Raw genomic sequence first — 55,473 nt, 5'->3', positions numbered from 1 at the left:
AGCGTCCAGTCCGTCTCGTGGCCGACCGCCGAGATCAGCGGAATGGCGCTTTCCGCCGCCGCGCGCACGACGATCTCGTCGTTGAAGCTCCAGAGATCCTCCAGGCTGCCGCCGCCGCGTGCCACGATCAGCAGATCCGGCCTGGGCATCGGGCCGTCGGCTGAGAGCCCGTTGAAGCCGCGGATCGCCGCCGCCACCTCCTCGCCCGATCCCTCGCCCTGGACCTTGACCGGCCAGACGACGACATGAACGGGGAAGCGATCGGTGATCCGGTGCAGGATGTCGCGGATGACTGCGCCGGTCGGCGAGGTCACGACGCCGATGACCCGCGGCATGTAGGGCAGCGGCCGCTTGCGCGCCTGATCGAACAGGCCCTCTTCCGCCAGCCGCCGGCGCCGCTCCTCCAGAAGCGCCATCAGCGCACCGGCTCCAGCCGGCTCCAGCGTCTCGATGACGATCTGGTATTTGGAGGATCCCGGGAAGGTGGTGATCTTGCCCGTCGCGATGACTTCCATGCCCTCTTCGGGTCGGAACTTCATGCGCGGGAAGCTGCCCTTCCAGATTACCGCATCAATGCGCGCGCGGTCGTCCTTGAGGCTGAAATAGGCATGGCCGGAGGAGTGCTGGCCGCGATAGCCGGAAATTTCTCCGCGCACCCGCACCTGGTCGAAGGCCGTTTCGACCGTCCGCTTGATCGAGCCGGACAGTTCCGAAACGGTCACCTCAAGAAGATTGGTCAGCGAATCCCTGGCGGCAAAACTGTTCATGCCTCCTTCTACAGGAAGGCGAACGGGATTTCACCTCCCTTGGCCCGGCCAAAAGGGGGAAGAACTTCAACCAAAAAATGCTGGCCGGCGTCTCGAATTGACGGTGGAATCGTTCGCTCTCCCGGGAGCGAGGGCAGTCAAGCCTCTGTTCCTCCTGCCGTTCTCGTCTTCAGCCGGCCATGATCAGAAGGATCGAATGATGGCCATTGTCGAAAAACTTCGCCGGCTTTCATCCCCACCCTGCAGCGGACCGCGACAATTCTCCTCATAACCTTGTGGAGATGCCGCCATGCCCGATCGTTTTGCCAATGTCCAAGCCTCGCTGTCCGGCCCCGCTGCGTCCGGCTTCGCCGTCACCCCGAACGACACCACCGACCTGCCGGAGCCTACCCGGGCGCTCTATGTCGGCAGCGGCGGCGATCTCACCGTGCGGATGCTGACGGGGGAGACGCTGACCTTTGCCGCCGTCTCGGCCGGAAGCCTGCTGCCGCTGCGGGTGACAAGGGTTTTCGCCACCGGCACCAGCGCCGCCAATCTCGTGGGTCTCGTCTGATGCTCGGCCTCTCTCTCGGCCTCTCCTCCGCCGCCTTGAGGCGCTCCGACTGGCATCGCCAGATGGGCTATGCCGCGCTCCCTCACGAGGGCGGCCCGCCCATCGGCGCCGCCTTCATCGCCGACTTTCGGCGTCGACGCTTTGCGCAAACATCGGCAGGAATGGCGTCCATCGCCACAGCAACACCCGAGACCCTTGCGCAGTTGCAACCATTTGGCTTTGCCGACCTCTTCGCCTTCACCCGTGCCAGCGGGGCAACCTATATGGATGCTTCCGGCAAGATCGTTTTGACGGCGGCGGACGAACCACGCTTCGACTGGAGCGGCGGGACGGGAGCGCTGCTCCTGGAGCGGCCGGCGACCAACCTGCTGCTCCACTCGCAGACGCTTGCGGCTTCCACCTGGATCAAGGCCTCCTCCAGCCTCCCCGGCCAGACCGTCTCCAGCGGCAGTCTGGTGCTGGAGACGGTGCGGCGGACGGGCGATGTTTTCGGCGGCCTGCAGCAGTTGGTCACGCTCGTGGACGGCACGCGCTACGCGGTCTCCACGTTCCTGAAGCAGGGAGACGGCGGCCTGTCCTGGTTCGGGCTCTACAACAGCACGGACGCCGTGTGGCAGAGCGCCGTCCAGATCAACTGGCCGGCTCCTGAAATACCTCTGACGCTCGCCCATGTCTCGGTGCCAGCCAATGGCCAGCGCAACCTGCCATCCGATATCCGGGTGCAATCGCTGGGTAATGGCATCTGCCGCCTGTCCTTCAGCTTCGTGGCCACGGCGGCGACCGGCGATACCGTCTCGATCAATGCTCAGGCCAACCGCACCGCCGACCAGACCGGCAACTACTTCGGCGGCATGCAGGTCGAGGCCTCTCCCTTTGTCACCTCCTACATTCCCACGGCGGAGGTGGTTGCGACCCGGGCAGCAGACCTCTGCAGGCTGGCACCGACGGGAGAGGCTCTTCTACAGCGGCCCCGGGCCAGTCTCCTGCTCCAGATGCGGGAGGTGGGTGGAGGCAATGGCCGTCTTCTTGGAGGGCCCTCAAGCCGGGTCCTTGGTTTTGACAGCCAGGCGACAAGTCTTATCGCGGGCAGTAATGCGCCGTTGACGATCGCAACTGGCCTGACACAGCCGTTGGTCGCCAGCGGTTGCACCATCGCCTTCGATCCAGCGGCCAAGGCCGGCTGCTATGACGGCGGCGATGTCATGACGCTCGCGGCTACCATGGATGCCGACCGGAGCGCGACCTATCTCGGACGAGACGGCACTGGCAACTTTGCCGACGGTCGGTACGAGTCACTTGTTGTCTGGCCATTCAGGATGTCGGAAGACGCACTGCAGGCCAAGGCCGTTCCCTATGCGGGCTGACAGCGCCACCCGCCGTTTCGCCAAGGCAATGGCAGCATTCGCCGGACCTGTAGCCCCGTCGTCCGGGTGAAAGGAAATCTTAGCAAAGCCGCCCTTACAATCGCCATATCTATCATGCGAGGGCGTAAAGGTGTTGTTTCTGACTGCCGTACTGCTGGGGACATGCGCGGGGCTTCTCCGCTCGGCATTCTCCATTGCACTGGTGGCGGTGCTCATCGTCATCGCCTTCGTCGCCGCAGGTGCGCTGTCGGGGGGTGTCTGGCCGTTCGGCAGGCTCGGTATCGCTCTCGTCGGCTACAATTTCGGACTGATCAACCTGATCGCCGGCCTCTTCGTAGCGCAGCGGCTGCGCCTGATCTAGCTCTTTTCAGCGTCAACCGTCCGACAGCACCTGGAAGATCCGAAAGCCGTCTTCGGAGCCGCCCAGCGGCTGAAGGAAGTTCGGCACCTCGTTGCGCGACAGGGCGGCATAGAGGCCGTCGCTCTTCATGTCGATCAACATCTTCGTCTGCGGATCGGTCTTGCAGAAGGCCAGGAGCGTCACTCCCGCGCCGGCGAGGAAGGCGCGGGCCTCCCGAGGCGGCGCCAGGCCGATGTGCAGTTCCGTCAGCATGCCGCCCTGATTGCGGTGATAGGGGGCAGACAGCACCCGATGCGGCGTGAACCGAAGGATTTCGGCACCGCTGTTGGAGGGTGCAGCGACAACGCCCGTCGGCATCTGGGCGAGCAGCGCCAGATCCGCCTCGCTCGAGCATTCGCCCTTTTCCTGTGAACCGGTATCCTGCGTCACCGTCTGCAGGCCGATCGGCTCCTCGAGACCCGTGGCAATCAACGCTCCACCGAGAGCCCAAACGGCCGGAACGGTCGCCAGGACCGTCGCCACATAGGCAACGGCCAGATTGGCATTTCCGGGCTCTTTCTGCGACCGGTGGCGAAGGTCGGTGATCAGCAGCGCCAGCGGCAGGATGGCGAGGAGGTTGGCGAAGGCAAAGCCGCGCACCTGGACGAGCGAGATCCCCCAGTTCACGGCAATCAGCAGAAGCAGGACGAGGTGCGCCTCCCGCTGCTCATCGCCAATGGCGCGGAAGATACAGACGGCGAGCGCCATGAGCCCTACCGCATAGAAGCCGCCGACGGCATGCGGCTCCCGCAGCAGGATCTGCCAGAGGGGCTGCGCCTCGGAGACCGCGCCCAGCCACAGCCGGACCAGCATCGGGTCAAGGCCCGCCAGCGGGCTGGCGAGGCATTGAGGAGCAATCACGCCTGCCGCACCGAGCAGCATTGCGGCAATCACTGCGCCCACCACCATTCGCATCTGCAGCGTGGCCGTGCAGGGCAGCCATGTCGCCAGGGAGAGCAGCAGGCCTCCGGTGGCGGAGAGAGCATAGAAGCCGAGGGACAGGCTGTCACAGGTGACAACGCCGTAGGACTGTGGCGGCACCGTCAGGACGAAGGCGGCGGAAATCACCAGCGTCAGCGACAGGCCGAAGGCGCGGACCGGCCGGTCCAAAGCCTGCCCATGCCAGATCCACTGCAGCGCGACGACCGCGCAGGCGGCCGCGACGAAGGGCACAGTCTCGGCACCGATCGCAACCGCCAGCGCACAGGCAGCACCGGCCGCCGCATAGCTCGACCGGCGGCGTTGAGGATCGACGAGCATTGCCGCCACCCAGATCGCCAGCACCAGCTGCAGATTGTGATGATCGATGGCGCCAGGGTGGAAGCGGATGCTGGTGAAGACAAACAGGCAGCCGAGGCCCATCCCGATGTGCATGGCCCCGGGACCGCCCAGGCGTCGCGCCGCCAGGCCCAGAGGATAGAGGAGCAGCGGGATCAGCAGCAGCGGCCACAGCGTCAGCGCCACGGCCTCCGCCTGGACCTGCGGCAGGAACAGACCGCCAAAGCGGATCATCAGCGCGATCGGCAGGTCGACGAGCCGCGACCAGTGCATCGGCGTTCCGCCTTCGAGCCCGAGACGGTACTGCATCAGGTCGAACCAGCCCTGGCCGGCAAGCAAATCGCGCACCTCGACAAGCCGCATGACGTCGTCGTTGTCGCCGCCGACATAATCGGTGGCGGAAGGGATGAACATCGCCAGCAGGACCGATGACGTCACCAGGGCATAGAGGATCGCCAGCAGCCAGAGCCGGTTCGAAAGCGACCGACGCTCCGGCCGGCTCTCCTGGAGGCTTGCCCCTGTGGCATTTGTCATCATGATATTGCTTTTGTTTTCCGGGTCCCGGAAACCTAGCCTTAACCTTCCCAAGAAATAGTAAAGCCGTTGCGCTGGCCCACCTCCTGCGCCGATTTTCCAGGTAGCGAGTGAAAATCATGATCGCCGGCTCTCTCGACATCGCCGTCCTGCTGCCCTGCTACAACGAGGCGGCCACCATTGCCGATGTGGTGGCGGGCTTCCGTGCGGCGCTGCCGACCGCCCGCGTCTACGTCTACGACAACAATTCCACCGACGGCACGGCGTTAAAGGCAATGCTCGCCGGCGCGCAGGTGGTGCGCGAGCGCCGCCAGGGCAAAGGTCATGTGGTGCGGCGGATGTTTGCCGACATCGATGCCGACGTCTACGTGATGGCCGATGGCGACGGGACCTATGCACCCGCCGACGCCGAGGAACTGATCCGCACGCTGCTGACGGAGCACGCGGACATGGTGGTGGGCACCCGCCGCGGGGTGCTGGCGGATGCCGGTCGCCAGGGCCATGCCGCCGGCAACCGGGTCTTCAACCTTCTCTACCGGACGATCTTCGGCCGCGACTTCACCGACATCTTCTCCGGCTACCGCGCTTTTTCGCGCCGCTTCGTGAAGAGCTTCCCCGCCGTCTCCGGCGGGTTCGAGATCGAGACGGAAATGTCGGTACACGCGTCTCGGCTGAAACTTCCGGTCAGCGAGATCGAGCTGCATTACGGCCGCCGGCCGGAAGGATCGCACTCGAAGCTCTCCACCGTCCGAGACGGGGGCAAGATCCTCTGGATGTTTGCCATGCTGATGAAGGAGACCCGCCCCTTCGCCTTCTTCGGCATCATCAGCGCGGCGATCATGGCAACGAGCATAGGCTTCATGCTGCCGGTGCTGGCGGAATACTTCCAGACGGGATTCGTGACGCTCGTGCCGACATGGATATCGTCGATGGCGCTGATGATGGTGGCGCTTCTGGTCTTCACGGCCGGGCTGATCCTCGACTCCGTGTCGCGTGCCCGCAGCGAACAGCTGCGCCTGTACTACATGAGCCTTGCACGGGTGGCAGGAACCGAACGCGCAGAACCGCCTGTCGCTCCGGAAGCGGCGCGCGGAGCAGACGCGGCATGAGGAGACTGATCTGGTTCGTCCTGGCGGGCGGGACCGGGTTTGCCATAGACGCCGGCCTCACACATCTGCTCATCACGCTGACGCCCGCAGGCCCGTTCGTCGCCCGGGTTCCGGCCATCCTATCGGCCATGGCGGCGACGTGGTTCCTCAACCGCACCTTCACCTTCGGCCGGTCGTCCTCCTCGGTTCTCGCCGAAGGCTTTCGCTACTGGGCGGTCGGGATCACCGCCGCTCTCCTCAACTACGGCATTTATTCCGCGCTGATCTACCGACTGCCTGGATTGCAGCCGGTGGCGGCGATCGTCCTCGCCTCGCTCGCCGCCATGGCCTACAGCTTCTTCGGCTATTCGCGCTTTGTGTTCAGGCGCTAGACCTTTTCCCAGCCGTCGTGCGCGCTGGCGCGGTAGATGGCGTCGATGAACTTCTGGTTGTTCAGCGAGTTCTCCAGCGACACGATCTCCACCTTCTCGCCGGCGACGGCGCGCGAAAAGGATTCCGCCTGGCGGCGGTACTGGCGGCTGTCCTGGAAGCGGAAGATCTGAGATTCGGTGTGCTTCTGGTTGGAAAGCTCGATCTCCTCGGCGCCCCAGCGGTCGGCGTTGAACGGCGACTTCACCTCGATGAAGCCTTCGGTGCCGTGGAAGACCATCACCTGGCGGTTGGCCATCTGGGTGGCGATGTAGAAGCTCATCTCGAAACCGCCGAAGTCGGCCTTGACGCTGGAATAGATGTCGGTGCCGAAATCGGGATCGCGCTCGGTCACGGCCTGGATGCGCAGCGGCTCCTTTCCGGTGACGAAGCGGGTGGTGATGGTCGGATAGACGCCGATATCCGGCAGCGCGCCGCCGCCCAGTTCCGGAATGTTGCGCATGTTGGCGGCATCGCGGTTGAAATAGGTGAAGGCCCCCTGGACGTGGCGCAGCCGGCCGATGGCGCCTTGCGCCAGCAGTTCGCGCACCTTCAGCCAGACAGGTGCATAGGTGACCATGAAGGCTTCCGAGATCAGCACCTTGTTGCGGTCGCGGGCAGCGATCAGCGTCTCGATCTCCTCGGCCTTCAGCGCGATCGGCTTTTCCGACAGCACGTGCTTGCCGGCGTCGGCTGCCTTGATCGACCACTCCACATGCTGGCTCGTCGGCAGCGGAATGTAGACGGCATCGATCACGTCGGAGGCCAGCATCTCCTCATAGGAGCCGAAGGCATGCGGCACCGAAAAACGATCCGCCATGGCGCGGGCCTTGGCGAGATCGCGGCTGGCGACCGCCGTCACCACGCAGTTCTCGGCATCCTGAATTGCCGGAACGACTGCGTCCTTGCCGATCTTTGCCGTCGACAGAATTCCAAAACGCAACATGCTTCTCTCCCTCACCTGAATTGCCGCCGCACCATATGGTCGTGCCTCTGTCGATGCAACGCAGGAGGTGCACGAAGGACATTCCATTCTGCATTGAGGCTTTGACAGATGCCGGCGAGACCATACATTCGGCAGATCGGCATTCGCCGCATCATCTCTGGAGATATCATGGAACAGCGTCCCCTCGGCCGTACCGGCCTTTCCGTCGCGCCGATCGTGTTCGGCGGCAATGTGTTCGGCTGGACGGCCGACGAGAAGACCTCGTTCGACCTGCTCGATCGCTTCTTCGACGCCGGCTTCAACACCATCGATACGGCAGACGTCTATTCCGCCTGGGTCGACGGGCACGAGGGCGGCGAGAGCGAGACCATCATCGGCAAGTGGCTGAAGCGCGGCACCGTCTCCCGCGACAAGGCCGTGATCGTCACCAAGGTCGGCTTCGACAACGACGGTCGGAAGACCGGCCTCTCCGCCAAATGGATCATGGAGGCTGTGGAGGCGTCGCTGAAGCGGCTCGGCACCGACTACATTGACCTCTACCTCTCCCACAAGCCGGACGATGCGGTGGCGCACGAGGAGACGCTTGGGGCATTAGTCCGCCTGAAGGACGAGGGCAAGGTGCGGGCGATCGGCTGCTCGAATTTTGACGCAGGGCAGTTGCAGGAAGCACTCGACGTCGCCGCTCGCGATGGCCTGCCGCGCTATGACGTAGTGCAGCCCGAGTACAATCTCTACACGCGCAACAAGTTCGAGGGGCCGCTTGCCGAGCTCTGCATCCGCGAGGAGATCGGCGTCATCAGCTACTACGCTCTCGCCGCCGGCTTCCTCACCGGCAAGTACCGGAAGAAGGAAGACACCGAGGGTTCGTCGCGCGGCTACCGGGTCGGCGACTATTTGAACGACAAGGGCTTTCGCATCCTTGCGGCACTCGACGAGATCGCCGTCGAGACCGATGCGGCACCGGCCAGCATCGCGCTCGCCTGGCTGTTGCGCAAACCTGGCCTGACGGCTCCGATCGCCAGCGCCACCAGCCTGTCGCAGCTGGAAACGATGCTCGCCGCCGGCAATCTGACGCTGTCGGACGGGCAGATGAAGCTTCTCGACGAAGCTGGGGCGTAGGGCATGACGACAGCCGTAACCGTTCGTGCAGCCCGGCCGGAGGATGAAGCCCGCTGGCGCGATCTGTGGGCCGACTACCTTGCCTTCTACAAGCTCGGCCTCGATCCGGCGATCACCAACGCCACCTGGTCGAAGGCGATCGGCGACAGCTCGGCGATCTTCATGCGAGTTGCCGAAGTAGACGGGCGGGTGGCGGGCTTCAGCCTGTCGCTGACCCATGAGGGCACCTGGATCCACAACCTCGACTGCTATCTCGAGGATCTCTACGTCGATGCAGCCGCCCGCGGGAGAAGCGTCGGCCGTGCGCTTCTCGACGATCTCGTCGCGCTCTGCCGCCAGAACAACTGGTCGCGCCTCTACTGGCACACCGCCGAAGACAACCGGACGGCCCGGAAGCTCTACGACAGCTATGTCGAAACCGACGGCCATATCCGCTACCGCATCGAATTCTGAGCAAGGAGAACGTCATGAAGACCAGACAGCTTGGCCCGCATCTCACCGTTTCCGCCATCGGCCTCGGCTGCATGGGCATGAGCCACGGCTATGGCGGCCAGGAGGAGGCGGACGCGATCCGCACCCTGCACCGCGCCGTGGAGCTCGGCGTCAACTTCTTCGACACGGCGGAGGTCTATGGGCCGTTCGCCAACGAGATCCTCGTCGGCAAGGGACTGAAGCCCTACCGCAACAAGGTGATGATCGCCACGAAGTTCGGCTTCACCATCGGCGATGAGGCCAAGGCTGCCCGCCCTTCGGGCACCGACAGCCGTCCGGAGCATGTCCGCGCGGTGGCGGAAGCCTCGCTGCAGCGGCTCGGCGTCGACGTCATCGATCTCTTCTACCAGCACCGGGTCGATCCGGACGTACCGATCGAGGAGACGGTCGGTGCGCTCGCCGATCTCGTGAAGGAAGGCAAGGTGCGGGCGATCGGTCTTTCGGAAGCGAGTGCGGCGACGTTGCGCCGGGCCCATGCGGTGCATCCGGTCTCGGCGCTGCAGAGCGAATACTCGCTGTGGACCCGCGACCCGGAGGGCGAGATCCTCGACACCTGCCGCGAGCTCGGCATCGGCTTCGTGCCGTTCTCGCCGCTCGGCCGCGGCTTCCTCACCGGCAAGGTGCAGAAGCCGGAGGATTTCGGTGCCGACGATTTCCGCACGACGCTGCCGCGCTTCTCCGCCGAGAATATGGCCGCCAATGCCTCGCTCGTGAAACTGCTGGAGGAGATGGCGCAGGAGAAGGGCGTGACGGCGGCCCAGCTGGCGCTCGCCTGGGTGCTGCATCGCGGCGATTTCATCGTGCCCATCCCCGGCGCGCGCAAGATCCCGCACCTGGAGCAGAATATCGCCGCCACGGACATCTCCCTGACACCGGAGGAAATCACCACGCTCGGCGAGCTTCTGGCGCCGGAGAAGTTCTCCGGAAAGCGCTATTCCGACGCCGTCGCCGCGATGACCAACCGCTAGCACGTCATGCTTTCCGAGGCGCCGCTGGCACAAACGGCGGCGCCGCTGGTTCTGTCTCTGGAAACAGGAGGCAGACCATGGACGACGACAAGAAGATCACCACCGGCATGAACGACCGGCCGCGCAACGACACCATTGCCCAGACGGGTGGCGGCATTCCCGACGACAGCGGCGGAACTGTCGGTCTCGACGATGCGCAGGCTGATTCTTCCGACAGGGAAGCGTCGGACGCTCCACGCGAACAGCTGGAGCGTGAGGTGAAGGAACAGATCGAGAAGCCACAGCGCGGGTCTGCCTGACAATCCCATCCGGCTGTTCCGTTCCACCTCAAGGGAACGGAATGAGGATAGGAACGTTTGGTGAACAGAAAGCGAGGTGCCCATGACCGATCAACACAATCCCAAGACAGACGCCGATCCGCAGTCGAACACGGAAAAGGATCCGGAAGACTGGGTCAGCGGCGGCGAGCCGATGACCGGCGCCCAAGGGTCCTACCTGAAGACCCTGTCGGAGCAGGCGCACGATCCGGACGCATTCGCCGAGGATCTGTCGAAGGCGGAGGCCTCGAAGCGCATCGATGCGTTGAAGGAGAAGCTGAAGCTCTAGCCCTTCAGCGCCCTGTCAGCGGCGGAAATCCCTGGTACAGCAAGGAGTGGTCACCGTCATGGTTGGCCATCCCGGGCTTTGTCAGGACGCCGCGCGGCTGCGCATAGCTCATGATCCGGCGCACGGGCCGCTCGTGCCACTGGATATTGAAGGCCCAGAGCCTGGGGAAGAAGCAGAGCGAGGCATAGGGCAGGTGGTCGTGGATCCACCAGGCCATCGGCTGCCAGCCACCCTCCCCCGGGTGCCGATCGATCAGCCACGGCACGACGATGCAGGCCGTGGCACCCATGCAGCTGTCAGCGTCGCGCCTGTCCCAGATATGGTCGGCGGCGGAGGCTGCATTCGTCGCGCAGTTCAATCCCTTGCGATTTCCGAACGCGTTGACCGCTGCCGCCCGGTACCCGGAGCGCACGTGAAGGCGACCGAATGTCGCCTGCAAAGGCTCCAGCAATTCCCCGCAAAGCCGCCGCCCGGCCTCGATCGCGAGATCGGGATCGTCCGGGACATTGGCAATGCCGTGGACGGCGGCAATCTCGGAGAACAGGAAATCGCGGAAGAAGAAGTTGTCCGAGAGCCTGACCCGGCCAAGCTCCTCCAGCCCCTTCATCGATTGCGGTGCGCGCATTCCTTCACCTCACAAAAACGCCTGCCCCGGAGGGACAGGCTATCTTGTGGCCGGAGGCCTTACCACCCGTTACTGATCCAGGCTCAGGCGCGCAGCACGCCTCCGGTGGTCTTTTCGACGTTGCCGACGATCTTGGCCGTCAGCGCCTCGAAGTCCTCATCGGTCAGCGTCCGCTCCACCGGCTGGATCATGACCTCGATGGCGACCGACTTGCGGCCCTCCCCGAGTGACGCGCCTTCGAAGACGTCGAAGACGTTGACGCCGGCGATCAGCTTGCGGTCGGCGCTGGTGGCGGCCTTGATGATCGCGCCGGCTTCCACCGTGCTGTCGACGACGAAGGCATAGTCGCGCTTGACCACCTGGAACGGCGAGAGCTCGAGGCCCGGCTTGGTGCGGGTCGCCTTCTTCTTCGGCTCCGGCATGGCGTCGAGATAGACTTCGAAGCCGCAGAGCGCGCCGGAGACGTCGAGACTGCCGAGCGTCTTTGGATGAAACTCGCCGAAATAGCCGAGCACGACCTTGGGACCCATCTTGATCGTGCCGGAGCGGCCGGGATGGTACCAGCCGGGCGCGCCCTTCTCCACCTGGACATTGCCCATCGGCAGGCCGCAGGCTTCCAGCACCGCCAGCGCATCGGCCTTGGCGTCGAAGACATCGACCGGCTTGCCGCCGCCCTTGATGGCATTGGACCACAGACGGCCGGAGCCGCTGATCGAGGCCGTGCCGCGGCGAATGCCACCGGCGACACGCCGCTGGCCTTCCGCACGGTCGTTCTCATAGGTGCCGGAGACCTCGAAGATCGCCACGTCGCCAAAGCCCTTGTCGGCATTGCGCTGGGCGGCCGTCAGCAGGCCCGGCAGCAGGGAAGGCCGCATGTCGGACATGTCGGCCGCAATCGGATTAGCGAGCTTCAGCGAGGCTGCGCCGCCGCCGAAGAGCTTTGCCTGATCTTCCGGGATGAAGGACCAGGTAACCGCCTCCAGCATGCCGCGGGCGGCGAGCGCGCGCTTGGCGGTGCGGGTGCGGATCTGCAGCGTGGTCAGGATACGGGTGTTGACGGCGCCGAGGTTTTCGATCGGCTCTGGCAGGATCTGGTCGACGCCATGGATGCGCATCACCTCTTCGACGAGATCGGCCCTGCCGTCGACGTCCGGGCGCCAGGAGGGCACCGTGACGGAGAAGCGGGGGCCTTCCCCGGCGACCCCGAAGCCGAGACGGATGAGGATCTCGCGGCTTTCCTCGGCCGAGACGTCGAGGCCCGTCAGGCGCTTGACCTCGGCGGTCGGGAAGTCGATCACCTTCGGCTCGACGCCCTTGTAGCCTGCGATCTTCGCCTCGGCAGCCGTACCGCCGCAGAGTTGCAGCACCAGTTCCGTGGTGCGCTCCAGGCCCGGCATCATGTATTCCGGATCGACGCCGCGTTCGAAGCGGTAGCGGGCATCAGTGATGATGCCGAGCGCGCGGCCGGTCTTGGCGATGTTGATCGGGTCCCAGAGCGCCGATTCGATCAGCACGTCGGTGGTGTTCTCGTCGCAGCCGGAATGCTCGCCGCCCATGACGCCGCCGATGGATTCCACGCCGTTGTCGTCGGCGATCACGACGTTGTTCGGCGTCAGCGTGTATTCCCGCTGATCGAGCGCCAGAACCGTCTCGCCCGCCAGCGCCCGGCGCACCGTCAGGCCGCCCTTGACCTTGGCGGCGTCGAAGACGTGCATCGGCCGGCCCTGGTCGAAGGTCATGTAGTTGGTGATATCGACCAGCGCATTGATCGGACGCAGGCCGATCGCCTTCAGGCGCCGCTGCATCCAGGCCGGGCTCGGGCCGTTCCTGACGCCGCGCACGAGGCGCAGGCCGAAGCCGGGGCAGAGCCGCTCGTCATCAAGGATGATCTTCAGGTCGATCGCGGTCTCGCCGTCCGTCTTGAAGTCCGGCTTGCCGTGGCTCTTCAGCCTGCCGAGCCCGGAGGCGGCGAGATCCCGGGCGATGCCGTAGATCGAGGTGCAGTCCGGGCGGTTGGGCGTCAGGTTGATCTCGATGACCGGATCGTCAAGGCCGGCGTAGGTCGCGAACGCCGTGCCGACCGGCGCATCCTCGGGCAGGTCGATGATGCCGTCGTGGTTGTCGGACATGTCGAGCTCCTTTTCGGAGCACATCATGCCGTGGCTTTCGACACCGCGGATGTTGCCGACGGAAAGGGTCACGTCGATGCCCGGCACATAGGTGCCCGGCCGGGCCAGCGCGCCGACGAGACCGGCGCGGGCATTCGGTGCGCCGCAGACCACCTGCACCGGTTTGCCGTCACCCGTATCGACCATCAGCACCTTCAGGCGGTCCGCCTGCGGATGCGGTTCCGCCGAGACCACCTTGGCGATGACGAAGGGCTTGTAGGCCGCCTTGTCGTCGACGTCCTCGACCTCAAGCCCGATCGCCGTGAGGCGCGTGCAGATCTCGTCGAGCGTGGCATCCGTGTCCAGATGATCCTTCAGCCAGGAGAGTGTGAATTTCATGTCGTCATCTCCCCTTTAGGCGCTCAAACCGCCGAACAGCGTCGGCATGTCGAGCGGGCGGAAGCCATAGTGGTTCATCCAGCGGACGTCGGCGTTGAAGAAGTCGCGCAGGTCCGGCATGCCGTATTTCAGCATGGCGATGCGATCGAGGCCCATGCCCCAGGCAAAGCCCTGGTATTCATCGGGATCAAGCCCGCCGGCGCGCAGCACGTTCGGATGCACCATGCCGCAGCCGAGGATCTCCATCCAGTCGGAGCCTTCGCCGAACTTGACGATCGGGCCGGAACGGTCGCACTGGATGTCGACCTCGAAGGACGGCTCTGTGAAGGGGAAGAAGGACGGCCGGAAGCGCATCGTGACGCTGTCGACCTCGAAGAAGGTCTTGCAGAATTCCTCGAGGATCCAGCGCATGTGGCCGACATGGCTCTTCTTGTCGACGACCAGCCCCTCGACCTGATGGAACATCGGCGAATGGGTGGCGTCTGAATCCTGCCGGTAGGTCTTGCCGGGGATGACAATGCGGATCGGCGGCTTCTGGGCTTCCATGGTGCGAACCTGCACCGGCGAGGTGTGGGTGCGCAGAACCTTGCGCTCGCCGCTCTCGTCGGGCTGGAAGAAGAAGGTGTCGTGCATCTCGCGGGCCGGATGGCCTTCGGGGAAGTTCAGCGCCGTGAAGTTGTAATAGTCGGTCTCGATATCCGGACCTTCGGCGATCGAGAAGCCCATGTCGGCAAAGACTGCGGTGATCTCGTCAACGATCTGGCTGATCGGATGAATGCGGCCGCGCTCAGCCGGCGATGAGCGCACCGGCAGCGTGACGTCGACCGTCTCGGCCTTCAGCCGCGCATCGATCGCAGCGTCCCTGAGGACCATCTTGCGGCCGTTGATCGCCTCGGTGATCTCGATCTTCAGCGCGTTGATGGCGGCGCCGCGGGTCTGGCGCTCCTCGGCGCTCATCGTCCCCAGCGTCTTCAGGAGCTCGGACACGGAGCCCTTCTTGCCCATGGCGTTCAAACGCACGGCTTCAATGGCGGCCTCGTCGCCGGCCGCGGAAATCTCCGCCAGAATGGAGGTCTTGAGGTCTTCCAGATCGGACATGATGTCTTCCGTTGATGCTCGGAGAGAATATTCGCAGTCTGTCGGTGTCTGTTGTGTCGATAGTCAAAACAGACACCGACAACAATGAAAAACCCGCGCCAGCCGAAGCCAGCGCGGGTTCCCAAATCTACAAGCGATGAGCCTGGGAAGCGCTGGTTACTTGACCGCGCTTTCAAACTCGTTCGTCGTGCCGGCGTCCTTGAGGTATTCAAGAGCGGTCTTTGCAGCTGCGACGAGCGCACCGAAAGCTTCCGGCTCATGGATGGCCATGTCGGACAGGACCTTGCGGTCGACCTGGATGCCGGCCTTGTTGAGGCCGTCGATGAAGCGGCCGTAGGTCAGGCCGGACTCGCGGACGGCAGCGTTGATACGCTGGATCCACAGGGCGCGGAAGTTGCGCTTCTTGACCTTGCGGTCGCGGGTGGCGAACTGGCGCGAACGATCCACCGCAGCCTTTGCGGCGCGGATGGTGTTCTTGCGGCGGCCGTAGAAGCCCTTGGCTGCCTTGAGGGTCTTGGTGTGCTTGGCGCGGGAAGTTACGCCACGTTTTACGCGTGCCATGTCATGATCTCCTTAAATGATCCAAAAAGCGAAAGGGTCTCAGAGACCGTTCGGCAGGTAGTTCTTGATGACCTTCTTGCCGTCTGGTTCGGCGAGGACCATCGTGCCGCGTGCGTTGCGGATGAACTTGTTGGACCGCTTGATCATGCCGTGGCGCTTGCCGGCGGCAGCTGCGAGAACCTTGCCGGAACCCGTGATCTTGAACCGCTTCTTGGCGGAGGATTTCGTCTTCATCTTGGGCATTTTGCTACTCCATATCTTTTTAGAGAAACCGGCAGACGACGCCTGTTTCAAGCATTAAGAACGGCCACGGCATGCCCTGCCGGACCGTTCGGACGCGCGCTTATAACCGCAGTCGGATAAAAGCGCAACTGCCTCTCCCGATTGCCGATCAGCCGGCCCGGCGAAAGAGATCGCGCAGGCCGAAGCCACCGCGACGGCGGCATTCGGGAAAGTAGCCATCCGCCAGCAACGACGGGTCCAGCACGAGAAGATAGTGTCCAGCGACATTGTCGTCGATGTCACTGTCACCGACCGCCTCGATCGACAGCCGTATCGCAGCGCTGGTCCGGGCGTTGGAGTAGAACACGACGCGGCTTGCCGGATCGACCTCGGCATCCAGCGCTGAATTCACCGTAAAGGCGATGTCGTCATAGGTGTTCCTGCGCAAAAGTGCACGCTGCGCCGCTTCTCCCGGCGACCGGCTGAAATGCTCTGCATGAACCTTCAGCACCTTTTCGGAAGGTCGGGCGTCATCGATCGGCGCATTGTTCAGCATTAGCCACAGGTTGTTGCCACTGAATGCTCGCGGGTCCACCACCTTGCAGTTTCCCGGCTGCAGCGGCGCGAACTCTTCGGCGAGCTGCGCATTCCGCTTCTGCGACGGCCCGCCCTGCCCCGCCTTCAAGACAAGCGCCAGCCAGAACGCCCTGTCGACATCCAGAAATTCGGCCCTCTTCAACGATTGCCTTGGCTCCACCCAGAAGCTGGAGCCCTCTGGCTGCTCTGTCTGCGCATGTGCGCCAGACGAGCCAGTCATCAGCAAGAACAGCACGGGCAAGAGGATTGATCTTTTCATCCCTTCACTCCTTGCCCGGGCGGCGGTGGTCGCACGCCGGAAATGCGATCCTGCAACGCGTAGATCATCGGAATGCTGAAGTTCCAGATGAACACCAGCATCAGGAACAGAACGCTGTTGCGCGCCAGCACGTCGAAAAGCCACGGCAAGCGATACACCTCAGCTGCCTGCGACAGATAGCTGATGTCCATCGCTACAGCCCAGATGAACAGGGAGACGACCGTCACTCCGATCTGCACCGGGTTACGGATGTGATCCATTGCGTAGAGATAGACGGCCGCAACCACCAGCATCACGCAGATCACCGGGATGATCACCTTGAGGTAGTCCATGATAACCGTCGGATCTGGAGTTCTGCCGCCGATCAGCCGCTCGGTGGCGAGCAGCTTCAGCGAAAGATAAAGCGCTGTCACCTCGCCGGGCATGCTCTTCTTCAGCTTGTCGAGATAAGTATCGCTTGAGTTAACCGTGCCGTTCATCTGGTGCTCTCCTTCGCGAGGATTGCAATTATAGATGGAAACGGATTTGGTTCAATCAACCTTATGCAGCCAAAGATTGTAGGTGCGAATAAAAACAAGAAGGGCCGGCGCAGCGCCAGCCCTTGTGATGACGCTCGTGCATCAACGCCTATCTCGGCGCCAGCACCATCATCATCTGGCGGCCTTCGAGCTTGGGCTCGGCTTCCACCTTGGCGATTTCGTGGGTGTCTTCCTTGACCTGCTGCAGGAGCTTCATGCCGAGCTCCTGGTGGGCCATTTCGCGGCCGCGGAAGCGCAGCGTGACGCGGACCTTGTCGCCCTCGTCAAAGAAACGGTTCATCGCCTTCATCTTCACCTCGTAGTCGTGGGTGTCGATGTTCGGGCGCATCTTGATCTCTTTGATCTCGACGATCTTCTGCTTCTTGCGCGCTTCGGCCGCCTTCTTCTGGTTGGCGTACTTCAGTTTGCCCAGATCAAGGATCTTGCATACCGGCGGCTCCGAGTTCGGGGAGATCTCGACGAGATCAAGCCCGGCCTCCTCGGCCATCCTCAAAGCTTCTTCTGTCGCGATAGGCCCGAGGTTGTTTCCCTCGGCGTCGATCAGCTGAACCTTCGGAATCCGGATATCCCGGTTTGAGCGCGGCCCATCCTTGACGGGGGCATCGGCTTTGAACGGTCTGCGAATGGTCGTATTCTCCTAGGCTGTTTCCGTAAATTTCGGCCAAATGCCCGGCGTTTCAGCGGGCCTCGGCAATGTCGTAATCGCGACAGCGTTGTCAATAGCATAGTCCCGCAGAAAAATCACCTGCTGCCGCCGGATAAGAATCTGTTTTATAAGCCCGGCTTCAGCAAAGGAGTACGCCATGACGGATCTGTCCGAAGTCACGCCCCCACAACACAAGAGTGTCACCGTCGGCACCAGCGGCGATCAACGGACGATCGCCATCCTTTACCGGCCACCGCCACCGGCGTCCACAGCCCCCACGCTGCTGTGGCTCGGCGGCTACCGGTCCGACATGACCGGCACCAAGGCCGCCGAGATGGATGCCTTTGCCGCACGCCAGGGGCTCGGCGCCATCCGCTTCGACTACTCCGGACATGGCGCCTCCGGTGGCGCATTCCGCCAGGGCACGATCTCGCGGTGGCTGGAGGAGGCCTTGGCGGTTATCGACCACCTGAAGCCGGAGCGGCTCGTCCTCGTCGGCTCCTCGATGGGCGGCTGGATCGCGCTCCGGCTGGCCCAGGAGCTTCGCCTGCGAGCCGCAGGCCCGCGGCTTGCCGGCCTCGTGCTGATCGCACCGGCGCCGGACTTCACGTCCGAGCTCATCGAGCCGCATCTGACCGAGGAGCAGCGCCTTGCGCTCGCCGAAGAGGGACATTTCGAAGAGCTGTCCGAATACAGCCCCGAGCCGAACATCTTTACCCGGGAGCTTCTCGAAGACGGGCGGAGAAACCGCGTTCTCACAGGCATCATCGAGACCGGATGCCCGGTTCATATCCTCCAGGGGATGCAGGATGCGGACGTTCCCTACCGGCACGCGCTGAAGCTCGTCGAATTTCTGCCGGCCGAGGATGTCGTAGTGACGCTGATCCGCGATGGCGACCACCGGCTCTCACGGCCCCAGGACATCGCAAAGATGCTCGCCGCGGTTGGAGCCCTCATAAATGATGACTTAAAAATAAGCTGAGACCGAAATGCACCACCTTTAACCATATTGGAAGTTGGTGGGGATCCGTAAAAGTTGATCGATTGACAGTCCCGCCCCTAGCGCCTTAACCTTTTGTTAAGACTTGGAGGGACGGGTCCATGCAATACACGTTGAAGGCGCGATACTTACCCGTATTGCTACTCGCTATATTTGGGCCTACGACCGCTGCGATCCCGGCGCCCCGTGCGCTGGCCAGCATGGTGACCGGGTCGGTGACCTCTCAGCCGATCGGCCACTATGAGTTCTGCCGCGCCTTCCCGCGAGAGTGCAGCCAGCGCCTTGCCTCCAGGCCGGCGCCGAAGCTGACGCCGCATGGCTGGGCTCTCCTGACGAAAATCAACGCCTCCGTGAACGGCAGGATCCATGCGATGACCGACAAGGACATCTATGGACGGGAAGAAGTCTGGTCCTACCCCAAGGATGTCGGGGACTGCGAGGATTACGCTCTCCTCAAGCGCCGCGAGCTGGCCGCCAAGGGCTTCTCACTCGCCGATCTGCTGATCACCGTGGTGCGCAAGCCGGATGGCGAAGGGCACGCCGTCCTGACGGTCCGCACCGAACAGGGCGATTTCGTGCTCGACAACCTCAATGACGAGGTGAAGCCCTGGTACGAGACCTCCTACACCTTCCTGAAGCGCCAGGCCTCGTTCGACACCGGCCGCTGGGTCAGCATCGAGAACGGCCGCGACGTGGTGGTCGGCGCCCTGCGCTAACCCAACCGGTAGACACTGAAGCATCAAAAAGCAGGCCGCGGCCTGCTTTTTTTTCATTTCCGGCTGGCCTCAGGCGTGGCCGATGATGATGCCGGCCGCCAGCACCAGCGAACCGCCGAAGACCACCTGCATCACCGCGCGCAGGAAGGGCGTTTCCATGTAGCGGTTCTGGATGAAGGCGATCGCCCAGAGTTCGACGAAGACGACCAGGCCGGCGAGCAGCGTCGCCGTCCAGAAATGCGGGATGAGATAGGGCAGCGCGTGGCCCAGACCGCCGACGGTGGTCATGATGCCGGAGGCCAGCCCGCGCTTCAGCGGCGAGCCGCGACCGGAGAGCTTGCCGTCGTCGTGGGCAGCTTCCGTAAAGCCCATGGAAATGCCCGCCCCGACGGAGGCCGACAGGCCGATCAGGAAGGTCGACCAGGTATCCTGGGTCGCGAAGGCTGCCGCAAAGATGGGGGCAAGCGTCGAGACCGAGCCGTCCATGAGCCCTGCCAGTCCCGGCTGCACATAGGTCAGCACGAACTGGCGGTGTGCGGTCTCGTCCTCCGTTTTCCGGCCCTCTTCGCCGACATGCTCTTCACCCAGCATACGGGCAATCTCTTCATGACCCTGCTCGGCAAGCGCCAGATCGCCGAGCAGCCGCCGGGTCGAGGCGTCGCTGACGCGCCTGGCGGCCAGCGTATAGAAGCGATAGGCCTGCTCCTCCATCGCCTCGGCCTGCGCGCGGATCTTGTCGAGCGGCAGGTTCTTCACCAGCCAGTCGGGCCGCCGGACGTAGAATCCGTCCACATGCTCGCGCCGGATCAGCGGGATCCGCTCGCCGAAGCGGGTGCGGAACATCTCGATCAGCATGTTCTTGTGGGTCTGCTCGACCTCTGCCATGTCATCGAAGACCTTCGCAGAGCCCGGGTACTGTTCGCGGAGGTTTTCGGCGTAGGCCTGGTAGATGCGCGCATCCTCCTCCTCGGCGCCAATGGCGAGCGCAAGGATCTCCTCCTCGCTGAGGGTATCGAAGGGGCGACGGCGACGGGATGGAAGAAGAGCGGCAATCATTGGGTGCTCCAAAACCTAGAATTATTCTAATCTATTGATTTGCGCCGGAACTTCAAGAGCCTCGACCGCGGCGACTTGACGGGACGAGACTTCCGCCTCGTATGCGAAACAAAGCGAAAGCGCCGGCGGCGCCGCACGCAATCAAAGTCATTTTTTCCTTGCTGTTCCTGAAATGATCGAATTAGAAGGCCGCAGTAACGGCGACAGCCGTGCATCATTCAGAAAGGCGTGCCTTCCATGAACCGCAGAACATTCATCCGTCAGGCCGGCACTGCCGGCGTCGGCGTCGCGGCCGCGGCGACCCTTGCAGCGCCGGCAATCGCGCAGGAAAACCCGAAGATCACCTGGCGCATGACCTCCTCCTTCACCAAGGGCCTCGACATCCTCTTCGGCGCGGGCCAGATCGTGGCCGACCACGTGCGCGAAGCCTCCGGCGGCAACTTCGTGATCCAGCATTTTGCCGGCGGCGAGATCGTCCCACCGCTGCAGGCAGCGGATGCCGTGTCCTCGGGCACGGTCGAAATGGCGCACACCTGCTCCTATTACTATGTCGGCAAGGACCCGACTTTTGCGCTCGGCACCTCGGTTCCCTTCGGCCTCAATGCGCGCCAGACCAATGCCTGGTTCAACCAGGCCGGCGGCAACGAGCTGCTCAACGAATTCCTCGCCGGCCACAACATCCACTCCATCCTGCTTGGCAACACCGGCGCCCAGATGGGCGGATGGTTCCGCAAGGAAATCAACACGATCGAGGACCTCAAGGGCCTGAAGATGCGCATTGCCGGTCTCACGGGCCAGGTGATGAGCAAGGTCGGCGTGACGCCGCAGCAGATCGCCGGCGGCGACGTCTATGCGGCACTCGAGAAGGGCACCATCGACGCCACCGAATTCGTCGGGCCCTACGACGACCAGAAGCTCGGCTTCCACAAGGTCGCCAAGTACTACTACTACCCGGCATGGTGGGAAGGCGGTCCAGCGGTTCACGCCTTCGTCAACCTGGAGAAGTTCAACGGCCTGCCGGAGAACTACAAGCGCATGCTGCAGGACGCCTGCGCTGCCGGAAGCGCCAGCATGCTGGAGCGCTACGATGCCCAGAACCCGGTCGCCCTGCGCGAACTCGTCGCCGAGGGCGCCATCCTGCGCCCCTTCAGCCAGGAGATCCTCGACATCTGCTACAAGGCAGCGCTCGAGACCTACGCCGAAATCTCGGCGACGAACCCGGCATTCAAGAAGATCTACGACAGCCAGCAGGCCTTCAAGAAGGACGCCTACCTCTGGTCACAGATCGCCGAATACAGCTATGACACCTTCATGATGATCCAGCAGCGCAACGGCAACCTGTAAGTCGTCCGGTGGGAGCCGGCGCTCGTCGGCTCCTTCTCCCCCATTTGCCTCCCTTGGTCGAAGACGCGGCAGATGATTCCGCTTGCCGCGTCGCGTGCCAAGTCCGTAATACCGTCAGCGAGATCCGCACAACGCATCCGAGGAGGAAACCATGAACCGTCGCAACTTCCTACGGCAGGCCGCAACGGCCGGCGCCGGAGCAGCCGCCGTGCTGCCGCTTGCAGCCCCTGCGCTGGCGCAGGATCGCCCCAAGATCACCTGGCGGCTCACCTCCTCCTTCCCGAAGAACCTCGACATCATCTTCGGCGCCGCCAACGAGATTGCCGACAGCGTCAGCAATGCGACCGACGGCCAGTTCACCATCCAGATCTTCGCCGCCGGCGAGATCGTGCCCGGCCTGCAGGCCGCCGATGCCGTCGCCAACGGCACCGTCGAAATGGCGCATACCTGTTCCTATTACTACATCGGCCAGGATCCGGCCTTTGCGCTGGGCACCGCCATTCCCTTCGGCCTCAATGCCCGCATGACCAATGCCTGGTTCACGGCCGGCGGCGGCAACGACCTGATCAACGAGTTCCTGGCGCCGCGCGGCCTCTACGCGCTGCCCGCCGGCAACAGCGGCACCCAGATGGGCGGCTGGTTCCGCAAGGAAATCAATACGCTGGAAGACCTGAAGGGTCTGAAGATGCGGATCGCCGGTCTTGCCGGCCAGATCCTGACCAAGGTCGGCGTGACGCCGCAGCAGATTGCCGCCGGCGACGTCTATCCGGCGCTGGAAAAGGGCACGATCGACGCCACCGAATTCGTCGGCCCCTATGACGACCAGAAGCTCGGCTTCCAGAAGGTCGCCAAGTACTACTACTACCCCGCCTGGTGGGAAGGCGGCCCGGCCATGCATGCCTTCTTCAATCTGGCGAAGTTCAACGAACTGCCGAAGAGCTATCAGCAGATCCTGGCCAATGCCTGCGCGTCCGCCAACAACAACATGCTGGCGAACTACGATGCCCGCAACGCGGTAGCCCTGAAGCAGCTGGTGGCCGATGGCGCCATCCTGAAGCCGTTCAGCCAGGAGATCATGGAGGCCTGCTACAAGGCCGCCATCGAGACCTATGCCGAACTGTCGGAAAAGAGCCCTGCCTTCAAGACGCTCTACGACAGCCAGCTGGCTTTCAAGAAGGATGCCTATCTCTGGACGCAGGTGGCCGAATACAGCTACGACACCTTCATGATGATCCAGCAACGAGCCGGCGCTCTCTAGACCGACCGACCAGCAGCCAAGCATTCCGGAAGCCCCGCATGTCGGGGCTTGTTCTATTAGAATTGTCTACTTTTCAGGAGGAAACCAGGGAACTGCAAAGCGCCATCATCCGTTGTTGCGACATAAATCGGAGGGACTTCCATGGCGTACCCAACTACCTCGCGGCAGGCCAAAGGCGGCCTGGGCACGACAGTGCTCTTCATGCTTGCTGCTCTTGCAGGTGGCGGCTTCCTCGCCGCCACGATGGACGACGGATCGTCCTCTGCGCGCGTCTATCTGGCGGAAGACCTGTCGACGCCTACAACTGCTGCTCCTGGCGCCAGCCTGCGCTAACGGGCACCGCCTGCCGCAGGCCGGTGGGTCATCAGCCAGCACCACAGGCGCGGTGCGCACCAGATGAGCACGGCTGCCGCAGCCATGGCGAGCAGCGCTCCCACCATCGGGGAGGCAGGAAACACCACGTCCTGTCCCGCTGCCATGGATGCCAATCCCAGGCCCGCAGTCGACAGTATGGCCTGGGCCATCAACCTGAACACCGAACCTCTCCATCCGCCAGGGCGACACTGCCCACCCGCTAGCGCCCGCCGGATGCGCCTGGATTGATTCAGCGCAAATGTCGTGCGCGACAAAAAGACCCCGCACGCTGAATGTAGCGGGGTCCTGATCTGATGCCTGATGGATCAGGCGCCAGTGTTTGGGCGATTGTTGCCGACGTTGGTATTCGCAGAAGATGTTTTGCCATCCGGTGCCTGGCCAAAATGCGTGCCACCGAGATGACCGCCGGCGCTGGTGTTTTCCACCTGCTTTTCCGCGCGCTTCACGGCGTCCTTCACATCGCTCTTGGTCATGATCTGCCTCCGTCTTTCTGGTTGGGGGACAAGGGGCTAACCATGCTTGCCGCGATCTGTTCCGCAATCTTTTGCGAATGCCAAGGCTTGCGCACCCGCTCTCCCAAACATTGGAGACTTGACGGTTGTCAGCTCCTCGACTATTTGGAAACGATCGTTTCCTAATAGTGTTGCAACGATGACAACCGATACCCAGTCTAAACAGACCGTCCGCGCTCCCGGGCGTCCGCGCGAGTTCGACCTCGACGAAGCCCTCGACGCCGCCATCCTCGTGTTTTCGGAACGGGGCTACCACGGCACGTCGATCTCCGAGTTGAAGGACGCCATGGGGCTGACTGCCGGCAGCATCTACAAGGCCTTCAAGGACAAGCGCGCCGTCTTCCTCGCCGCCTTCGACCGCTACAAGACGGTGCGCGCCGCACGTCTCGACGCAAAGCTTGCGCAGGCCACCAGCGGTCGCGCCTGCGTTGCGGCTCTGCTTCGCTTCTACGCGGAAGCTGCCTGCGGCGAGACCGGGCGGCGCGGCTGCCTCGCGATCGGGGCAGCCGTCGAACTCACCCTTTTCGACGACGAGGTCGCCGAGCGCGTGGGGGGCCACAATGCCCGCCTCGTGGAGCGGATCGAAGGCTTCATTCGCGATGGCAAGGCCGACGGATCCATCTCCGGGTCTGTGGATGCGTCCGGTGCCGCACTCGCCATCTTCTCCTACCTGCAGGGCATCCGCATCGCCGGCAAGACAGGGCGCCATGACGGTGCCTCACTCGCCTCGGCCGAAGCCATCCTCAGGATCCTCGCCTGAAATCGCCGCATCACGGCCCCATCTTCACTCCTATCCTCCCAAGGGAAACCATCCGATGACCGTGCAGACCAACACAGCCGCTCCGCTTGCGCCCTCGGGCCTCTCTGGCGCCATGACCTTCGTGATGGCGGCCGCCTGCGGCCTCATCGCCGCCAACCTCTATTACGCGCAGCCGCTCGCGGGGCCGATCGCCGCCTCCATCGGCCTGCCGGCCCATCTGACCGGGCTGATCGTGACGCTGACGCAGATCGGCTATGGCATCGGCCTCTTGCTGATCGTGCCGCTCGGCGATCTCGTCGAGAACCGCCGGCTGATCCTGACGATGATCGGCGCCACGGTTGTCGCACTCCTGGCCGCCGGCCTCTCGACAGCCGCCCTGCCGTTTCTCGCCGCATCACTGGCAATCGGCCTCGCCTCCACGGCCGTCCAGATGATCGTGCCGTTTGCCGCGAGCCTTGCGCCGGATGCGCAGCGCGGACAGGTGGTCGGAAACGTCATGAGCGGCCTGATGGTCGGCATCATGATGGCCCGGCCGATCGCAAGCTTCATCGCCCGCTTTTCCTCCTGGCACCTCGTCTTCTTCCTCTCGGCGGGCGTGATGATCCTGCTCGGATGCCTGCTCGCGGTGCGCCTGCCGAAGCGGGTGCCGCAGACCCGGCTTTCCTACGTCGGCCTGATCGCCTCCATGGGGCAGCTCTATGCGACGCAGCCGGTGTTGCGCCGCCGCGCCTTCTACCAGGCGTGCCAGTTCGCCGCCTTCAGCCTGTTCTGGACGGTGACGCCGCTGCTCCTGGCCGGGCCTGCCTTCCAGCTCACGCAGGCGGGGATCGCCCTCTTCGCGCTTGCCGGCGTGGCCGGTGCCATCGCCTCTCCGATTGCCGGACGGCTCGCCGACCGCGACCTCGGCCGGCCGGCGACGATGTTCGGGATCGCCTCGGTCGCCATTGCCTTGCTCATCACCCATATCGCCCCGGAAGGCTCGACGATGGCGCTGGCGCTCCTGACTGTTGCGGCCATTCTTCTGGATTTCGGCGTCACCATGACACTGGTGATCGGCCAGCGGGCGATCTACGGCCTGGGTGCCGACCTGCGCAGCCGCCTGAACGGCCTCTTCATGGCCACCTTCTTCTGCGGCGGCGCCATCGGCTCGGCCGTGGGCGCCTGGGCCTTTGCGGAAGGCGGCTGGATGCTCGCCTCGATGATCGGCCTGGCGCTGCCCGTCATCGCGCTTGGCCATTTCATGACCGAGAACCGTTCCTAGAGAAGCAGCGTTTCTCCCGCACCACCGGTCTGCCAGGGACTTGATCCTGTTTGAGGACGACCTCGAACAGGATCAAGGTCGATCAACGGAGCCCATTTTCGCACTGTCGGCCATCGCGTTCCAACCCGGAGGCTCCCCATGCGACTGACCACACTTCTTCTTGTTTCGCTTTTCACCACTGCGACGCCGGTCCTGGCCGCAGATGCTGTCGGGGTTGCCACAATCCCGGTCACCTCCCCGGAGCGCGGCAAGGATCTTTCCGTCACGGTCTGGTATCCGGCCGCCGAAGGCGGGGTCGAGACGCTCGTTGGCGACAATCGTATCTTTACCGGCGCAGCGGCACGGCGGAATGCGCCGCCTTTGCCCGGCCGATTTCCCCTGGTGCTGGTCTCCCATGGCTCCGGTTCGTCCGCCGAAGGCCTGGCATGGATCGCAACACAGCTTGCGGAGAAGGGTTTCATCGTCGCCGGGCCCAACCATCCCGGCACGACGAGCGGCGATTCCACGCCCATTGCCACGCCGCGCATCTGGGAGCGGACGCAAGATCTCGCAAACATCATCACTGCGATGATGACCAGCCCGAAATGGAACCCCTCGATCAAAGCCGGAAAGATTGGCGTTCTCGGCTTCTCGCTGGGCGGCAGCACGGCGCTGGAACTGATCGGCGCACGCGCCGATCTCCCGGCCTATGCCGAATACTGCGACCGGAACCCTCAGATGATGGATTGCCAATGGTTTGCTGGCGGCTTCGGTTTCGTCGATGGCAAACGCGTCGTGTCGCCGGTCGTCAACCTCCACACGTTCGACAAGGTCCATTTCGAGCAGTCCAATCTCGACCCGCGCATTGTCTCAGCCGTCGTGATCGATCCGGGCCTTGCCTCATCCTTCCAAGCCGAGAGCCTGAAGGCGATCCGTGTGCCGACAACGATCATCAACCTCGGCAGCCCTGGCGGGGTTCCGGTCGCCGTCTATTCTTACAAGCTGTCCGCCGAGATCCCGGATGCGCAGTATCACCAGATCTCAGGCGCAAACCACTTCAGCTTTCTGCCCGTCTGCAAGCCGGGTGCGCAGGACCTGCTGTTCGAATTTGGCGATACGGATCCGATCTGCGATGGAAAGGGCCTGCGCGACCGCGCGGACGTGCACCGGGACGCCGCAAAACTGATCATCAAGGCTTTCGCAACAACGCTGGATTAGGTCACTGACCGATCCGCTTGTAGAACAGCGTCGTGCCGCAGAAGCCACCCTGCGGCCACAGCGCATAGTCGGGGATGGTGCCGACGCGCTCCCAGCCGAAGCGCGGATAGATCGCCTCCGCCTCGCTGCCGGTCGCCGTATCCAGCACCAGCAGGGAGCGGCCCCGTCGCGCCGCTTCCGCCTCCACCTCTTCCATGAGCCTGCGCGACAGGCCGAGACCACGGGCCGAACGGTGCACGAGAAGCTTCATCAGGTCGCCCCGGTGCGGCTGGTTCGGCTTGGAGGCAAGCCCCACCTGCACCGTGCCGATGACCTTTCCCTCCCGTTCGGCAAGGCAGAGGATAATGCCGCCTGTCGCGACCTCTGCGGCGATGTCCTGCCAGTAGGCGGCGGCATCCTTCGGCTCGAAGGGCAGCATGAAGCCCAGCGAGGCGCCGCCGTTGATGCCATCGGAGAGGATCTCGCAGAGGTCGGGAATGGCTGCCCGGGCGGCTTGCGCGTCGGCAATGCGAATGGTCGTGGTCACGGGGGTCTGTCTCCTTGTCGGCATCAGCGGCCGCGGTCGAGGACGACGGCGTAGCGGGCGGGGCCGTTACCCGGGTTGTGGAATTCGAAGGTGTCGCCAATGTCCATGAACAGGCAGTCGCCGGGATAGAGTCGGTGCACCGTCTCGCCGATCGTCATCTGCAGCTCGCCCGCAAACAGCCAGACATACTGGGTCATCACACTTTCTGCCCGCGGCGGAAAACTGACGCGGGCGCCGGGCGGAAACTCCACCTCGACGAGATCGATCCGGCTCGGCATGCCTGGCGGCGACACCGAGCGGCGCAGGTAACCGGTGTGCGGGTCGCGCCACAGGCGCTGCTCGCCATGACGGCTGAGCGGCGACGCCGGCCTCGTCTCGTCGGCAAAAAAAGCGGAGAGCGACAGTCCCAGCGCCTCGCAGAGCCGCGCCAGAAGGGCTGCCGTCGGGCTCGCCTCCGCGCGCTCGACGCGCGAGATCATCGCCCGGCTGACGCCGGAGCGCGCCGCCAGCTCGTCCAGCGTCAGGCCCTGCTCGTCGCGCAGTGCCCGCACCCTTTCGCCCAGCGTTTTCTCGAAGAAACTGTCTGCGTGTTCCATTATCCGAGATTGCATCTCTCTGATAGTGGAGTCAATAGAAGTCGATGCTACGCCTGAGACGCGGCGCCGCATGACATCCAGGCCTGCGCCAGCGGCACGTCCTGATCCGAGAGACCATGCCCGGCATCGATGAAGTGGCTGGTGAGATCTGCCCCACTCTCCGTCAGCCAGGCCTCCAGCCGCCGTGCGGATGGCGCCGCTTGGTCCTGGTGTCCGCTCACCATCAGCACCGAGGAGCCCGTGAAATCGGTGCCCGGCACGTCTTCCAGCACCAGCATCGGCCGAAGCAGGATCGCCCGGCGGATGAGGCCCGGATGCAGCGCCATGAGTGCGGTCAGGAAGTTCGCGCCATTGGAAAGACCGAGGAAAAACAGACGATCGGGGTCGAGGCGATAGCCGGACACGGCGCCCTCGACGAAGGCGGCGAAAGCCTCGGCCTCGGCGCGGATGTCTTCCTGGTCGAAGCTTGTGGAGGAGAACCGCCGGAACCAGCGGGGCACCCCCTCTTCCACGGAGCGGCCGCGCACGCCGAGAAGCATAGCCTGCGGTGCAATGCGATGCGCCAGCGGCATCAGGTCGGATTCGCTGCCGCCGCTGCCGTGCAGCAGCACGATCGTCTCGTCCGACGGTTCGTCGGGCACGAAGAAGCGGTGGACGAAGGGCAGGTCGCGCCGCGGCATGCGCGGCTCACCCGGCATGGAAAACTGCGGCAGCAGCACCTTGAGATCCTCCGCCCGCGCCTCGTCGCCCGGCGGCACGAAGAGCGTCTCGCCCAGGTGCCCCGGCGCCTCGTCGAGCGCAAAGCCCGGACCGTCGGTCGCCAGCTCGATCAGCGTGCCGCCCGGTTCGCGAACATAGAGCGAGGTGAAATACTTGCGGTCATGCAGGTTCGTCGGCGAGGAATTGCGCTTGGAAAGCTCCGCCTCCGCCGCCCGCACCGCGGCGACATCGGCGGCGCGGAAGGCGACGTGATCGGCCGTGCCCGTTCCCGGAATGCCCGGCACATAGCCGGAGGCATCGCGGATATCGACCGCATCCGTGTCCGACAGCATGCGCTGCATCGCGCCCGCCACCGGACCGGGCCGATAGCCGAAACGCTGGACGAAGGCTGCGGTCTCCTCCAGCGTCTCGGTCAGGATGGTCACGGCCCGCAGCCGCTGAACGGCGAGATCGGCGCTGCGCTCCCTGGTGGGCGCGGCCGGGCCACTGCCGACGAGCTTGACGATGATGCCGTCGGCATCCTTCAGCCGCAGCACCGTCTCGCCGAACTCGTGGAGCGGCCCTTCCACCGGCACGCGCTGCGTGATCGCCCGCGTCATCCACTCGCCGATGGAATTCCGCGGCACCGAAAAGGCGATCTCCGAGACCTGGCCGTTGCCGACGCGGCCCGGCGCCCCGTCCTCCCAGACGAGGAAGGTGACGAGCGTGCCCGGCTCCGCCTGCGCATTCCCGTAGAAGAGATGCAGCTGCTCGGCATCCTCGAAGCCGCCGGTGCGCTTGACGAGATGGAGCCCGAGGAAGCCCACATAGAAATCGACATTGTCCTGCACCCGGCGGGTGATCAGGGTGACGTGGTGGATGCCGGTGGCGACGGAAGAGGTCGGGCTCATGCTGGGCTTTCAGGACTGGAAACGGTGAACAGGGCTTGGCAATCACAGGCAGTGTAAAAGCAAAAGCCGCCGGGGTCTGCCGGCAAGTTGCAGTTGCCGGGCAACACACCGTTGCGAAATGCAGCACTTTGACCACCACCACCACCGGCATCGGGCTCGCCCTGGTCGCGCCTCTCTAGAACCCTGGCCACAGACCGCCGGATGGCATGTCGCGCCGCATGCGGAGACCAAATTGCCATGTCGGGAACACATCTTCTCCGCTGCGGCTGCCAAAGCCTCGCATTTATCGCAAATCCCCCGCACTACCGGCTAGGCGGGCGCCCTGCCCGCTGCTATATGCGCGAGCCATGAGCACTGAACGCACGCCGCTGAGCCACATCCGCAACTTCTCCATCGTCGCCCATATCGACCATGGCAAGTCCACCCTCGCCGACCGGCTGATCCAGACGACCGGCGGATTGGCCGAGCGCGACATGTCCGAGCAGGTTCTCGATTCGATGGATATCGAGCGCGAGCGCGGCATCACCATCAAGGCCCAGACGGTGCGCCTGCACTACAAGGCCAACAATGGCGAAACCTATGTGCTGAACCTGATCGACACGCCCGGCCACGTCGACTTCGCCTACGAGGTCTCGCGTTCGCTGTCGGCCTGCGAAGGCTCGCTGCTCGTCGTCGACGCCTCCCAGGGTGTGGAAGCGCAGACGCTGGCCAACGTTTATCAGGCGATCGACAACGACCACGAGATCGTCACCGTTCTCAACAAGGTCGACCTGCCCGCCGCCGAGCCGGACCGTATCCGCGAGCAGATCGAGGAAGTCATCGGCATCGACGCCTCCGAAGCCGTGCTGATTTCGGCCAAGACGGGTCTCGGCATCCCCGACGTGCTGGAAGCCATCGTCCACAAGCTGCCTGCGCCGAAGAGCGAGATGGGCGAAAAAGGCCCGCTGAAGGCGCTGCTCGTCGACAGCTGGTACGACACCTATCTCGGCGTCATGGTTCTGGTGCGCGTCCTCGACGGCGTGCTCACCAAGGGTCAGGTGATCCGCATGATGGGCACCGATGCCAAATACCACGTCGAGCGCGTCGGCGTGCTGACGCCGAAGATGCTCGCCGTCGACTCGCTCGGCCCGGGCGAGATCGGCTTCTTCACCGGCTCGATCAAGGAAGTGGCCGATACCCGCGTCGGCGACACGATCACCGAGGACAAGCGCCCGACCGCCAAGATGCTGCCGGGCTTCAAGCCGGCCCAGCCGGTCGTCTTCTGCGGCCTCTTCCCAGTCGACGCCGCCGACTTCGAGGACCTGCGCTCGGCGATGGGCAAGCTGCGCCTCAACGACGCCTCCTTCTCGTTTGAAATGGAATCCTCCGCCGCGCTCGGCTTCGGCTTCCGCTGCGGCTTCCTCGGGCTGCTGCATCTGGAAATCATCCAGGAGCGCCTCGAGCGCGAGTTCAACCTCGACCTCATCGCAACTGCGCCTTCGGTCGTCTACAAGCTGTTCATGACCGACGGCACGGAGCGCGAGCTGCACAATCCGGCCGACATGCCGGACGTGGTGCGCATCTCCGAAATCCACGAGCCGTGGATCAAGGCGACGATCCTGACGCCGGACGATTATCTCGGCGGCATCCTGAAGCTCTGCCAGGACCGCCGCGGCATCCAGACCGAACTCACCTACGTCGGCAAGCGCGCCATGGTCACCTACGAGCTGCCGCTCAACGAAGTGGTCTTCGATTTCTACGACCGCCTGAAGTCGATCTCGAAGGGCTATGCCTCCTTCGACTATCATCTCGACGCCTATCGCGAGGGCAACCTCGTGAAGATGTCGATCATGGTCAATGGCGAACCGGTCGATGCGCTGTCGATGCTGGTGCACCGGACGGCGGCCGAAAAGCGCGGCCGCGACATGTGCGAGAAGCTGAAGGACCTGATCCCGCGCCACATGTTCAAGATCCCGATCCAGGCCGCCATCGGCGGCAATGTGATCGCCCGCGAGACGATTTCCGCCATGCGCAAGGACGTGACCGCCAAATGCTACGGCGGCGACGCCACCCGCAAGCGCAAGCTTCTGGACAAGCAGAAGGCCGGCAAGAAGCGCATGCGCCAGTTCGGCAAGGTCGAGATCCCGCAGGAAGCGTTTATTGCGGCGTTGAAGATGAGCGACGAGTGACAGGGCAGGGCCCCTCAGCTCAGAATGTTTGCGATCCGAAACGCCATCGCCTGTTGGCTAACAGCGTATTTCTTGGCCAGCGACGTCAGAACTGCATCGTCTTCAAGATCTATTGCTTGTTCCGCCAGAGCTTTTAACAGCATTCGTTTCGGCATCAGGAGCTCAGCAGCGAAGTGATTTGCTTCAACCTCTTGATAATTGATCGCTAATGACGAATTCTTGTCGCGATAGAGGACCGCCATTTTCTCGTCGATATGTATTTTTTCAGCCTTGTGCAGATGAAAATGCCCTATTTCATGGGCAATTGTGAACCTTTGTCGGTTTCGGTGATGCGCCGAATTGACGGCAATGGTTGGGTGGGGATGCAGTATTAGCATCCCAGCGAGATCACCCTCTGAGTAAGGCGCAAATTTCACCGAAATATCCAATGATTTGGCTACCGCTTCCACCGGAACCGGCGGCTCGTTGCAGCGAACTCTCGCTAGGAGCTCTTCAACGAGTCGCCTTATTTCATGCGCTCGCGCAGGCTTAAGCCATATTTTTTGACGCATTTAATTGCCTTGTAGCTGGCTTATCCAGCTCTTGAATTGGTTCGCTGAGGCGGGAAGCTCATCCAGAAGCGAGTCGGTTGGTGTATCGTCGCTATGGGGAATGAGTGCGCTAGGCGCGACCCCGAGAATTGCGGAGAATTTGACGAGCTGCAGCACTGTAATCTGCTGCCTGCCTTTCTCGATATTTGCAATTGATGGTCGGGACAGACCAGCTCGTTCTGCAAACTCTTCTTGCGTAACCCTGAGGTTGCCTTCCCTCTTCTCCTTGAGGAGAGCACCAAGCCGGACATAGAAATCGTTGTTTTCAAACATGATTTTGTCCTCTGCGTCTCTTCCTGAGAGAATAGCGCACCGCAGCAAAAAGTCAAGATCGCAAACATCGCCGCCGGATTAGTTTGCATTATTGACGTTTGCCTTATGGTCAGGCATCAATGTTTGCGTAAGTGTACCTTGAGTCGTGTAATCCTCCCAACGAAAGAAAGGGCCCATGATGGCCAGCTACTACCGAAACAAAAACGCGCAGTTGAATGGCGACCATGAGGTTCACCACTCAGGCTGCGCCTGGATGCCCGTCCCGGCGAACCAGCACTATCTCGGCGAATTTGACAGCTGCTTTCGGGCAGTCGCCGTTGCCAAGACCTTCGATCAGAGCGCGGACGGATGCGCTTATTGCTCACCCGCTTGCCACACTCGCTAAGGAGATCATCTATGGCAAAAGGCAATGGAAGCGGCACTCGTCATCGCAGTGCTATCAACGGCAAGTTCGTCACTGAACGGAAGGCTGCCTACAACCCGCGGACGACCCTGTCCGAACAAATCGGTGGCGGAAGCACCCACGGTGCGCACCGCAGCGCGGTCACGGGAAAATTCGTTTCGGACAGCTTTGCGAAGCGGCATCCCAAGACCACGATCCGGGACAGCTGAGGAGGGGAGGACACCATGCCGATATCTTTTAAGTACAAGGGGCGCTCCTTTTCAAATGCACGTTCGATGACGGCGGCAGTGGAACGTGACCTCAAAACCGAAATGGAACGAAAACTACGTCAGGCCGCCTCAAGCGCTGGCGTTCAGATCTCGAAAAAAGCCGAGGGAAAGTTCGAGATCAAGGGGACAACCACCCAAGTGGAGCGGTTCAACCACCGCTTCGGGAAGTGACCTCAGTGAGCCAACGGTGAGCACTTTTGAAAAAGAGTGCTCACTCCCACTCTCCATTTTCCAAGGTGCTAAATGACTAAGAACCGTAATCAACATGTCGTCCCCCATGCCAATGGCTGGGCCGTTAAGGGGGCGGGCTCCGAACGGGCCACCAAAGTCGTCCCAACCCAGAGCGAAGCCATCGGCATTGCCCGTGGCATCGCGCAGAACCAGCAGTCGGAAATGCTGATCCATGGAGAGAACGGTCGCATCCGCGAGCGTAATTCCTACGGCGATGATCCCTACCCGCCGAAGGGCTGAAGACTAAAGGCGGCAGCTGCTTTCGTGGTGGCTGCCCCCTACCACCCGTTGCCGGAGCAGCGGAAGGACGAGCAGCCGCAGCAGATGGGCATCGCGGGTTGAGACGCCTCCATGGCTTTAGGCATGACGGCAGCCCTCTCCGTCGTCACCCTCGGCCCTGTCCTTTCGTCATCCTCGGACTTGAGCCGAGGACTAAAACCCAAGCCTTCCCCGCCAAAATCATTTTTCCGCGCCGCCGCCGGTCGTCCTAACCCGTTGATGTCGCTGGCCTGTGCGTGGATCCTCGGATCAAGTCCGAGGATGACGAAGGAAAAAGTGGCGTACCCACATCCACCCCCTCCCAACCCATGCTTAAAATCCACCCGTTCCGCTCTCGGATACACCGGCAGGCGTGCCGGCGAGGTGGGGCCGGCGCCGGGTGTGAGGGGACGACGTAAAATCTCACCTCCGGGGTTCGCGGAAAATGGTCTCCCTCCGGCGACACGGGGAGAGGCGCGGGGTTTCGGACCGGACCCTCGCCTCTTGAAGCCCGAAAGAGTGCGCCGGGCGTGCCTGTGCGGCACACAGGGGGGTCTCGGGATTGGTGTCGCCGGACGAATACGTCCGTCGCGACAGCGAGCGTTCGGCGAAGGTGCCTTAAGTGTTGGCGGTAACTTGGTCCGCCCGGGCTTTTGGCAACCAGACGAACACCATTCCCGAAGACCCTTGCAGAGGGGCCGGAGTCGCGGGCAACAACCGCCGAACGGGGCACTGAGAGGTGCCACATAAAACTAACTTACGAGGCAGCTTTCAGCGCCCCGTCCGAATTTGAAAGTTTTGTAGATCGCCAAGGGAGGAGTGCGTCTTGTCTGCAGCGTCGCGTGCCCGCCCCCGCCCTTCGCGGCTTTGCCCTGCGGGCTGCGCATCGTCATCTCGTCCGCGCATCGCGGGGGTTCCGATGGTTTGTCGGTGCGTGGCCTCCCCTCATTGCAAAGCCCCGGCCGCGCCCTACCTGCTTGAGACAGGAAGCCCGACTTATTGGCGTCGAGGACGACCGGGCAACGGAGGCTGAATTGCAAGACGTCACCGGGGGCCCGCGGCCTCCCTATTCGGTTTCGCCGTCCTCCCCATCCCACATGCCCGCTTTTGCCAGCGTGCTGGCGATCATCGCCATCCTCTATTTCGCCAAGGAGGTGCTTCTTCCGCTGGCGATTGCCGTTCTCCTGACCTTCGCCCTGGCGCCGATTTCCTCGCGCCTTCGCAAGCTGGGGCTTCCCCGGGTCCTGGCCGTGATCACCACCGTCGTGCTCGCCTTTGCCGTCCTGATCCTGTTCGGGCTGGTCGTGGCGTCGCAGGTGGCCGAAGTGGCGCAGAACCTTCCGGCCTACCAGGGCAATATCATCGGAAAGATCCGCAGCCTTCAGGAAAGCGGGGCCGACAGTGGCATCATGCGGCGTCTCACCCTGGTGGTCGAGAGCGTCGGTCGCGAACTTGACAGCGTCGAGCAGACCGCAGGCCCCGCCAGCAATGCGGTGTCGGCCAGGGAACCTCTGCTCGTCGAGATCTTTGCACCCAGCCGTCCGATCGACACGCTGACGAGCCTGATCGGACCTCTGCTGGGCCCCATCGCCTCGCTCGGCCTGATCGTCGTCGTCGTCGTCTTCATGCTTCTGGAGCGCGAGGAGCTTCGCGACCGCTTCATCCGGCTCGTCGGCTATGGTGATCTCCACCGCACGACGGAGGCCCTGCAGGAAGCCGGCAGCCGGGTTGCGCGCTACCTCCTGATGCAGCTGGTCGTGAACTGCGCCTATGGCGTTCCGCTCGCGCTCGGCCTGTGGATCGTCGGCATTCCGAATGCGGTGCTGTGGGGCATGCTCGCCATCGTCCTGCGGTTCGTCCCCTACATCGGACCCGTGATCGCGACCGTGCTGCCGCTGTTTCTGGCCTTCGCAGTCGATCCCGGCTGGAGCCTCGTGCTCTGGGTGGGCGCCATCTTCCTCGTGCTGGAGCTGACCAGCAACAATATCGTCGAACCCTGGCTCTACGGCTCGCGAACCGGGCTCTCGCCGCTCGCCATCATCGTCGCCGCCATCTTCTGGGCCTGGCTCTGGGGACCGGTCGGGCTGGTTCTGTCAACACCGCTGACGGTGTGCCTTGCGGTCCTGGGACGCTATGTGCCGCAGTTCAAATTCCTGGAGGTCCTGTTTGGCAGCGAACCGGTGCTCGATCCGAAGGAGCGCCTCTATCAGCGGCTTCTGGCCGGAGACCCCCATGAGGCAACCGATCATGCGGAGGAGCTGCTGGAGAAGGACTATCTCGAGGACTACTACGGGACGGTTGCGATCCCAGCACTTCTGCTGGCGGAACAGGACCGCAGACGCGGGGTCCTGAAACCTGAACAGATGGAGAGGGTATTTGGAACCGCGATGACGCTGGTCTCCAACCTCGAGGAAATCGCTCAGGAAGAGGAACATGAGGACGGGCACGAGGCGGGCAAGGCGACAGAGGAAACCCCTCTCGCGCCTGCCTCGGGAGCAACCGCCGGCGACGAGGAACTGCCCGACGGCACCGGCAAGACGATCCTGTGTGTCGGGGGCAGAGGGCCGCTCGATGATGCTTCCGCTGCCATGCTGGCGCAGGTGCTTCAGGTGCAGGGGGCCGATGTGGTCACAGTCCGGCATTCCGACGTCGCCGATCGTCAAGGCCCGGACATCGTTCCACATGGTGTCGACGGGATCATCCTCTGTTTCCTCAACGAGGACTCGGGCAAATATGCGCGGATCCTCGTGCGCCGCTTCAAGCGACGCTATCCCGATGTCCGGGTCGGGGCGGTGCTGTGGTCGGAGCGGAAGGAAGACCCGTCGACGCCTCCTCTCGAAGGAGGAGATTTCGTCGCCACGAGTTTGACGGAGGCCGTGCGCGAGGTGCTCTCCGACGCACCGCCCTCGCCTTCCGCAATTCCGCGCAAGATCCAGATCCGCACGCGGCGGCTGCCGGCAAGGATCACCCCCGCGACACCTTGAGCGCGGATACAGCGCTCGCCCTCGGCAAGTGTCGGCTAGCTGATGGCCTTGCTCCAACGGGGAACAGGCAATGGTACCGTTCTGGCCGGTGCGGGGCGTCCCAGATAGTATCCCTGCCCGAAATCGACCTGCAATCGACGCACGAGGGCCAGATGCTCTTCGGTCTCGATCCCTTCCACCAGGATCTTTGCCTTCGTGTTGCGGGCCAGCCTGACGATGTCGGCCAGCATGACGGAACCCTTGGAGGTCTCGCAGTCGTGAAGAAACGACTTGTCGATCTTGACGCAGTCGAAGTCGATCAGCCGCAGCCACGAGAGGCCGGCAAAGCCGGTGCCGAAGTCGTCCAGCCAGATCTTGATGCCGAGGGACTTCAGGTCGCTGATGCAGCGCAGCAGGCTGGAGTGGATCTCCATCTCCTGCCCCTCGGTGATCTCGAAGGCCAGGCGGTCTCCGCAGATGCCGAACTCGCTCAATGTCATCGCCACGCCGGCCGCAAAGCCCGGCATCCGCAGCTGGATCGGAGACACGTTGACGCTTACCACGCGGGCGAGGTCCTTGACGAGGATATCCTCGCAGACCCTGCGGATCGCCCATTGGCCGAGGGCCACGATCGCGCCGGTGCGCTCGGCGGCCGGAATGAAGACGCAGGGCGCAATTGCGGTGCCGTCGAGCATGCGCAGTCGCATCAGGGATTCCACCGCAACCGTCTCGCCGGTGACAATGTCCTGTACCGGCTGGTAGACCATCGACACCAGATCCTGTGCGATGGCGATCTTCAGCAGGGCGGCGATGTTCTCGCTGTCGTCGTTGTTGTTGGGATCATCGGGGGCAAAGAGCCGGACGCAATTGCGTCCGGCAGCCTTGGCGCTGTAGAGCGCCCTGTCGGCCTGGTGGATGACCTTCTCGACCTTCGCGGCGGCAACGTCCTTTGTCAGGGCTGCACCAACGCTTACCGTTACTTTCGCCGTCCCGTCCCGCCGCTGCTCGTGGCGCAGCGAGAGGTCTTCGACAACGGCACGAACGGCTTCGGCGAAGGCCGCAACGGTGTCTTCATCGGCCAGATTGACAAGGAATATGAACTCCTCGCCGCCGTAGCGGCCAAGAGAGGCCCGGTGCTGATCGGCGAACGCCCGCAGCGCCTCCGCCACGACGACAAGGCAGCGGTCACCGTCGAGATGGCCATAGTAGTCGTTATATCTCTTGAAGAAGTCGACATCGACCAGAACGACCGCGAACGGTCGGCCATTCTGCCGCCACTCGGCCCATAGCGATCGGAGCGTCTCGTCGATGGCGCGCCGGTTGGCCAGTCCTGTCAGGGGATCGGTATTGGACAACCGCAGCAGTGCTTCACCCCGCTCAGCCGCCTCCTCCTGTCGAGCCTTTGCCACCAGCGCATTGAGGAAGACATTGTAGCGCTCACGGTTCAGCTTCCAGTTCACATAGGAGGTGAAGATGAAGCAGGAGAGGCAGAAGATCCCGAAGGTAAGCTTGTAGACCTGCTCCTCCTGCGGAAACGACAGCAAGGCAGCGAAGAACAGGAGGACAATCACCGCCGATGCCATCAGGGACAGGCGGAACGGGAAATTGAAGAACAGGTTGACGCTCATCATGAAGATGGCACCAAAGACCATGTAGTAGGACATGACGTCGGTCTGGGAGGTCATCAGCGCCGTGGAAAGCCAGCCCGCATAGGCCAGGACCAACGCCAGGGCCGCCGTTCGATCGATGGCGTCCGCGTCTTGCTGGAGGCGCATCTGGATCTCCAGCGCCAACAGCATGATTGCCGAGACCGTAAACCGTGCGGCCACTGTATAGTTGGCCACATCGGCGATCAGCAGGATGTCGCTGACCGAAAAGAGCAGATAGACCAGGACCGCGATCCACAGACCCTGTCGGGTCGTGTGCTTGCGGGATTCCTCCGAGTGCTCCTGGTAGAGCGCCTGAAGCACTGCAGCCGGCTGCGCCCGCGGATCACGCGGAACATCGATGTCGATGGGGTCTGTCACTTTGTGCATCATGCACGGTCCACCGCTTTCACTGCTGCGGGTTGTCAACGTCGGAGCCGCCCAAGAGGGTGTTTGTGCCATGCGATCAATGCACCGTCTCCTCGACAGGCATCCCCTAGCAGACAAACGAAATGCAAGAGCAAAAATAGCTCAAATGGCTTAACGCTTTGCCACCCCCTGTCGGCCCGCAACTCTCCCCGGATCGTTAACCATAACCATCAAATCAGCGGGATTTATGTCCGGTGATCAGTCATGTTTGCAGCGCTGTTAACATCGCCTTAACCCAAGGGCTTAACTCCATGCACCGTATCGCTACACTGGACGGCCACAGCTTGATCACACCAGCGGCAGTCAACCGCGAGGTGTTATCGCCTGCCAACGCAAGGCGTGCCGACGCCGATCGCTCGATCGCCGAGGCGGAAGTCGCTTTGATCCTCAACATCACCGCCCAGCAAATTCAGGAACAGCGCGAGCCGGTCCAGATCATCAGCCGGCTGATCGGTTCGTTGCACGACCTCCGGGACAAGAGCGGTTCTCTCTGGCGAGACTTGATCCCGCTGGTGCAAGCCCATCCGGTGGCCGCCTATTTTCATCAAGACCCGTTCACACGCTGGTCGTTTGAAAAGCCTCGCGGCTATTCCGGAGATGCGCATCTGATCGACTTCATCTACGGCCACCCCAGCACCGCCGACGAACTCGCCCGTGCCACGGCGCTTGGAAAGACCCTTTACGGCTACACGAGCCAGGCTCCGTCCGCCGTTGCCGTGCGCGAACGCCGGGATCTGCTGACCCGATACGTCGACTCCGTGGCTGACGAACGGGGTACAGGGACAGAGATCCTCACGGTCGCCGCAGGACACCTGCGCGAGGCAGATCGCTCCGTGTCGCTGCGTCAGGGCAAAATCCAGCGGTGGGTTGCACTCGACCAGGACCCGCAGAGCGTCGGTGCTACCGTGCGCGACTTTCAGGGCACCGCCGTCGACGCCATCGACGGCTCCGTACGCGGGCTGCTCACGAACGCCTATTCGCTCGGGACCTTCGACCTCATCTATGCAGCAGGCCTCTATGACTATCTCGCGGACAAGGTGGCGATCAGGCTGACGCAGAAGTGCCTTTCGATGCTGAAGCCGAACGGCATCTTCCTGTTTGCCAACTTCTCGACGGAAGTACCCGATGACGGTTACATGGAAACCATCATGAACTGGACCCTGCTGCTGCGCTCACGCGCGGACATGCAGAACATCATCGACGCGAGTCTGGAGGGAGAGCGCGCCGAAAGGCAGATCTTCTTCGGGGAAAACCGCAATATCGTCTACGCGACGATCAAGAAGCCGGCCTGATTGCTACGTTACAGAAGAACGCCCCCCCATCGGGGGGGCGCGCTCGTCTGTTGCGCTGGGTCAGGCCACCTGCACCAGGTGGCCTGCGGAAACCTCGCGGTACTGCCGCATCGGGACCTCGTAACCGACGGGGCGGACGGGGCTCTTCAGCTCATCGTCGGCCAGACCGCGGCGGATGCCCCGGCGCGCCGGATCGGGAACGGGAACGGCGGCGATCAGCTTCTTCGTGTAGTCGTGCTGCGGGTTCTCGAAGACGGCAGCGCGCGGACCGATCTCGACGATCTCGCCCAGATACATGACCGCCACGCGGTGGCTCATCCGCTCCACAACGGCCATGTCATGGCTGATGAACAGGAAGGCGAGGTTGAGGCTCTGCTGCAGGTCGAGAAGCAGGTTGCAAACCTGCGCCTTCACCGAGACGTCGAGGGCCGACACGCTTTCGTCGGCGACGATGACCTTGGGATCGAGCGAGAGCGCACGGGCAATGGCGATGCGCTGGCGCTGGCCACCGGAGAACTCGTGCGGGTAGCGGTTCATCATCGACGCCGAGAGCCCGACCCTTTCGAGAAGATCCGCCGCCTTTTCCTTCGCCTGCTGATGGGTTCCGAGCTTGTGCTTGATGAAGGGTTCCGCGATCGCGGATCCGGCGGTCATGCGGGGATTGAGGCTGGAGAAGGGATCCTGGAAGATCATCTGGACGCTCTTGCGCATATTGCGCATGCCGATCTGGTCGAGCTGCAGGACATTGTAGCCGTCCAGATAGATTTCGCCTTCGGTCGGCTCGACGAGCCGCATGATCGAGCGTCCCGTCGTGGACTTGCCGCAGCCTGATTCACCGACCAACGACAGCGTCTCACCCTGGAAGAGGTCGAAGGACAGATTTTCCACCGCGTGGACGGAGCCTGTCTGGCGCGCGAAGAGGCCGGAGCGGACGGCAAAACGGGTGGTGAGGTTCTTGACCGCCAGGATGGGCGTCTTTCCCTTGCCGACGGTGTCGGCCAGCTCTTCCGGCTCCACGGCTTTGCCGGTTGTGGCATCGACGATCGGGAAACGTGTCGGCCATCTGCGGTCGGCCATCGAGCCGAGCTTCGGGACCGCCGAGAGCAGGGAACGGGTGTAGGGGTGCTGGCCGCGCAGGAAGATGTCTTCCGTCCGCCCCGCCTCCACCTGTTCGCCGCGGTACATGACGATCGTCCTGTCAGCGATCTCCGCCACGACGCCCATGTCGTGGGTGATGAAGAGGACCGACATGCCCTCTTCCTCCTGCAGGACCTTGATGAGGTCGAGGATCTGGCCCTGGATGGTGACGTCGAGCGCGGTGGTGGGTTCGTCCGCGATCAGCAGCTTCGGCCGCGAGGCCAGCGCCATGGCGATCATGACGCGCTGCCGCATGCCGCCGGAAAACTGGTGCGGGTAGTCGTCGAAGCGGGCCTTGCCGTTGGGGATGCGCACCTTTTCCAGAAGACGCGTCGTCTCGGCGCGCGCCTCCTGCTTCGACATGCCCTTGTGGCGCGTCAGGACCTCGGAGATCTGCCGCCCGATCGTGAAGATCGGGTTGAGGCTGGTCATCGGCTCCTGGAAGATCATCGAGACTTCGTTGCCGCGAACGCCACGCATCTCCTTTTCGGAGATCGACAGCAGATCGCGCCCGTTCAACAGGACCTTCCCCTCGATCCGGCTGGTGTCCCCATGCAGAAGCCGCATGATGGACAGGGAGGTGACGCTCTTGCCGGAGCCGCTCTCGCCGACGATGGCCACGGTTTCCCCCTGCATCACGTCGAAAGAAACGTCGCGGACGACGCTCTTCCAGGCACCATCCACCAGGAAGGAGGTCTTCAGGTTTTGGACGGAAAGGATCGGTGCATCTGCCATCGACGTCATCTCCCTATCGCATAGGCCTGCATCAGGCGGGGCGTGGCGGCGGCGCGCAGCAGGCCGTCCGTGTCGCGCCGTGCGGCCGTCAGGCGCCCGACGGTCCAGGCATCGGCGACGGTCACCTTGTGGCCACGGCGGCGCAGCTCGTCGAGGACCACCGTGCCGATGTTGCTTTCGACCATGATCTCGCCCGGGGAGCTCGTGCGCGGATAGAAGGAGCCCGGGAAATGCGAGGTGTGGAAGAGCGGCATGTCGATGGCCGCCTGCAGATTGCTCTTGTGATGGACGTAGCGCAGGAAGAAGGGCAGTTGCCACTGGTCCTGCTGGTCGCCGCCGGGTGTGCCGAAGGCTAGCGTCGGGCGGCCTTCGTGCAGCGCCAGCGATGGCGTCAGCGTCGTGCGCGGACGCTTTCCGGGTTCCAGCGAGGTGGGCAGGCCGGGCTTCAGCCAGAACATCTGGGCACGCGAATTCAGCGCAAAGCCAAGGCCTGGAACGATCGGCGAAGACTGCAGCCATCCGCCGGACGGGGTGGTCGACACCATGTTGCCCCAGCGGTCGATGACATCGATGTGCACGGTATCGCCGCGCTTTTCGGAGAGATGCGACATGGTCGGTTCGTAGACGGTGCCCGTGCCGCTCATCTCGCTCAGCATGGCGAGCGTCAGGTCGTGCTGGTGGTCGTAGCCGGGTACCCTGCCCGGGCGCAGCTTATGAGAGGCTTCGGCGCCGATCAGCTTCCGGCGCTCGTCGTTGTAGCCGTCGGAGAGAAGGTATTCCGTCGGGACCTGCGCAAACTCCGGATCGCCGTAGTAGACCTCGCGGTCTGCGAAAGCGAGCTTCATCGCCTCTACCACCGTGTGCACGAAGTCCGGGCCCGCCGGATCCATGGCGCCGACATCGAAGCCCTTGAGCAGTGCGAGAGACTGCAGCAGCACGGGGCCCTGGCCCCAGGCCGCGGTCTTGGCAACCGTCCAGTCGTGATACTCGTAAGTCTGCGGCGCTTCGATGGTGGCGCGCCAGTTGGCCATGTCGTCGGCGGTCAGCACGCCCTTGTGCTTCGAACCGCTGGCATCCATGACCTCGGCGTCCTGCAGGTAGGTTGCGATCGCTTCCGCGACGAAGCCGCGGTAGAAAGCGTCGCGTGCCGCCTCCACCTGCTCTTCGCGTCCGGATTTTGCCTCCGCCTCGGCAATCACCCGCTTCCAGGTCTCGGCGAGAACCGGATTCCTGAAGTTGCTGAGGGGTTCGGGTGCGGCGCCTCCCGGCAACCAGGTGGCGTAGGAGGTCGGCCATTCCTTCTCGAAGAAGGGGGCCAGACCCTTGATGGTGTTGGAGACGCGCTCGAGGACCGGATGGCCTTGCTCAGCATAGTAGATCGCCGGTTCCAGCACCTCGCGGACGCTCATCGTGCCGTAGTCGCGCAGCATCAGCATCCAGCCGTCGAAGGCGCCGGGGATGACGGTGGAGAGCAGGCCGTCGCCGGGGATGAGCGTCAGGCCTTCTGCGGTATAATGCTCTATGGTGGCGCCGGCCGGTGCGGGACCCTGGGCGCAGATGACCTCGACCTTGTCCTTCTTCTTGGAATAGATGATGGCCGGCATGTCGCCGCCCGGGCCGCAGAGATGCGGCTCGACGATCTGCAGTACGAAGCCTGCGGCAACGGCCGCATCGAAGGCATTGCCGCCCTTTTCGAGGATGCTCATGCCGACCGCAGAGGCGATCCAGTGGGTGGAGGTGAAGACGCCGAAGGTGCCGAGGATCTCGGGTCGCGTGGTGAAGTCAGTCATGTGTCACAGTCCCTGTAAAAGTCATGCCTCGCGCGGATCCAGCGCATCGCGCAGGCCGTCGCCGAGGAGATTGAAGCCGATGACGACGAGGAAGATCGCCACGCCGGGCCACATCGCCATCCATGGCGCCTGGCTCAGGAAGTTCTTGGCGACGTTCAGCATCGATCCCCAGCTGGGTGCCGGCGGCTGCTGGCCGAGCCCGAGAAACGAGAGGCTGGCTTCGGCGATGATGGCGGTCGCAATTGTCAACGTCGCCTGCACGATGATCGGCGCAAAGACGTTGGGCAGGATGTAGCGCAGCATGATGTCGACGTGGCCGAGACCCACCGAGCGCGCGCCTTCGACGTAGTCTTCCGTCTTGACCGCCAGCACCTGGCCGCGCGTCAGCCGCACGAAGATCGGCATGGCCGAGAGGCCGATGGCGATCATGGCGTTCGTCAGGCTGGGGCCGAGGAAAGCTGCGAGGGCAATCGCCGTGATCAGGAAGGGCATGGCGAGCAGCGCTTCGGTGACCCGCGAGATCAATTGGTCCACCCAGCCGCCGAAATACCCTGCAACGAGGCCGAAGGGGACGCCGATGAAGACGGCGATGGCGACCGAGAAGACGCCGGCCATCAAGGACGCCTGCGCGCCCCAGATCATCCGCGAGAGGATGTCGCGGCCAAGGTCGTCGGTGCCGAGCCAGTGTGCCGCCGATGGCGCCTTGCGCAGCGCCGACCAGTCCGTGCCGGCTGGATCGGGAATGGGCAGGAGCGGAGCCGCGGCCGCCAGGATCGCGAAGAAGAGGATGATGCCGAGGCCGACAAGCGCGCCGCGGTTTGCCCGCATCTTGCGCCAGGCGCGGCTTTTCTCGCGCACCGGAGCGGCGATGACTGTTTCGACCACTGTCATAGCGTTGCCCTCAGTCTCGGGTTCAGGAGGACGTAGAGCACGTCGGCGATGAGGTTCATCAGGATGAAGCCGACCGCAGTGCAGAGCACCACGCCCTGGACCACGGCGTAGTCGCGGGTGAAGACGGCATCGACGATCAGCTTGCCGAAGCCCGGGATGGTGAAGATCTGCTCCGTCAGCACGGCACCGGCAAGCAGTTCGCCAAACAGCAGGGCGATCATCGTGACGATCGGCAGAAGCGCATTGCGGAAGGTGTGGCTCATGATCACCTCCCAGGGCGACAGCCCCTTGGCACGCGCCGTGCGAATGTAGTCGGAACTCAGGATGCCGAGCATGGAGGAGCGCGTATGGCGCATGAGCTGTGCCGCCAGCGCCGTGCCCAGCACGAAGGCGGGCATGATCATCGTCTGAATGGAACGGACGGGATCGACGAAGATCGATTCATAGCCCGAGGCCGGCAGCCAGCCGAGGTTCACCGAAACCAGCAGGATCAGCATGATGCCGAGCCAGAAGTTGGGAACGGAGAGGCCCGACAGCGCCACGATATTGGAGAGGTAATCGACCCAGGTGTTTTTCCAGACGGCCGCGAGAATGCCCATCGGAATGCCGATCACCAAAGCGAAGATCATCGCCATCACGGCCAGCTGGATGGTGACCGGCAGCTTGTCGCCGATCAGATCGAGCACCGGCTGGTTGGTGCGGAGCGAAATCCCGAAATCCCCGGTGACGACGCCGCCGAGCCAGGTGAAGTACTGCATGATGACCGGGTCGTTCAGCCGGTACTTCTCCCGCAGGAACTCCAGCGTCGCCGGGTCGCGTTCCTCGCCGGCCATGGCCAGCACGGGGTCGCCCGGCAGGAGCTTCTGCAGCGAGAAGACGAAGATCGAGATGATGATGAGTGTCGGGATCGCGACCAGCAGCCGCTTTCCGATGTAGACAGGCATGGCAGGGCCCTCGCGTCAGGAGTGGCCGCACGGAGGGTCCGTGCGGCCAGAGGACATCAGTCGGGGTTCTTGACGCCGACCAGGCGGATCATGCCGTCCGGAGACGGAGCAAAATCCGTGACACCGTTGTCGATGGCGTAGGCGTAGGGCTGGTGGCCGAGGTAGATGATCGGCATGTCGTCGTTGAGAATGACGCTGACAGCATCGTATTTCTCCTTGCGCACGGCATCGTCGGTCGAGGCGCGGGCTTCGTTCAGGAGTTGGTCGACTTCGGGATTGCAGTATTTGACGTCGTTGATGCCGCCCGCGCAGGTGATGAACTGATGGATGTTGCCATCGGGATCGATACGGCCCGACCAGTCGGAACGGCTCAGCTGGTAGTTGCCAGCCGTCTGCTCGGAGAGGAGCGTCGCGAATTCGGTCGCCCGCAGGCTGACGTTGAAGCCGGCTTCCGCCACCATCGACTGGATGACCTGCATCATCTGGGTCTGGGTGGTGTTGTTGGCGTGCTGCAGTTCAACGTCGAGCGTTTCGTGTCCTGCTTCGGCCATCAGCGCCTTGGCCTTTTCGATGTCGCGCGGCTGGACCGGCAGGTCCTGGTTAAACCAGGGGCTCGTCGGCGGGAACGGCTGGTTGCCGGCCTTGGCTGTGCCTTCGAAGACGATCTGGTTGATGGCCTCGCGGTCGATCGCCAGCGAGAAGGCCTGGCGCAGGCGCTTGTCTTCTCCGAGCGGGTTTTCCGCCCGCGCGCCGTTTCCGACGTTGACGTACATGGCCATGTAGCCGGGGCCGATGACGTCTGCGTAGGTAAGGCTGGAGTCCGCCTTCACAGCTGCTGCGTCCGAGGCCGAGATGCGCTCTGCGATGTCGAGATCACCGGAGCGCAGGTTGGCGAGCCGAACGGTGGTGTCCGGGATCGGCAGGTAGGTCACCTTGTCGAGGAAGACCTGATCCGCGTTCCAGTAATCCTGGAACTTCTCCAGCACGATGCGGTCCTGCTGGATGCGCTCGACGAACTTGAAGGGGCCGGCGCAAACCGGCGCACTGCCGAAGTTGGCGCCCAGCTCCGCTGCGGCCTTCGGAGAAACGATCATGCCGGCGCGGTCGGAAAGCTGCGCCAGCAGGGTCACGTCGGGGCTTTTCAGGGTGAACTTCACCTCGTATTCGCCGGTCGCCTCGACCTTCTCGACGGACGATAGCTCGCTCTTGCGGCGCGATTCCGGCAGCGTCATGTTGCGCTCGATGGTGGCGACCACGGCTTGCGCATTGAACGGCGTGTCGTCGTGGAACTTGACGCCTTCCCGCAGCGTCATGGTCAGTTCCTTGCCGTCTTCCGACCAGTTCCATTCGGTGGCCAGCTGCGGCACGATCTTCATCTCCTGGGAGATGTCGACCAGCTTGTCGCACATGGCGGTGTAGACGATGCGGCCGACGAAGGTTCGCGACTGCGCGGGATCGAGAACGTCGGCGTCGTCCTGGAGGCCGATGCGAAGTTCAGCGGCTGCCGCCGGGAAGGCGATGGCTGTTGCCAGCAGTGCTGCTGTCAGTGTGGTGAGTTTTCTCATGTTCTTTTCCTCTGGCTGTTTTTGGGGACATTCTTGTTCTTGGCCGGTTTTCCGGCTTGGTCCGGCTGCATGAGCCGAAGTCAGGATGCTTGGCTGAGACCGCTATCCTCCGAGTGCTCAAGCGAGGTGGCACGGATGAGACGCTCCTGGAGCATCAGGAGGTGCTGGCGCATGGCCTCGCCTGCACGCGACGGGTCGCGTTCGGCAATGGCGTCGATGATGCCGATGTGCTGGGCGAGCGAAATGTTGACCGTGTTGCTGGCCGCTCGCGCACGCTCCCGCAGAGCCTGCCAGGCCTCATCCTGGCGAACGCGGTTGACGACGTCGAAGATGGTGAGGAACAGCTGGTTGCCGGCGCTCTGGGCGATCTGCCGATGCAGCGCGCCGTCCCAGAGCTCGCGCGCGTCGGCATCCTCGCTGTCGATGATCTTTGCGGCCAGCGCCCGCATCCGTTCGATGTCCTTCGGCTTGGCGCGCAGGGCGGCAAGCTGGGCAAGCTGGGGTTCGATGCGAAGCCGGACCTCCATGATCTCCATCGGATCGGTCACGGCGACGATGGCACCGAAATCACCGCTCAGGCTGTCTGGACGTTCGCCGACAAAGGTTCCAGCACCCTGCTTGCGCCAGATCAGGCCTTCCGACTCCAGGACTTCCAGGGCGCGGCGGACGGCCCGCCGTCCGGTGCCGAGCATTTCCGAGAGCGCCCGTTCGGTCGGCAGCTTTCCGTCCGCGTCGATCTGCCCCTTGCCGAGCATTTCCCGGAGGCGGTGCAGCGCGTAGTTTGCGTTGTCGTGTCCGATCGTCTCCACTGCTGCACCAATTCCTGCACCAATTTTCGATTGGTGCAGTGGATGACAATTATCTCCGGTCGTCAAGCTAAAATTTGGTCACTTATTTTTCTGCTTATTACTTCAGCATTCTCTGCTTGAGCATTGACTGAGAACAGGTCTGAAAGCGCAAGCGTTGCACACCTCCGCCCTCTCCCGTGGTCAACGGGAGGAGGACGAAGGTGTGATTTCAGCGACGCAGCAGGATCGAGGTTAGGCGACGGCGTCCAGAACTTCGCGCAGCTTGCGGGCCACCTGGTCGATGGTGAAGGGCTTCTGCAGGAAGTTGGTGCCCGGATCGACGATGCCGTTGTGGACGACGGCATTGCTGGTGTAGCCGGTCGCGAAGACGACCTTCAGACCCGGCTGCAGTTCGAGCGCCCTGTCGGCGAGCCTGCGGCCGTTCATTTCGGGCATGACGATGTCGGTGAACAGGAGGTCGAAGCGGTGGCCGGCCTCCAGGACCGACAGCGCTTCCGGGCCGCTTGCGGCGTAGGTGACGCTGTAGCCCAGTTCGCGCAGCGTCTCGACGGTAAAGAAGCGGACGCGGTCATCGTCCTCGACGACGAGCACGCGTTCGCCGGTGCCGCGCGGCGCCAGCGGCTCGACGGTGGAAAGCGTGGCCGGAGCGTCCTCGCCGTAGAAGCGGCGCAGGTAGATCTTGACCGTCGTTCCCTGGCCGGGCTCCGAATAGATCTTGATGTGACCGCCCGTCTGCCGCACGAAGCCGAAGACCTGGCTGAGGCCGAGCCCCGTGCCCTTGCCGACGGCCTTGGTGGTGAAGAAGGGATCGAAGGCGCGCTCTATGACCTCGGGCGTCATGCCGGTGCCGGTATCGGTGACCGCGATCAGCACGTATTGGCCGGCGCCGATGTCGTGTTCGCCGGCATAGGCGTCGTCGACATGGGCATTGGCCGTCTCGATCGTCAGCCGGCCGCCATCGGGCATGGCATCGCGGGCGTTGACGGCAAGGTTGAGAATGGCGTTCTCCAGCTGGCTGGCGTCTGCCTGGGTCTTCCAGAGGCCGGCCGCCAGCACCGTCTCGATACGGATATGCTCGCCGAGCGAGCGCACCAGGAGATCGTTCATGCCTGCGATCATGCGGTTGCCATCGACGGATTCCGGCGACAGGGGCTGCTGGCGGGAGAAGGCGAGCAGCCGCTGCGTCAGGGTCGCGGCGCGCTGCGCGCCTTCCGTGGCGCCGACGATCAGGCGTTCGAGATCATGGGTCTCGCCGCGTTTCAGACGCCGTTGCAGGAGGCTCAGGCCGCCGATGATGACGGCGAGGTTGTTGTTGAAGTCATGGGCGATGCCGCCAGTCAGCTGACCGACCGCCTCCATCTTCTGGCTCTGGCGCAGCTGTTCTTCGGAGCGGCGCAGCTCTTCGGTGCGCTGCAGGACCTGCTCTTCGAGCGTCTGGGTCAGATGGCGCAGTTCCGCTTCGGCACGTCGCCGCTCCACGGCCTGGCGGGTCAGTTCGGCGACGTCGCGAATGAAGCGCAGTTCCTCCTCGGTCCATTGCCGAGGCTTTGCGCTGTTGATGAAGAGCAGCGCCACCAGGCCGCTCTGCTCGCGGATCGGGATGTTGACGATGGACCGGGCAGAGACCGCCGCCAGGTTGGCTGCCTTGTCGCGGGTACGCGGATCGCGTTCGGCATCCTCGAAGACCACCGTCTCGCCGCGTTTCAGGTCGTCGACGAAACTGCCATATTGGCGCAGATGTCGCACGCCCTTCAAGCTCTCGACGTTCTCGGCCGTCCAATCCCGGTCGATCAGCACGGTCTCCGCTTCGGTGTCGATGGCCCCGTAGCCGACACGATCAACCTTCAGGGCGTCTCCCAGCATCTGCGAGGCGGCATAGGCAACGTCGCCGGGATCGTCGAGATCGGCCACCTCTTCCTGGAAGGCAACCAGAGCGGAGCGGTGCAGTTCGGCGGTCTTCAGCTCGTGAATGTCGGTGCAGGTGCCGTACCAGCGGAGAATCTCGCCATCGGGACTCCGCACGGCGTTCGCGCGGCCGATCACCCAGCGATACTCGCCGGAGCGGTGCTTCAGCCGGTACTCGATATGATAGGGCTGACCGCTGGACAGCGATTGCCGCCATAATGCCCAGGCACGCTCCTGATCATCGGGATGGAACATGTCGTTCCAGCCCGCACCATCGGTCGTCCCATAAGGAACGCCGGTATATTCGTACCATCGGTCATTGTAGAAATCATGGAAACCGTCGGGGCGAGTTGCCCAGATCATCTGATCGACCGAGTGCGTGATCGCTCTGAGATTTGCCTCGCTCTGGCGCAACTTTTGTTCGATCTCGAAACGGTCGTCGATGTCGATGACGGAGCCGATATAACCGACGAAAACGCCATCCGATGTGAATCTCGGCTCAGCCGCATCGATTGCCCACCGGTAGACACCATCGGCACGGCGCAGGCGGTATTCAAGACGAAAGGGCTGCTTGCTGGCCAGCGCCTCAAGGAAAACGTTGCCGGCGCGCTCCTTATCGTCCGGATGCGTCGCCTCCAGCCAGCCGTAGCCTTCGGCCTCCTCGGCCGTCTGGCCGGTGAATTCGTACCAGCGGGAGTTGAGATAGGTGCAGTAGCCGGTCTTGTCGACCACCCACATCATTACCGGGGCACTATCGGCCATGTTGCGAAACCGGAGCTCGCTCTCCCGGAGCCGCTGCTCGTAGGCGGTGCGCTCAGTGGTCTCGTTGACGATGCAGAGAACGCCTGCAACCTCACCCGTCTCCCCCGGAACGGGTGAAAAGGAAATGTCGAAGGTGACGTTTTCAGGATGACCATGGCGCTCGATGTAGAAGGGTCGGTCCTTCATGGAGACCGGTTCGCCAGTCTTCAGAACCTGATCCAGGAGAGGCTCCAGGCCCTGCCAGAGTTCCTTCCAGTGGAGAGAAGCGGGCTGACCGAAGGCCTGTGGATGCTTATTCCCGATCGTCGCCGCGTAAGCATCATTGTAGAGGGCGATAAAATCGGGCCCCCAGAACAGGATGACCTGCAGCGGCGCCTGCAGAATTGTCGCAACCAGGGTTTGCATGCCGGCCGACCAGCTGGAAGGGATGCCGAGCGGAGACGTAGGCTCCAGGCCATTCAGCAGTTCAAGCGCTTTCAACACTGACTCTTTCGACGAAATCCGGCATGGATACTGTGGACAACGCTCGACGACCTGCAATACGCCGTCCCGGTTCCAGCCCCACCTTCCGCCTGTACAGCTGCGAATTAGTGGCTGGTCGTCGCAAACCCAAAGCGTTAAGCGGCCATCTTATGGCGTAACTTTAGCGTAGCTGCAAGAAGCGTCTCGCTCCCACGGCAGGATAGGGTCCTGGCAGGAAACAAAAAACCGCCCGCCGAGGCGGACGGTCTCATCGGATGAACAGGGCGCCGTTAGCCGCCGTTGCCAGCCGGTGCGGCTGGAGCAGCCGGTGCTGCAGGAGCGGCATCGATCGCCGGTGCAGCAGGCGCTGCCGAGGCCGGCGCGTCATTGGTGACGGCAGGCGAATCGGTAGCGGACGTCGTTGCCGGATCAGTACCAATGTCGCCGCCCATGTTGCTCCAGACGAACGCGGCAATCAGCACCACCGCCAAGACGGCCACCCAAGGCATCCAGGACGAGCTGCGGCTGCGTGCATCGACGTGGTTGACTACCCCCGGCCGGGGATCGTTTGGCGAGCGAGGGCCGGTACGCGTATCATTCGGATCGTAGGTCATAGGTACTTCCTCCGTTAAACCTGCAATGGAAACGGATACTCACAAGATTTTGTTCCGTACGTGAGAAAAGTTGCCCCGCAATCCTATTCGCCACGGGGAAACCGCTGGTTATCCTCCAGCACGTTGAGATCCATGTGGTTGCGCATGTAGCGTTCCGAGGCGCGCTGCAGCGGCTGGTAATCCCATGGATAATAGGCACCGTTTCGGAGGGCCTCATAAACCACGTGCCGACGCGCTTGGCTTTCGCGCACCGCAGCATCGAAGCGCTGGAGATCCCACCGTTTGGCGATCATGGACGACAGTCTCGCCATGGCCTCGGCATGCGCCGGATCACTCGCGAGGTTCTGCAATTCCTCGGGGTCCGCTTCGAGATCCACCAGGATAGGCGGATCGCGGTCGCAGAGCGTCAGCTTGTACTGGCGGTCGCGGATCGCCACCATCGGCGCGATGGATCCTTCGGCGGCATATTCCATGGGCACCGGACTGCGTGCCTGCTTCCCCCTTGACAGGGCGGTCAGATCCTCCCCGTCCGTCCATGGCGCCAGGGCGCTGATGTCGATCCCGGCAATGGCCGAGACCGTCGGGCAGACGTCGAGTGTGGAAACAGGCTCCGTCACCAAGCTCGGCTTCCAGCCCGGTGCGGAGATCATCAGCGGCACGCGGGCGGAGCCTTCCAGAAAATTCATCTTGAACCAGAGACCGCGGTCGCCGAGCATGTCGCCATGATCGGACACGAAGACGATGGCGGTATTCTCCGCCATGCGCGTGCGCTCCAGGAGGTCGAGGATCTCGCCGATCTTGTCGTCGACGTAGGAGATGCTGGCAAAGTAGCCGCGGCGGGCGCGGCGGATGTTCTCGCCTGTGATGTCGAACGCCTTGTGGTCGCAGGCGTCCATCAGGCGCTGCGAATGCGGGTCCTGCTCCTCATAGGGAATGGCCAGAATGGCCGGATCCAGCTGATCGCAGTCTTCGTAGAGGTCCCAGTAGCGACGCCGGGCGACATAGGGATCGTGGGGGTGGGTGAAGCTGACGGTGAGGCACCAGGGGCGCTCGTCCTGGCCGCGCGCCAGATCGTAGAGCTTGCGAGTGGCGTTGTAGGCAACCTCGTCGTCATACTCCATCTGATTGGTGATTTCTGCGACACCCGCGCCGGTCACCGAACCAAGGTTGTGATACCACCAGTCGATCCGCTCGCCAGGCTTGGTATAGTCCGGGGTCCAGCCAAAGTCAGCCGGATAGATGTCGGTGGTCAGCCGCTCTTCAAACCCGTGCATCTGGTCAGGACCGACGAAATGCATCTTGCCGGACAACGATGTCTGGTAACCGGCGCGGCGCAGATGGTGGGCATAGGTCGGGATGTCGGAGGCGAACTCCGCCGCATTGTCATAGACTCGCGTCCGGCTCGGCAGTTGCCCGGACATGAAGGAGGCCCGTGCCGGTGCGCACAGAGGGCTTGCGGTGTAGGCGTTGACGAAGCGCACGGAGCGCTTCGCCAGGGACTTCAGATGGGGGGCATGAAGGAACTGCGCCGGTCCATCCGGGAACAATGTTCCGTTCAGCTGATCCACCATCAGGATCAGCACATTCGGTCTTGGCTGCACTGGCTGCCCTCAGAGCCCGAGGGCAGCGTCGACCGCTTCCTTGGCGGGCTTACCGTCAAACGTCGTCACGCCGGCCAGCCATGGCTCGTAAGCCGAAGGATTTTCCTTCAGCCATGCTTCCGCGGCGTCCTGAGGATCCTTGCCGTCGAGGATCTCGCCCATCAGGACATTTTCCATATCGACGGTAAAGGTAACCTGCTTCAAGAAGGTAGCGGCGTTCGGGCACTGCTCCGGCCAGCCGGTTCGTGCCAACGTATAGACCTCCGCGCCACCGAAATTTGCACCAAAATACGCATCGCCGCCTGACAGATAGCTGATGTCGAAGCGTTCGTTCATCGGGTGCGGAGCCCAGGCGAGAAATACGATCGGATCGCCTGACCGGTTGGCACGGTCCACCTGTGCCAGCATGGCCTGCTCGCCGGATTCCACCAGCTCCCAGTCCTTCAGGTTGAAGTCGCCGGAGTCGATCATCTTCTGGATGTTGGTGTTGGCCGGGGCGCCAGGCTCGATGCCGTAGATCTTGCGCTCGAAATCATCGGCATGCTCGGCAAGATCTGCAAAGTCCTTGACGCCATGCTCCTCTGCGACCGAGGCCGGCACGGCGAGCGTGAACTTGGCGCCTTCGAGATTCTTGTTCAGGACTTCGATGGATTTGGACGAATTGAGGTCGTCGATGAAGGCCTGCTGCGCCGGCATCCAATTGCCGAGAAAGACATCGATCTCGCCATTCTTCATCGACTGGTACCCGATCGGAACGGAAAGTGTCTTGACGTCCGGATCATAGCCCAGCGTTTCAAGGATATAGGCAGCGACGCCATTGGTGGCGGTGATATCGGTCCAGCCCGGATCCGACAGGCGGATGGCCTTGCAGGCTTCGGGATCAGCAGCGGATGCCGTCAGTGGAGCCGCCGTGAGAGTTGCAATTGCTGCGGTGCAGGCCAGAGCCCGGACTGTCAATTTGGAAGTCAAAGTCATGCTTCTTCCCCTTCTTGTATTTGCTGGACTTATTGAAGACTGATGGGATACGGCTGTGAAGTCCATGATTTTAAATATAAGCCATAAAGAAATTTTATGAGCAATTTGCCTGTCGACATTGGCTGGATGCGGCTGTTCGTGGAGATTGCCCGGGAGGGGTCGCTCTCGGCAGCAGCCCGCGTGCAGGGGCTGAGCCAGCCTGCCGTCAGCTATCAGATCAGGCAACTGGAGGCATCGTTCGGACGGCCGCTGCTGCATCGCCAGCATCGGGGCGTGTCCTTCACCGCGGAGGGAAAGCGCCTGCTCGCGATCGCCGAAAAGACGGTGAGCGACATCGACACGCTGGCGCAAGACCTCAGGGCGGAGGTGAAGCGCCCGGCACTGCGGCTCTGTACGGATTATGCCTTTGCCACCCTCTGGCTGATCCCCCGGATGCACAGCTTCCGGCTGCTCTATCCGGACTTCGACATCCAGATCATCTCGACGCAGCGGCTGGAGGCCGACTGGGCCGAGGAGGCGGAAATTGCCGTGGCCTTCGGGTCGCGGGCGCAGTTCGGGCATGCCGGAGAAATGATCATGCCGGAGCGCGTGGTGCCGGTCGGCTCGCAGGCCTTCCTGCAGGCAGAGGCTGCTGCCACGATCCTGTCGCGGGCACCGCTGATCCACCTGGACACCGCCCTCTCCTCCCCCTGGTTCGACTGGACGAGCTATTTTGCGGCGACGGAGATCCGCCGGAAGGCGGAGACGGTCAGCGGCGACGTCAGCTTCAACAACTACGCCATGGTGGTGCAGGCTGCCCTGGGCGGGCAAGGCATGGCGCTCGGCTGGCTCGGCCTCGTCGATTCGATGATCGCGTCGGGGATGCTGGTTACGGCGGGACCGGAACTCAGCGACACGGACCGCGGCTACTGGGTGCTTGCACCACGATCACAGGATCGCAACATCGACCGGC

Annotated in this window: 55 protein-coding genes (2 of these 55 running past the window's edge); 25 read left to right on the top strand and 30 right to left on the bottom strand. The window is 63.2% G+C overall.

All coding sequences use genetic code 11. The features are described from left to right. Positions 1 to 767, bottom strand: partial view of an exodeoxyribonuclease VII large subunit gene (gene xseA / locus M1E10_RS09640; RefSeq protein WP_499176136.1) — the 5' end (the start) only. Its footprint begins 844 nt before the window's first position; only the first 767 of its 1,611 coding nucleotides appear in the window; the start codon lies at positions 765 to 767; its stop codon lies off the left edge, out of view. Between the two features lie 289 nt (positions 768 to 1,056). Here xseA and M1E10_RS09635 point away from each other — a divergent pair, with 289 nt between their 5' ends. The 3 genes from M1E10_RS09635 to M1E10_RS09625 all read left to right on the top strand — a co-directional run bounded on the left by M1E10_RS09635 (position 1,057) and on the right by M1E10_RS09625 (position 3,045). Continuing rightward, a complete protein-coding gene (locus M1E10_RS09635; RefSeq protein ID WP_499176135.1) occupies positions 1,057 to 1,320 on the top strand; it encodes a spike base protein, RCAP_Rcc01079 family in 264 nt (87 codons plus the stop codon). After that, positions 1,320 to 2,684, top strand: coding sequence for a phage head spike fiber domain-containing protein (locus M1E10_RS09630; protein ID WP_499176134.1), 1,365 nt, complete (start codon positions 1,320 to 1,322; stop codon positions 2,682 to 2,684). The genes M1E10_RS09635 and M1E10_RS09630 overlap by 1 nt, the downstream gene beginning before the upstream one ends. 130 nt (positions 2,685 to 2,814) lie before the next feature. Beyond that, positions 2,815 to 3,045, top strand: a complete 231-nt coding sequence (locus tag M1E10_RS09625) for a hypothetical protein (protein ID WP_499176133.1) — start codon at positions 2,815 to 2,817, stop codon at positions 3,043 to 3,045. Between the two features lie 12 nt (positions 3,046 to 3,057). Here the strand turns inward: M1E10_RS09625 and M1E10_RS09620 are convergent, their stop codons facing one another. Beyond that, positions 3,058 to 4,896: a hypothetical protein gene (locus M1E10_RS09620; protein ID WP_499176132.1), complete on the bottom strand. Its 1,839-nt coding sequence runs from the start codon at positions 4,894 to 4,896 to the stop codon at positions 3,058 to 3,060. Positions 4,897 to 5,015: 119 nt separating this feature from the next. Here M1E10_RS09620 and M1E10_RS09615 point away from each other — a divergent pair, with 119 nt between their 5' ends. Next, positions 5,016 to 6,005, top strand: a complete 990-nt coding sequence (locus tag M1E10_RS09615) for a glycosyltransferase (protein ID WP_499176131.1) — start codon at positions 5,016 to 5,018, stop codon at positions 6,003 to 6,005. Beyond that, a complete protein-coding gene (locus M1E10_RS09610; protein WP_499176130.1) occupies positions 6,002 to 6,376 on the top strand; it encodes a GtrA family protein in 375 nt (124 codons plus the stop codon). Before M1E10_RS09615 ends, M1E10_RS09610 begins: the two co-directional genes overlap by 4 nt. Here M1E10_RS09610 and M1E10_RS09605 read toward each other — a convergent pair. Beyond that, the gene (locus M1E10_RS09605) at positions 6,373 to 7,359 is read right to left on the bottom strand and encodes a Gfo/Idh/MocA family protein (protein ID WP_499176129.1); all 987 of its coding nucleotides are present in this window, start codon (positions 7,357 to 7,359) and stop codon (positions 6,373 to 6,375) included. The two genes, M1E10_RS09610 and M1E10_RS09605, sit on opposite strands and share 4 nt — an antisense overlap. 168 nt (positions 7,360 to 7,527) lie before the next feature. On the opposite strand from M1E10_RS09605, the gene M1E10_RS09600 reads away from it, so the two are divergent. The 5 genes from M1E10_RS09600 to M1E10_RS09580 all read left to right on the top strand — a co-directional run bounded on the left by M1E10_RS09600 (position 7,528) and on the right by M1E10_RS09580 (position 10,544). Further along, positions 7,528 to 8,478, top strand: coding sequence for an aldo/keto reductase (locus tag M1E10_RS09600; protein ID WP_499176128.1), 951 nt, complete (start codon positions 7,528 to 7,530; stop codon positions 8,476 to 8,478). A gap of 3 nt (positions 8,479 to 8,481) precedes the next feature. Further along, positions 8,482 to 8,931 carry a GNAT family N-acetyltransferase gene (locus tag M1E10_RS09595; protein WP_499176127.1) on the top strand — a complete coding sequence of 150 codons (450 nt, stop codon included), beginning with the start codon at positions 8,482 to 8,484 and terminating at the stop codon, positions 8,929 to 8,931. A 14-nt stretch (positions 8,932 to 8,945) separates the two neighbouring features. Further along, on the top strand, positions 8,946 to 9,938 hold the full coding sequence (locus M1E10_RS09590; RefSeq protein ID WP_499176126.1) for an aldo/keto reductase: 993 nt from the start codon (positions 8,946 to 8,948) through the stop codon (positions 9,936 to 9,938). 77 nt (positions 9,939 to 10,015) lie between these two features. Then, complete coding sequence (locus tag M1E10_RS09585; protein WP_499176125.1) at positions 10,016 to 10,237, top strand: hypothetical protein; 222 nt, start codon at positions 10,016 to 10,018, stop codon at positions 10,235 to 10,237. A gap of 82 nt (positions 10,238 to 10,319) precedes the next feature. After that, positions 10,320 to 10,544 carry a DUF3072 domain-containing protein gene (locus M1E10_RS09580; RefSeq protein ID WP_499176123.1) on the top strand — a complete coding sequence of 75 codons (225 nt, stop codon included), beginning with the start codon at positions 10,320 to 10,322 and terminating at the stop codon, positions 10,542 to 10,544. A 4-nt stretch (positions 10,545 to 10,548) separates the two neighbouring features. Here M1E10_RS09580 and M1E10_RS09575 read toward each other — a convergent pair whose 3' ends face one another. The 8 genes from M1E10_RS09575 to infC form a co-directional block, all read right to left on the bottom strand. Beyond that, positions 10,549 to 11,169 carry a hypothetical protein gene (locus M1E10_RS09575; RefSeq protein WP_499176122.1) on the bottom strand — a complete coding sequence of 207 codons (621 nt, stop codon included), beginning with the start codon at positions 11,167 to 11,169 and terminating at the stop codon, positions 10,549 to 10,551. An 83-nt stretch (positions 11,170 to 11,252) separates the two neighbouring features. After that, positions 11,253 to 13,676: a phenylalanine--tRNA ligase subunit beta gene (gene pheT, locus M1E10_RS09570; RefSeq protein ID WP_499176121.1), complete on the bottom strand. Its 2,424-nt coding sequence runs from the start codon at positions 13,674 to 13,676 to the stop codon at positions 11,253 to 11,255. Positions 13,677 to 13,691: 15 nt separating this feature from the next. Continuing rightward, positions 13,692 to 14,774, bottom strand: a complete 1,083-nt coding sequence (pheS, locus tag M1E10_RS09565) for a phenylalanine--tRNA ligase subunit alpha (RefSeq protein ID WP_499176120.1) — start codon at positions 14,772 to 14,774, stop codon at positions 13,692 to 13,694. A gap of 156 nt (positions 14,775 to 14,930) precedes the next feature. Further along, positions 14,931 to 15,335, bottom strand: a complete 405-nt coding sequence (gene rplT / locus M1E10_RS09560) for a 50S ribosomal protein L20 (RefSeq protein WP_499176119.1) — start codon at positions 15,333 to 15,335, stop codon at positions 14,931 to 14,933. Between the two features lie 39 nt (positions 15,336 to 15,374). Then, the gene (gene rpmI / locus M1E10_RS09555; RefSeq protein WP_499176118.1) at positions 15,375 to 15,578 is read right to left on the bottom strand and encodes a large ribosomal subunit protein bL35; all 204 of its coding nucleotides are present in this window, start codon (positions 15,576 to 15,578) and stop codon (positions 15,375 to 15,377) included. Positions 15,579 to 15,726: 148 nt separating this feature from the next. Next, positions 15,727 to 16,413 (bottom strand): hypothetical protein, encoded by a 687-nt coding sequence (locus M1E10_RS09550; RefSeq protein WP_499176117.1) that lies wholly within the window; start codon positions 16,411 to 16,413, stop codon positions 15,727 to 15,729. Then, positions 16,410 to 16,892: a hypothetical protein gene (locus tag M1E10_RS09545; RefSeq protein WP_499176116.1), complete on the bottom strand. Its 483-nt coding sequence runs from the start codon at positions 16,890 to 16,892 to the stop codon at positions 16,410 to 16,412. The genes M1E10_RS09550 and M1E10_RS09545 overlap by 4 nt, the downstream gene beginning before the upstream one ends. A 148-nt stretch (positions 16,893 to 17,040) precedes the next feature. Continuing rightward, positions 17,041 to 17,577 carry a translation initiation factor IF-3 gene (gene infC / locus M1E10_RS09540; RefSeq protein ID WP_499177135.1) on the bottom strand — a complete coding sequence of 179 codons (537 nt, stop codon included), beginning with the start codon at positions 17,575 to 17,577 and terminating at the stop codon, positions 17,041 to 17,043. Between the two features lie 178 nt (positions 17,578 to 17,755). On the opposite strand from infC, the gene M1E10_RS09535 reads away from it, so the two are divergent. Together M1E10_RS09535 and M1E10_RS09530 are read left to right on the top strand one after the other, a co-directional pair. Next, positions 17,756 to 18,580 (top strand): alpha/beta hydrolase, encoded by an 825-nt coding sequence (locus tag M1E10_RS09535; protein ID WP_499176115.1) that lies wholly within the window; start codon positions 17,756 to 17,758, stop codon positions 18,578 to 18,580. Positions 18,581 to 18,699: 119 nt separating this feature from the next. Further along, positions 18,700 to 19,314, top strand: coding sequence for a transglutaminase-like cysteine peptidase (locus M1E10_RS09530; protein ID WP_499176114.1), 615 nt, complete (start codon positions 18,700 to 18,702; stop codon positions 19,312 to 19,314). A 69-nt stretch (positions 19,315 to 19,383) separates the two neighbouring features. On the opposite strand, the gene mbfA is transcribed toward M1E10_RS09530, so the two are convergent. After that, positions 19,384 to 20,370 (bottom strand): VIT1/CCC1 transporter family protein, encoded by a 987-nt coding sequence (gene mbfA, locus M1E10_RS09525; protein WP_499176113.1) that lies wholly within the window; start codon positions 20,368 to 20,370, stop codon positions 19,384 to 19,386. A 237-nt stretch (positions 20,371 to 20,607) separates the two neighbouring features. On the opposite strand from mbfA, the gene M1E10_RS09520 reads away from it, so the two are divergent. The 3 genes from M1E10_RS09520 to M1E10_RS09510 all read left to right on the top strand — a co-directional run bounded on the left by M1E10_RS09520 (position 20,608) and on the right by M1E10_RS09510 (position 23,305). Beyond that, positions 20,608 to 21,714: a TRAP transporter substrate-binding protein gene (locus M1E10_RS09520; protein WP_499176112.1), complete on the top strand. Its 1,107-nt coding sequence runs from the start codon at positions 20,608 to 20,610 to the stop codon at positions 21,712 to 21,714. Between the two features lie 151 nt (positions 21,715 to 21,865). Continuing rightward, positions 21,866 to 22,972, top strand: coding sequence for a TRAP transporter substrate-binding protein (locus M1E10_RS09515; RefSeq protein ID WP_499176111.1), 1,107 nt, complete (start codon positions 21,866 to 21,868; stop codon positions 22,970 to 22,972). 141 nt (positions 22,973 to 23,113) lie between these two features. After that, positions 23,114 to 23,305 (top strand): hypothetical protein, encoded by a 192-nt coding sequence (locus M1E10_RS09510; RefSeq protein WP_499176110.1) that lies wholly within the window; start codon positions 23,114 to 23,116, stop codon positions 23,303 to 23,305. Here M1E10_RS09510 and M1E10_RS09505 read toward each other — a convergent pair. Together M1E10_RS09505 and M1E10_RS09500 are read right to left on the bottom strand one after the other, a co-directional pair. Further along, the gene (locus tag M1E10_RS09505; protein ID WP_499176109.1) at positions 23,302 to 23,451 is read right to left on the bottom strand and encodes a hypothetical protein; all 150 of its coding nucleotides are present in this window, start codon (positions 23,449 to 23,451) and stop codon (positions 23,302 to 23,304) included. The genes M1E10_RS09510 and M1E10_RS09505 overlap by 4 nt on opposite strands. A gap of 201 nt (positions 23,452 to 23,652) precedes the next feature. After that, positions 23,653 to 23,820: a hypothetical protein gene (locus M1E10_RS09500; RefSeq protein ID WP_499176108.1), complete on the bottom strand. Its 168-nt coding sequence runs from the start codon at positions 23,818 to 23,820 to the stop codon at positions 23,653 to 23,655. A 178-nt stretch (positions 23,821 to 23,998) separates the two neighbouring features. Between M1E10_RS09500 and M1E10_RS09495 the strand changes: the two genes are divergently transcribed. From M1E10_RS09495 to M1E10_RS09485, 3 genes are all read left to right on the top strand, one after another. After that, complete coding sequence (locus tag M1E10_RS09495) at positions 23,999 to 24,619, top strand: TetR/AcrR family transcriptional regulator (RefSeq protein WP_499176107.1); 621 nt, start codon at positions 23,999 to 24,001, stop codon at positions 24,617 to 24,619. Positions 24,620 to 24,674: 55 nt separating this feature from the next. Continuing rightward, entirely contained in the window at positions 24,675 to 25,880 is a 1,206-nt protein-coding gene (locus M1E10_RS09490) for an MFS transporter (protein ID WP_499176106.1), read from the top strand. A 138-nt stretch (positions 25,881 to 26,018) separates the two neighbouring features. Beyond that, positions 26,019 to 27,077: an alpha/beta hydrolase family protein gene (locus M1E10_RS09485; protein ID WP_499176105.1), complete on the top strand. Its 1,059-nt coding sequence runs from the start codon at positions 26,019 to 26,021 to the stop codon at positions 27,075 to 27,077. Position 27,078: 1 nt separating this feature from the next. Here the strand turns inward: M1E10_RS09485 and M1E10_RS09480 are convergent, their stop codons facing one another. From M1E10_RS09480 to M1E10_RS09470, 3 genes are read right to left on the bottom strand one after another with little or no spacing between them, the layout of a single operon-like run. Beyond that, a complete protein-coding gene (locus M1E10_RS09480) occupies positions 27,079 to 27,603 on the bottom strand; it encodes a GNAT family N-acetyltransferase (protein WP_499176104.1) in 525 nt (174 codons plus the stop codon). 23 nt (positions 27,604 to 27,626) lie between these two features. Continuing rightward, positions 27,627 to 28,199 carry a helix-turn-helix domain-containing protein gene (locus M1E10_RS09475; RefSeq protein WP_499176103.1) on the bottom strand — a complete coding sequence of 191 codons (573 nt, stop codon included), beginning with the start codon at positions 28,197 to 28,199 and terminating at the stop codon, positions 27,627 to 27,629. A 47-nt stretch (positions 28,200 to 28,246) separates the two neighbouring features. Beyond that, positions 28,247 to 29,809 carry a VOC family protein gene (locus M1E10_RS09470; protein ID WP_499176102.1) on the bottom strand — a complete coding sequence of 521 codons (1,563 nt, stop codon included), beginning with the start codon at positions 29,807 to 29,809 and terminating at the stop codon, positions 28,247 to 28,249. 347 nt (positions 29,810 to 30,156) lie between these two features. Between M1E10_RS09470 and lepA the strand changes: the two genes are divergently transcribed. Next, positions 30,157 to 31,977, top strand: coding sequence for an elongation factor 4 (gene lepA / locus M1E10_RS09465; RefSeq protein WP_499176101.1), 1,821 nt, complete (start codon positions 30,157 to 30,159; stop codon positions 31,975 to 31,977). A 14-nt stretch (positions 31,978 to 31,991) separates the two neighbouring features. On the opposite strand, the gene M1E10_RS09460 is transcribed toward lepA, so the two are convergent. Both M1E10_RS09460 and M1E10_RS09455 read right to left on the bottom strand, forming a co-directional pair. Continuing rightward, complete coding sequence (locus M1E10_RS09460; RefSeq protein ID WP_499176100.1) at positions 31,992 to 32,528, bottom strand: ImmA/IrrE family metallo-endopeptidase; 537 nt, start codon at positions 32,526 to 32,528, stop codon at positions 31,992 to 31,994. Continuing rightward, a complete protein-coding gene (locus M1E10_RS09455) occupies positions 32,529 to 32,840 on the bottom strand; it encodes a helix-turn-helix domain-containing protein (protein WP_499176099.1) in 312 nt (103 codons plus the stop codon). 396 nt (positions 32,841 to 33,236) lie between these two features. On the opposite strand from M1E10_RS09455, the gene M1E10_RS09450 reads away from it, so the two are divergent. The 4 genes from M1E10_RS09450 to M1E10_RS09435 all read left to right on the top strand — a co-directional run bounded on the left by M1E10_RS09450 (position 33,237) and on the right by M1E10_RS09435 (position 36,985). Further along, on the top strand, positions 33,237 to 33,452 hold the full coding sequence (locus tag M1E10_RS09450; RefSeq protein ID WP_499176098.1) for a hypothetical protein: 216 nt from the start codon (positions 33,237 to 33,239) through the stop codon (positions 33,450 to 33,452). A gap of 15 nt (positions 33,453 to 33,467) precedes the next feature. After that, positions 33,468 to 33,683, top strand: a complete 216-nt coding sequence (locus tag M1E10_RS09445; RefSeq protein ID WP_499176097.1) for a hypothetical protein — start codon at positions 33,468 to 33,470, stop codon at positions 33,681 to 33,683. Positions 33,684 to 33,755: 72 nt separating this feature from the next. Continuing rightward, positions 33,756 to 33,983 (top strand): DUF2188 domain-containing protein, encoded by a 228-nt coding sequence (locus M1E10_RS09440; RefSeq protein WP_499176096.1) that lies wholly within the window; start codon positions 33,756 to 33,758, stop codon positions 33,981 to 33,983. A gap of 1,115 nt (positions 33,984 to 35,098) precedes the next feature. Beyond that, on the top strand, positions 35,099 to 36,985 hold the full coding sequence (locus M1E10_RS09435; RefSeq protein WP_499177134.1) for an AI-2E family transporter: 1,887 nt from the start codon (positions 35,099 to 35,101) through the stop codon (positions 36,983 to 36,985). A 35-nt stretch (positions 36,986 to 37,020) separates the two neighbouring features. Here the strand turns inward: M1E10_RS09435 and M1E10_RS09430 are convergent, their stop codons facing one another. After that, positions 37,021 to 39,003, bottom strand: coding sequence for a putative bifunctional diguanylate cyclase/phosphodiesterase (locus M1E10_RS09430; RefSeq protein WP_499176095.1), 1,983 nt, complete (start codon positions 39,001 to 39,003; stop codon positions 37,021 to 37,023). Positions 39,004 to 39,290: 287 nt separating this feature from the next. On the opposite strand from M1E10_RS09430, the gene M1E10_RS09425 reads away from it, so the two are divergent. Then, positions 39,291 to 40,331 carry a class I SAM-dependent methyltransferase gene (locus M1E10_RS09425; protein ID WP_499176094.1) on the top strand — a complete coding sequence of 347 codons (1,041 nt, stop codon included), beginning with the start codon at positions 39,291 to 39,293 and terminating at the stop codon, positions 40,329 to 40,331. 60 nt (positions 40,332 to 40,391) lie between these two features. Here the strand turns inward: M1E10_RS09425 and M1E10_RS09420 are convergent, their stop codons facing one another. From M1E10_RS09420 to choX, 10 genes are all read right to left on the bottom strand, one after another. Beyond that, positions 40,392 to 42,203 (bottom strand): ABC transporter ATP-binding protein, encoded by a 1,812-nt coding sequence (locus M1E10_RS09420; protein ID WP_499176093.1) that lies wholly within the window; start codon positions 42,201 to 42,203, stop codon positions 40,392 to 40,394. A 5-nt stretch (positions 42,204 to 42,208) separates the two neighbouring features. Next, positions 42,209 to 43,993: a gamma-glutamyltransferase family protein gene (locus M1E10_RS09415; protein WP_499176092.1), complete on the bottom strand. Its 1,785-nt coding sequence runs from the start codon at positions 43,991 to 43,993 to the stop codon at positions 42,209 to 42,211. A 21-nt stretch (positions 43,994 to 44,014) separates the two neighbouring features. Next, the gene (locus M1E10_RS09410) at positions 44,015 to 44,884 is read right to left on the bottom strand and encodes an ABC transporter permease (protein WP_499176091.1); all 870 of its coding nucleotides are present in this window, start codon (positions 44,882 to 44,884) and stop codon (positions 44,015 to 44,017) included. Next, the gene (locus tag M1E10_RS09405) at positions 44,881 to 45,828 is read right to left on the bottom strand and encodes an ABC transporter permease (protein ID WP_499176090.1); all 948 of its coding nucleotides are present in this window, start codon (positions 45,826 to 45,828) and stop codon (positions 44,881 to 44,883) included. The genes M1E10_RS09410 and M1E10_RS09405 overlap by 4 nt, the downstream gene beginning before the upstream one ends. Before the next feature lie 56 nt (positions 45,829 to 45,884). Further along, positions 45,885 to 47,393 (bottom strand): ABC transporter substrate-binding protein, encoded by a 1,509-nt coding sequence (locus M1E10_RS09400; RefSeq protein WP_499176089.1) that lies wholly within the window; start codon positions 47,391 to 47,393, stop codon positions 45,885 to 45,887. An 80-nt stretch (positions 47,394 to 47,473) separates the two neighbouring features. Beyond that, complete coding sequence (locus M1E10_RS09395; RefSeq protein WP_499177133.1) at positions 47,474 to 48,148, bottom strand: FadR/GntR family transcriptional regulator; 675 nt, start codon at positions 48,146 to 48,148, stop codon at positions 47,474 to 47,476. A gap of 285 nt (positions 48,149 to 48,433) precedes the next feature. Continuing rightward, positions 48,434 to 51,349 carry a PAS domain S-box protein gene (locus tag M1E10_RS09390; protein ID WP_499176088.1) on the bottom strand — a complete coding sequence of 972 codons (2,916 nt, stop codon included), beginning with the start codon at positions 51,347 to 51,349 and terminating at the stop codon, positions 48,434 to 48,436. 272 nt (positions 51,350 to 51,621) lie between these two features. Beyond that, positions 51,622 to 51,945: a hypothetical protein gene (locus tag M1E10_RS09385; RefSeq protein ID WP_499176087.1), complete on the bottom strand. Its 324-nt coding sequence runs from the start codon at positions 51,943 to 51,945 to the stop codon at positions 51,622 to 51,624. An 83-nt stretch (positions 51,946 to 52,028) separates the two neighbouring features. Further along, the gene (gene betC, locus M1E10_RS09380) at positions 52,029 to 53,546 is read right to left on the bottom strand and encodes a choline-sulfatase (RefSeq protein WP_499176086.1); all 1,518 of its coding nucleotides are present in this window, start codon (positions 53,544 to 53,546) and stop codon (positions 52,029 to 52,031) included. A 9-nt stretch (positions 53,547 to 53,555) separates the two neighbouring features. Then, on the bottom strand, positions 53,556 to 54,521 hold the full coding sequence (gene choX / locus M1E10_RS09375) for a type 2 periplasmic-binding domain-containing protein (RefSeq protein ID WP_499176085.1): 966 nt from the start codon (positions 54,519 to 54,521) through the stop codon (positions 53,556 to 53,558). Positions 54,522 to 54,617: 96 nt separating this feature from the next. Between choX and M1E10_RS09370 the strand changes: the two genes are divergently transcribed. Then, a protein-coding gene (locus tag M1E10_RS09370) for a LysR family transcriptional regulator (RefSeq protein WP_499176084.1) crosses the window boundary here: on the top strand, positions 54,618 to 55,473 show its 5' portion. It continues 47 nt past the right edge of the window; only the first 856 of its 903 coding nucleotides appear in the window; the start codon lies at positions 54,618 to 54,620; its stop codon lies off the right edge, out of view.

The organism is Rhizobium sp. PK7-22 (assembly GCF_056530405.1).
This window is presented reverse-complemented; position numbering and strand designations above follow the sequence as displayed.

Excerpts from the sequence above, each read along its gene's own strand:
- M1E10_RS09635 (WP_499176135.1), top strand. The coding sequence starts at position 1,057 with ATGCCCGATCGTTTTGCCAATGTCCAAGCCTCGCTGTCCGGCCCCGCT.
- M1E10_RS09630 (WP_499176134.1), top strand. The coding sequence starts at position 1,320 with ATGCTCGGCCTCTCTCTCGGCCTCTCCTCCGCCGCCTTGAGGCGCTCC.
- M1E10_RS09620 (WP_499176132.1), bottom strand. The coding sequence starts at position 4,896 with ATGACAAATGCCACAGGGGCAAGCCTCCAGGAGAGCCGGCCGGAGCGT.
- M1E10_RS09615 (WP_499176131.1), top strand. The coding sequence starts at position 5,016 with ATGATCGCCGGCTCTCTCGACATCGCCGTCCTGCTGCCCTGCTACAAC.
- M1E10_RS09610 (WP_499176130.1), top strand. The coding sequence starts at position 6,002 with ATGAGGAGACTGATCTGGTTCGTCCTGGCGGGCGGGACCGGGTTTGCC.
- M1E10_RS09605 (WP_499176129.1), bottom strand. The coding sequence starts at position 7,359 with ATGTTGCGTTTTGGAATTCTGTCGACGGCAAAGATCGGCAAGGACGCA.
- M1E10_RS09600 (WP_499176128.1), top strand. The coding sequence starts at position 7,528 with ATGGAACAGCGTCCCCTCGGCCGTACCGGCCTTTCCGTCGCGCCGATC.
- M1E10_RS09595 (WP_499176127.1), top strand. The coding sequence starts at position 8,482 with ATGACGACAGCCGTAACCGTTCGTGCAGCCCGGCCGGAGGATGAAGCC.
- M1E10_RS09590 (WP_499176126.1), top strand. The coding sequence starts at position 8,946 with ATGAAGACCAGACAGCTTGGCCCGCATCTCACCGTTTCCGCCATCGGC.
- M1E10_RS09585 (WP_499176125.1), top strand. The coding sequence starts at position 10,016 with ATGGACGACGACAAGAAGATCACCACCGGCATGAACGACCGGCCGCGC.
- M1E10_RS09580 (WP_499176123.1), top strand. The coding sequence starts at position 10,320 with ATGACCGATCAACACAATCCCAAGACAGACGCCGATCCGCAGTCGAAC.
- M1E10_RS09575 (WP_499176122.1), bottom strand. The coding sequence starts at position 11,169 with ATGCGCGCACCGCAATCGATGAAGGGGCTGGAGGAGCTTGGCCGGGTC.
- pheT (WP_499176121.1), bottom strand. The coding sequence starts at position 13,676 with ATGAAATTCACACTCTCCTGGCTGAAGGATCATCTGGACACGGATGCC.
- pheS (WP_499176120.1), bottom strand. The coding sequence starts at position 14,774 with ATGTCCGATCTGGAAGACCTCAAGACCTCCATTCTGGCGGAGATTTCC.
- rplT (WP_499176119.1), bottom strand. The coding sequence starts at position 15,335 with ATGGCACGCGTAAAACGTGGCGTAACTTCCCGCGCCAAGCACACCAAG.
- rpmI (WP_499176118.1), bottom strand. The coding sequence starts at position 15,578 with ATGCCCAAGATGAAGACGAAATCCTCCGCCAAGAAGCGGTTCAAGATC.
- M1E10_RS09550 (WP_499176117.1), bottom strand. The coding sequence starts at position 16,413 with ATGAAAAGATCAATCCTCTTGCCCGTGCTGTTCTTGCTGATGACTGGC.
- M1E10_RS09545 (WP_499176116.1), bottom strand. The coding sequence starts at position 16,892 with ATGAACGGCACGGTTAACTCAAGCGATACTTATCTCGACAAGCTGAAG.
- M1E10_RS09535 (WP_499176115.1), top strand. The coding sequence starts at position 17,756 with ATGACGGATCTGTCCGAAGTCACGCCCCCACAACACAAGAGTGTCACC.
- M1E10_RS09530 (WP_499176114.1), top strand. The coding sequence starts at position 18,700 with ATGCAATACACGTTGAAGGCGCGATACTTACCCGTATTGCTACTCGCT.
- mbfA (WP_499176113.1), bottom strand. The coding sequence starts at position 20,370 with ATGATTGCCGCTCTTCTTCCATCCCGTCGCCGTCGCCCCTTCGATACC.
- M1E10_RS09520 (WP_499176112.1), top strand. The coding sequence starts at position 20,608 with ATGAACCGCAGAACATTCATCCGTCAGGCCGGCACTGCCGGCGTCGGC.
- M1E10_RS09515 (WP_499176111.1), top strand. The coding sequence starts at position 21,866 with ATGAACCGTCGCAACTTCCTACGGCAGGCCGCAACGGCCGGCGCCGGA.
- M1E10_RS09510 (WP_499176110.1), top strand. The coding sequence starts at position 23,114 with ATGGCGTACCCAACTACCTCGCGGCAGGCCAAAGGCGGCCTGGGCACG.
- M1E10_RS09505 (WP_499176109.1), bottom strand. The coding sequence starts at position 23,451 with ATGGCAGCGGGACAGGACGTGGTGTTTCCTGCCTCCCCGATGGTGGGA.
- M1E10_RS09500 (WP_499176108.1), bottom strand. The coding sequence starts at position 23,820 with ATGACCAAGAGCGATGTGAAGGACGCCGTGAAGCGCGCGGAAAAGCAG.
- M1E10_RS09495 (WP_499176107.1), top strand. The coding sequence starts at position 23,999 with ATGACAACCGATACCCAGTCTAAACAGACCGTCCGCGCTCCCGGGCGT.
- M1E10_RS09490 (WP_499176106.1), top strand. The coding sequence starts at position 24,675 with ATGACCGTGCAGACCAACACAGCCGCTCCGCTTGCGCCCTCGGGCCTC.
- M1E10_RS09485 (WP_499176105.1), top strand. The coding sequence starts at position 26,019 with ATGCGACTGACCACACTTCTTCTTGTTTCGCTTTTCACCACTGCGACG.
- M1E10_RS09475 (WP_499176103.1), bottom strand. The coding sequence starts at position 28,199 with ATGGAACACGCAGACAGTTTCTTCGAGAAAACGCTGGGCGAAAGGGTG.
- M1E10_RS09470 (WP_499176102.1), bottom strand. The coding sequence starts at position 29,809 with ATGAGCCCGACCTCTTCCGTCGCCACCGGCATCCACCACGTCACCCTG.
- lepA (WP_499176101.1), top strand. The coding sequence starts at position 30,157 with ATGAGCACTGAACGCACGCCGCTGAGCCACATCCGCAACTTCTCCATC.
- M1E10_RS09460 (WP_499176100.1), bottom strand. The coding sequence starts at position 32,528 with ATGCGTCAAAAAATATGGCTTAAGCCTGCGCGAGCGCATGAAATAAGG.
- M1E10_RS09455 (WP_499176099.1), bottom strand. The coding sequence starts at position 32,840 with ATGTTTGAAAACAACGATTTCTATGTCCGGCTTGGTGCTCTCCTCAAG.
- M1E10_RS09450 (WP_499176098.1), top strand. The coding sequence starts at position 33,237 with ATGGCAAAAGGCAATGGAAGCGGCACTCGTCATCGCAGTGCTATCAAC.
- M1E10_RS09445 (WP_499176097.1), top strand. The coding sequence starts at position 33,468 with ATGCCGATATCTTTTAAGTACAAGGGGCGCTCCTTTTCAAATGCACGT.
- M1E10_RS09440 (WP_499176096.1), top strand. The coding sequence starts at position 33,756 with ATGACTAAGAACCGTAATCAACATGTCGTCCCCCATGCCAATGGCTGG.
- M1E10_RS09435 (WP_499177134.1), top strand. The coding sequence starts at position 35,099 with ATGCCCGCTTTTGCCAGCGTGCTGGCGATCATCGCCATCCTCTATTTC.
- M1E10_RS09430 (WP_499176095.1), bottom strand. The coding sequence starts at position 39,003 with ATGATGCACAAAGTGACAGACCCCATCGACATCGATGTTCCGCGTGAT.
- M1E10_RS09425 (WP_499176094.1), top strand. The coding sequence starts at position 39,291 with ATGCACCGTATCGCTACACTGGACGGCCACAGCTTGATCACACCAGCG.
- M1E10_RS09420 (WP_499176093.1), bottom strand. The coding sequence starts at position 42,203 with ATGGCAGATGCACCGATCCTTTCCGTCCAAAACCTGAAGACCTCCTTC.
- M1E10_RS09415 (WP_499176092.1), bottom strand. The coding sequence starts at position 43,993 with ATGACTGACTTCACCACGCGACCCGAGATCCTCGGCACCTTCGGCGTC.
- M1E10_RS09410 (WP_499176091.1), bottom strand. The coding sequence starts at position 44,884 with ATGACAGTGGTCGAAACAGTCATCGCCGCTCCGGTGCGCGAGAAAAGC.
- M1E10_RS09405 (WP_499176090.1), bottom strand. The coding sequence starts at position 45,828 with ATGCCTGTCTACATCGGAAAGCGGCTGCTGGTCGCGATCCCGACACTC.
- M1E10_RS09400 (WP_499176089.1), bottom strand. The coding sequence starts at position 47,393 with ATGAGAAAACTCACCACACTGACAGCAGCACTGCTGGCAACAGCCATC.
- M1E10_RS09395 (WP_499177133.1), bottom strand. The coding sequence starts at position 48,148 with ATGCTCGGCAAGGGGCAGATCGACGCGGACGGAAAGCTGCCGACCGAA.
- M1E10_RS09385 (WP_499176087.1), bottom strand. The coding sequence starts at position 51,945 with ATGACCTACGATCCGAATGATACGCGTACCGGCCCTCGCTCGCCAAAC.
- choX (WP_499176085.1), bottom strand. The coding sequence starts at position 54,521 with ATGACTTTGACTTCCAAATTGACAGTCCGGGCTCTGGCCTGCACCGCA.